General features: G+C 70.0%; 58 protein-coding genes. 27 read left to right on the top strand and 31 right to left on the bottom strand.

Annotated elements, in window-relative coordinates; translation table 11 throughout:
- The coding region (locus ABF401_RS05340; RefSeq protein WP_353508499.1) for a cytochrome c oxidase subunit I at positions 1-1374 on the bottom strand (1374 nt) is incomplete at its 3' end.
- A 100-nt stretch (positions 1375-1474) separates the two neighbouring features.
- Between ABF401_RS05340 and ABF401_RS05345 the strand changes: the two genes are divergently transcribed.
- Together ABF401_RS05345 and ABF401_RS05350 are read left to right on the top strand one after the other, a co-directional pair.
- Positions 1475-2083, top strand: coding sequence for a hypothetical protein (locus ABF401_RS05345; protein ID WP_353508500.1), 609 nt, complete (start codon positions 1475-1477; stop codon positions 2081-2083).
- A gap of 1 nt (position 2084) precedes the next feature.
- Positions 2085-2822, top strand: coding sequence for a S1C family serine protease (locus ABF401_RS05350; protein WP_353508501.1), 738 nt, complete (start codon positions 2085-2087; stop codon positions 2820-2822).
- Between the two features lie 82 nt (positions 2823-2904).
- Here ABF401_RS05350 and ABF401_RS05355 read toward each other — a convergent pair whose 3' ends face one another.
- From ABF401_RS05355 to ABF401_RS05375, 5 genes are all read right to left on the bottom strand, one after another.
- Positions 2905-3510, bottom strand: a complete 606-nt coding sequence (locus tag ABF401_RS05355; protein WP_353508502.1) for a hypothetical protein — start codon at positions 3508-3510, stop codon at positions 2905-2907.
- Positions 3511-3543: 33 nt separating this feature from the next.
- On the bottom strand, positions 3544-3861 hold the full coding sequence (locus ABF401_RS05360; RefSeq protein WP_353508503.1) for a hypothetical protein: 318 nt from the start codon (positions 3859-3861) through the stop codon (positions 3544-3546).
- A gap of 137 nt (positions 3862-3998) precedes the next feature.
- Positions 3999-4406 carry a PRC-barrel domain containing protein gene (locus ABF401_RS05365; protein WP_353508504.1) on the bottom strand — a complete coding sequence of 136 codons (408 nt, stop codon included), beginning with the start codon at positions 4404-4406 and terminating at the stop codon, positions 3999-4001.
- Positions 4407-4463: 57 nt separating this feature from the next.
- Positions 4464-4886 (bottom strand): MerR family transcriptional regulator, encoded by a 423-nt coding sequence (locus ABF401_RS05370; protein WP_353508505.1) that lies wholly within the window; start codon positions 4884-4886, stop codon positions 4464-4466.
- Positions 4886-5242, bottom strand: a complete 357-nt coding sequence (locus ABF401_RS05375) for a hypothetical protein (protein ID WP_353508506.1) — start codon at positions 5240-5242, stop codon at positions 4886-4888. The genes ABF401_RS05370 and ABF401_RS05375 overlap by 1 nt, the downstream gene beginning before the upstream one ends.
- Positions 5243-5387: 145 nt before the next feature.
- Between ABF401_RS05375 and ABF401_RS05380 the strand changes: the two genes are divergently transcribed.
- Positions 5388-6422: a hypothetical protein gene (locus ABF401_RS05380; RefSeq protein WP_353508507.1), complete on the top strand. Its 1035-nt coding sequence runs from the start codon at positions 5388-5390 to the stop codon at positions 6420-6422.
- 9 nt (positions 6423-6431) lie between these two features.
- Here the strand turns inward: ABF401_RS05380 and ABF401_RS05385 are convergent, their stop codons facing one another.
- Positions 6432-6863: an NINE protein gene (locus ABF401_RS05385; RefSeq protein WP_353508508.1), complete on the bottom strand. Its 432-nt coding sequence runs from the start codon at positions 6861-6863 to the stop codon at positions 6432-6434.
- Positions 6864-7101: 238 nt separating this feature from the next.
- Between ABF401_RS05385 and folE the strand changes: the two genes are divergently transcribed.
- Positions 7102-7758 (top strand): GTP cyclohydrolase I FolE, encoded by a 657-nt coding sequence (gene folE / locus ABF401_RS05390; RefSeq protein ID WP_353508509.1) that lies wholly within the window; start codon positions 7102-7104, stop codon positions 7756-7758.
- Between the two features lie 37 nt (positions 7759-7795).
- On the opposite strand, the gene ABF401_RS05395 is transcribed toward folE, so the two are convergent.
- The gene (locus tag ABF401_RS05395; protein ID WP_353508510.1) at positions 7796-8164 is read right to left on the bottom strand and encodes a carboxymuconolactone decarboxylase family protein; all 369 of its coding nucleotides are present in this window, start codon (positions 8162-8164) and stop codon (positions 7796-7798) included.
- A gap of 211 nt (positions 8165-8375) precedes the next feature.
- Between ABF401_RS05395 and ABF401_RS05400 the strand changes: the two genes are divergently transcribed.
- The 3 genes from ABF401_RS05400 (at position 8376) to ABF401_RS05410 (ending at position 12653) form a co-directional block, all read left to right on the top strand.
- Entirely contained in the window at positions 8376-9038 is a 663-nt protein-coding gene (locus ABF401_RS05400) for a phosphodiesterase (RefSeq protein ID WP_353508511.1), read from the top strand.
- Positions 9039-9147: 109 nt separating this feature from the next.
- On the top strand, positions 9148-9807 hold the full coding sequence (locus tag ABF401_RS05405; protein WP_353508512.1) for a methyltransferase domain-containing protein: 660 nt from the start codon (positions 9148-9150) through the stop codon (positions 9805-9807).
- Positions 9807-12653, top strand: a complete 2847-nt coding sequence (locus ABF401_RS05410) for a cation-translocating P-type ATPase (RefSeq protein ID WP_353508513.1) — start codon at positions 9807-9809, stop codon at positions 12651-12653. The genes ABF401_RS05405 and ABF401_RS05410 overlap by 1 nt, the downstream gene beginning before the upstream one ends.
- Positions 12654-12705: 52 nt before the next feature.
- Here the strand turns inward: ABF401_RS05410 and ABF401_RS05415 are convergent, their stop codons facing one another.
- Positions 12706-13800 carry an NYN domain-containing protein gene (locus ABF401_RS05415; protein WP_353508514.1) on the bottom strand — a complete coding sequence of 365 codons (1095 nt, stop codon included), beginning with the start codon at positions 13798-13800 and terminating at the stop codon, positions 12706-12708.
- 180 nt (positions 13801-13980) lie between these two features.
- Here ABF401_RS05415 and ABF401_RS05420 point away from each other — a divergent pair, with 180 nt between their 5' ends.
- Positions 13981-14334, top strand: coding sequence for a relaxase family protein (locus tag ABF401_RS05420; RefSeq protein ID WP_353508515.1), 354 nt, complete (start codon positions 13981-13983; stop codon positions 14332-14334).
- Positions 14335-14439: 105 nt separating this feature from the next.
- Here ABF401_RS05420 and ABF401_RS05425 read toward each other — a convergent pair whose 3' ends face one another.
- The gene (locus ABF401_RS05425; RefSeq protein ID WP_353508516.1) at positions 14440-18150 is read right to left on the bottom strand and encodes a 5'-nucleotidase C-terminal domain-containing protein; all 3711 of its coding nucleotides are present in this window, start codon (positions 18148-18150) and stop codon (positions 14440-14442) included.
- 346 nt (positions 18151-18496) lie between these two features.
- On the opposite strand from ABF401_RS05425, the gene ABF401_RS05430 reads away from it, so the two are divergent.
- On the top strand, positions 18497-19465 hold the full coding sequence (locus tag ABF401_RS05430) for an NAD-dependent epimerase/dehydratase family protein (RefSeq protein WP_353508517.1): 969 nt from the start codon (positions 18497-18499) through the stop codon (positions 19463-19465).
- Positions 19466-19526: 61 nt separating this feature from the next.
- Here ABF401_RS05430 and rocD read toward each other — a convergent pair whose 3' ends face one another.
- Complete coding sequence (gene rocD / locus ABF401_RS05435) at positions 19527-20741, bottom strand: ornithine--oxo-acid transaminase (protein ID WP_353508518.1); 1215 nt, start codon at positions 20739-20741, stop codon at positions 19527-19529.
- Between the two features lie 185 nt (positions 20742-20926).
- Here rocD and ABF401_RS05440 point away from each other — a divergent pair, with 185 nt between their 5' ends.
- Genes ABF401_RS05440 through ABF401_RS05450 form a run of 3 tightly spaced genes read left to right on the top strand, consistent with a single transcriptional unit; the run spans position 20927 to position 24394 of the window.
- Positions 20927-22312 (top strand): cyclic 2,3-diphosphoglycerate synthase, encoded by a 1386-nt coding sequence (locus tag ABF401_RS05440; RefSeq protein ID WP_353508519.1) that lies wholly within the window; start codon positions 20927-20929, stop codon positions 22310-22312.
- A 46-nt stretch (positions 22313-22358) separates the two neighbouring features.
- Entirely contained in the window at positions 22359-23948 is a 1590-nt protein-coding gene (locus tag ABF401_RS05445) for a DUF4389 domain-containing protein (RefSeq protein WP_353508520.1), read from the top strand.
- Positions 23945-24394, top strand: coding sequence for a hypothetical protein (locus ABF401_RS05450; RefSeq protein WP_353508521.1), 450 nt, complete (start codon positions 23945-23947; stop codon positions 24392-24394). The genes ABF401_RS05445 and ABF401_RS05450 overlap by 4 nt, the downstream gene beginning before the upstream one ends.
- A gap of 42 nt (positions 24395-24436) precedes the next feature.
- Here the strand turns inward: ABF401_RS05450 and surE are convergent, their stop codons facing one another.
- From surE to ABF401_RS05485, 7 genes are all read right to left on the bottom strand, one after another.
- On the bottom strand, positions 24437-25237 hold the full coding sequence (surE, locus tag ABF401_RS05455) for a 5'/3'-nucleotidase SurE (protein ID WP_353508522.1): 801 nt from the start codon (positions 25235-25237) through the stop codon (positions 24437-24439).
- A gap of 171 nt (positions 25238-25408) precedes the next feature.
- Positions 25409-26212: a sulfite exporter TauE/SafE family protein gene (locus ABF401_RS05460; protein ID WP_353508523.1), complete on the bottom strand. Its 804-nt coding sequence runs from the start codon at positions 26210-26212 to the stop codon at positions 25409-25411.
- A 14-nt stretch (positions 26213-26226) separates the two neighbouring features.
- A complete protein-coding gene (locus ABF401_RS05465; protein ID WP_353508524.1) occupies positions 26227-27606 on the bottom strand; it encodes an MBL fold metallo-hydrolase in 1380 nt (459 codons plus the stop codon).
- A gap of 76 nt (positions 27607-27682) precedes the next feature.
- Entirely contained in the window at positions 27683-28642 is a 960-nt protein-coding gene (locus ABF401_RS05470; RefSeq protein ID WP_353508525.1) for a 1-phosphofructokinase family hexose kinase, read from the bottom strand.
- Positions 28643-28773: 131 nt separating this feature from the next.
- Positions 28774-29703 carry a serine/threonine-protein kinase gene (locus tag ABF401_RS05475; RefSeq protein ID WP_353508526.1) on the bottom strand — a complete coding sequence of 310 codons (930 nt, stop codon included), beginning with the start codon at positions 29701-29703 and terminating at the stop codon, positions 28774-28776.
- 200 nt (positions 29704-29903) lie between these two features.
- Positions 29904-30278 (bottom strand): antitoxin, encoded by a 375-nt coding sequence (locus tag ABF401_RS05480; RefSeq protein WP_353508527.1) that lies wholly within the window; start codon positions 30276-30278, stop codon positions 29904-29906.
- Positions 30279-30484: 206 nt separating this feature from the next.
- Positions 30485-31663 carry an acyl-CoA dehydrogenase family protein gene (locus ABF401_RS05485; protein WP_353508528.1) on the bottom strand — a complete coding sequence of 393 codons (1179 nt, stop codon included), beginning with the start codon at positions 31661-31663 and terminating at the stop codon, positions 30485-30487.
- Between the two features lie 107 nt (positions 31664-31770).
- On the opposite strand from ABF401_RS05485, the gene ABF401_RS05490 reads away from it, so the two are divergent.
- Complete coding sequence (locus ABF401_RS05490; RefSeq protein WP_353508529.1) at positions 31771-32385, top strand: TetR/AcrR family transcriptional regulator; 615 nt, start codon at positions 31771-31773, stop codon at positions 32383-32385.
- A 10-nt stretch (positions 32386-32395) separates the two neighbouring features.
- Complete coding sequence (locus tag ABF401_RS05495) at positions 32396-33175, top strand: inositol monophosphatase family protein (protein WP_353508530.1); 780 nt, start codon at positions 32396-32398, stop codon at positions 33173-33175.
- A gap of 51 nt (positions 33176-33226) precedes the next feature.
- Here the strand turns inward: ABF401_RS05495 and ABF401_RS05500 are convergent, their stop codons facing one another.
- Together ABF401_RS05500 and ABF401_RS05505 are read right to left on the bottom strand one after the other, a co-directional pair.
- Positions 33227-35407, bottom strand: a complete 2181-nt coding sequence (locus ABF401_RS05500; protein WP_353508531.1) for an ATP-dependent DNA ligase — start codon at positions 35405-35407, stop codon at positions 33227-33229.
- 130 nt (positions 35408-35537) lie between these two features.
- A complete protein-coding gene (locus ABF401_RS05505) occupies positions 35538-36344 on the bottom strand; it encodes a UbiA family prenyltransferase (protein ID WP_353508532.1) in 807 nt (268 codons plus the stop codon).
- A gap of 82 nt (positions 36345-36426) precedes the next feature.
- On the opposite strand from ABF401_RS05505, the gene ABF401_RS05510 reads away from it, so the two are divergent.
- Genes ABF401_RS05510 through idi form a run of 4 tightly spaced genes read left to right on the top strand, consistent with a single transcriptional unit; the run spans position 36427 to position 39716 of the window.
- Positions 36427-37497, top strand: a complete 1071-nt coding sequence (locus ABF401_RS05510) for a type III polyketide synthase (protein ID WP_353508533.1) — start codon at positions 36427-36429, stop codon at positions 37495-37497.
- A gap of 13 nt (positions 37498-37510) precedes the next feature.
- Positions 37511-38044 carry an isoprenylcysteine carboxyl methyltransferase family protein gene (locus tag ABF401_RS05515; protein WP_353508534.1) on the top strand — a complete coding sequence of 178 codons (534 nt, stop codon included), beginning with the start codon at positions 37511-37513 and terminating at the stop codon, positions 38042-38044.
- The gene (locus ABF401_RS05520; protein ID WP_353508535.1) at positions 38041-39135 is read left to right on the top strand and encodes an NAD(P)/FAD-dependent oxidoreductase; all 1095 of its coding nucleotides are present in this window, start codon (positions 38041-38043) and stop codon (positions 39133-39135) included. The genes ABF401_RS05515 and ABF401_RS05520 overlap by 4 nt, the downstream gene beginning before the upstream one ends.
- Positions 39132-39716 carry an isopentenyl-diphosphate Delta-isomerase gene (gene idi, locus ABF401_RS05525; RefSeq protein ID WP_353508536.1) on the top strand — a complete coding sequence of 195 codons (585 nt, stop codon included), beginning with the start codon at positions 39132-39134 and terminating at the stop codon, positions 39714-39716. The genes ABF401_RS05520 and idi overlap by 4 nt, the downstream gene beginning before the upstream one ends.
- A gap of 15 nt (positions 39717-39731) precedes the next feature.
- Here idi and ABF401_RS05530 read toward each other — a convergent pair whose 3' ends face one another.
- Together ABF401_RS05530 and ABF401_RS05535 are read right to left on the bottom strand one after the other, a co-directional pair.
- Entirely contained in the window at positions 39732-40592 is an 861-nt protein-coding gene (locus ABF401_RS05530) for an arylamine N-acetyltransferase family protein (protein ID WP_353508537.1), read from the bottom strand.
- A 33-nt stretch (positions 40593-40625) separates the two neighbouring features.
- Positions 40626-41657: a Y-family DNA polymerase gene (locus ABF401_RS05535; protein ID WP_353508538.1), complete on the bottom strand. Its 1032-nt coding sequence runs from the start codon at positions 41655-41657 to the stop codon at positions 40626-40628.
- 124 nt (positions 41658-41781) lie between these two features.
- Between ABF401_RS05535 and ABF401_RS05540 the strand changes: the two genes are divergently transcribed.
- Positions 41782-42132, top strand: a complete 351-nt coding sequence (locus tag ABF401_RS05540) for a spore germination protein GerW family protein (RefSeq protein WP_353508539.1) — start codon at positions 41782-41784, stop codon at positions 42130-42132.
- 78 nt (positions 42133-42210) lie between these two features.
- Positions 42211-42681, top strand: a complete 471-nt coding sequence (locus tag ABF401_RS05545) for a pyridoxamine 5'-phosphate oxidase family protein (RefSeq protein ID WP_353508540.1) — start codon at positions 42211-42213, stop codon at positions 42679-42681.
- Positions 42682-42697: 16 nt separating this feature from the next.
- Here ABF401_RS05545 and ABF401_RS05550 read toward each other — a convergent pair whose 3' ends face one another.
- Entirely contained in the window at positions 42698-43444 is a 747-nt protein-coding gene (locus ABF401_RS05550) for a dienelactone hydrolase family protein (RefSeq protein WP_353508601.1), read from the bottom strand.
- A 160-nt stretch (positions 43445-43604) separates the two neighbouring features.
- Between ABF401_RS05550 and ABF401_RS05555 the strand changes: the two genes are divergently transcribed.
- Positions 43605-44282: an alpha/beta fold hydrolase gene (locus tag ABF401_RS05555; RefSeq protein ID WP_353508541.1), complete on the top strand. Its 678-nt coding sequence runs from the start codon at positions 43605-43607 to the stop codon at positions 44280-44282.
- Here the strand turns inward: ABF401_RS05555 and ABF401_RS05560 are convergent.
- Together ABF401_RS05560 and ABF401_RS05565 are read right to left on the bottom strand one after the other, a co-directional pair.
- Positions 44264-44635: an ArsR/SmtB family transcription factor gene (locus tag ABF401_RS05560; RefSeq protein ID WP_353508542.1), complete on the bottom strand. Its 372-nt coding sequence runs from the start codon at positions 44633-44635 to the stop codon at positions 44264-44266. The genes ABF401_RS05555 and ABF401_RS05560 overlap by 19 nt on opposite strands.
- Positions 44632-45087 (bottom strand): SRPBCC domain-containing protein, encoded by a 456-nt coding sequence (locus ABF401_RS05565; RefSeq protein WP_353508543.1) that lies wholly within the window; start codon positions 45085-45087, stop codon positions 44632-44634. Before ABF401_RS05565 ends, ABF401_RS05560 begins: the two co-directional genes overlap by 4 nt.
- Positions 45088-45351: 264 nt before the next feature.
- Between ABF401_RS05565 and ABF401_RS05570 the strand changes: the two genes are divergently transcribed.
- A complete protein-coding gene (locus ABF401_RS05570; RefSeq protein WP_353508602.1) occupies positions 45352-45807 on the top strand; it encodes an ASCH domain-containing protein in 456 nt (151 codons plus the stop codon).
- A gap of 32 nt (positions 45808-45839) precedes the next feature.
- On the opposite strand, the gene ABF401_RS05575 is transcribed toward ABF401_RS05570, so the two are convergent.
- The 3 genes from ABF401_RS05575 to ABF401_RS05585 form a co-directional block, all read right to left on the bottom strand.
- On the bottom strand, positions 45840-46088 hold the full coding sequence (locus ABF401_RS05575; RefSeq protein ID WP_353508544.1) for a DUF2630 family protein: 249 nt from the start codon (positions 46086-46088) through the stop codon (positions 45840-45842).
- Between the two features lie 63 nt (positions 46089-46151).
- Complete coding sequence (locus ABF401_RS05580; protein ID WP_353508545.1) at positions 46152-46853, bottom strand: zf-HC2 domain-containing protein; 702 nt, start codon at positions 46851-46853, stop codon at positions 46152-46154.
- A complete protein-coding gene (locus tag ABF401_RS05585) occupies positions 46850-47338 on the bottom strand; it encodes a sigma-70 family RNA polymerase sigma factor (protein WP_353508546.1) in 489 nt (162 codons plus the stop codon). Before ABF401_RS05585 ends, ABF401_RS05580 begins: the two co-directional genes overlap by 4 nt.
- Before the next feature lie 144 nt (positions 47339-47482).
- On the opposite strand from ABF401_RS05585, the gene ABF401_RS05590 reads away from it, so the two are divergent.
- Positions 47483-48325 carry a uracil-DNA glycosylase gene (locus ABF401_RS05590; protein ID WP_353508547.1) on the top strand — a complete coding sequence of 281 codons (843 nt, stop codon included), beginning with the start codon at positions 47483-47485 and terminating at the stop codon, positions 48323-48325.
- 39 nt (positions 48326-48364) lie between these two features.
- Positions 48365-48859 (top strand): DnaJ family domain-containing protein, encoded by a 495-nt coding sequence (locus tag ABF401_RS05595; protein WP_353508548.1) that lies wholly within the window; start codon positions 48365-48367, stop codon positions 48857-48859.
- Between the two features lie 57 nt (positions 48860-48916).
- Here the strand turns inward: ABF401_RS05595 and ABF401_RS05600 are convergent, their stop codons facing one another.
- A complete protein-coding gene (locus ABF401_RS05600; protein ID WP_502908196.1) occupies positions 48917-49726 on the bottom strand; it encodes an HAD-IIA family hydrolase in 810 nt (269 codons plus the stop codon).
- A gap of 90 nt (positions 49727-49816) precedes the next feature.
- Between ABF401_RS05600 and ABF401_RS05605 the strand changes: the two genes are divergently transcribed.
- From ABF401_RS05605 to ABF401_RS05615, 3 genes are all read left to right on the top strand, one after another.
- Positions 49817-50188, top strand: a complete 372-nt coding sequence (locus ABF401_RS05605) for a VOC family protein (RefSeq protein WP_353508603.1) — start codon at positions 49817-49819, stop codon at positions 50186-50188.
- 138 nt (positions 50189-50326) lie between these two features.
- Complete coding sequence (locus tag ABF401_RS05610) at positions 50327-50704, top strand: YciI family protein (protein WP_353508550.1); 378 nt, start codon at positions 50327-50329, stop codon at positions 50702-50704.
- Positions 50705-50720: 16 nt separating this feature from the next.
- Positions 50721-51965, top strand: coding sequence for an RNA polymerase sigma factor (locus ABF401_RS05615; protein ID WP_353508551.1), 1245 nt, complete (start codon positions 50721-50723; stop codon positions 51963-51965).
- 40 nt (positions 51966-52005) lie between these two features.
- Here ABF401_RS05615 and ABF401_RS05620 read toward each other — a convergent pair whose 3' ends face one another.
- Complete coding sequence (locus tag ABF401_RS05620; RefSeq protein ID WP_353508552.1) at positions 52006-53487, bottom strand: hypothetical protein; 1482 nt, start codon at positions 53485-53487, stop codon at positions 52006-52008.
- Between the two features lie 447 nt (positions 53488-53934).
- Entirely contained in the window at positions 53935-54594 is a 660-nt protein-coding gene (locus ABF401_RS05625; RefSeq protein WP_353508604.1) for a Type 1 glutamine amidotransferase-like domain-containing protein, read from the bottom strand.
- Between the last annotated feature and the right edge of the window lie 101 nt (positions 54595-54695).

Raw genomic sequence — 54695 nt, forward strand, 5'->3', positions numbered from 1 at the left:
GCCCTCGATCCCGAGCCAGTGCTGGATGAGGAAGGTCGTGTGGAAGCCGAGGAAGAGCATCCAGAAGTGGATCTTGCCGAGCTTCTCGTCGAGCATCCGGCCGGTCAGCTTCGGCCACCAGAAGTAGTAGCCGGCGAACATGGCGAACACGACGGTGCCGAAGACCGTGTAGTGGAAGTGCGCGACGATGAAGTACGTGTCGGAGACATGGAAGTCGAGGGCGGGGCTGGCGATGATGACGCCGGTCAGTCCACCGAAGAGGAAGGTCACGAGGAAGCCCATCGCCCAGAGCATGGGCGTGTCCATCGAGACCTTGCCGCCCCACATCGTCCCGATCCAGTTGAAGAACTTGAGCCCCGTCGGAACCGCAATGAGCATCGACATGATCGCGAAGAAGGGCAGCAGCACTTGGCCGGTCGCGTACATGTGGTGCGCCCAGACGCTCGTCGAGAGGGCCGCGATGGCGATCGTCGCGAACGCCATTGTCTTGTAGCCGAACAGGGGCTTCCGGCTGAAGACAGGGACGACCTCGCTGATGATGCCGAAGAAGGGAAGCGCGATGATGTAGACCTCGGGGTGGCCGAAGAACCAGAAGAGGTGCTGCCACAGCATCGGCCCGCCGTTCTCCGGGTCGAAGATGTGCATCCCGAACCGGCGATCCCCGCCCAGGGCGAAGAGCGCCGCAGCGAGGACGGGGAAGACGACGAGGACGAGGATCGAGGTGATCAGCACGGTCCAGGTGAACATCGGCATCCGGAACATCGTCATGCCCGGGGCGCGCATGCACACGATCGTCGTGACGAAGTTGACCGCGCCGAGGATGGTGCCGAACCCGGCCAACGCAAGGCCGAAGACCCACAGGTCACCGCCGAGCCCCGGGCTGTAGCTGACGTCGGACAGCGGCGCGTAGGCGAACCAGCCGAAGGAGGCCGCACCCTGGGGGGTGAGGAACCCTGCCACCGTGATGAGCCCGCCGAAGAGGTAGAGCCAGTAGGCGAACATGTTGAGGCGCGGGAACGCGACGTCGGAGGCGCCGATCTGCAGCGGCATGATGGCGTTCGTGAAGGCGGCGAAGAGCGGCGTCGCGAAGAGCAGCAGCATGATCGTGCCGTGCATCGTGAACAGCTGGTTGAACTGCTCCTTGGTGTCCACCACCTGCAGGCCCGGCGAGACCAGCTCCGCGCGGATGAGGAGGGCGAGCACGCCGCCCAAGAGGAAGAAGAGGAAGGTCGTGGCGAAGTAGAGGTTGCCGATGACCTTGTGGTCCGTGGTGGTGAGAACTCGGTAGATCCGTCGCCCCGGTTCCCTGCGGGTCGGCGGCCGGTCGACCGGCACCTCCCGCGTCGCGGTCGTTGGACCTGCTGTGGTCGCCATCCGGAAATAATATGGCAAACGCCGTATAAAAAACAGGCTCGCGAGCTGTCCTGCGCTGATTCCCGTGACGGGACAGGCCAGCTGGGCCACGATGTCCGATGTGGGCGATTCCCTTGACATCTTTTCCGCCGACCCGGAGCCCGAGCCGTTCGTCCCGCCCTATGTGACGACGCCTCCGGTCCGGCATCGTGATCGCACGCGCTCGGCGTTGATCGCGACCACGTGCCTGCTGGCCCTGACGCTGGTAGCCGGCTCAGCGGCATACGTCTACACCAACAACTCTTCACGGGAGTGGAAGGCCACCGCCGAGCAGCACGAAGCCGAGCTGGCCGACATGACGGCGGAGCGGCAGCAGGTCCAGGGGCTGCTCGACGCCTCTCAGGCGGCGCTCGCCCAGACGAAGGGCACCCTCAAGGAGGTCACCGAGCAGTACAACGACGCCTCGGACCGGATCCGCGACCTCGCCGACGAGAAGGCGCATGCGGCCGACACCGTCGGCGTGCTCGGCTCGGCTGTCGAGCGGTCCCGCGTCGTCGCGCTCCAGCTCGACAAGTGCGTCGCCGGCCTGCAACAGCTGCAGGACTACCTCATCGACATCGACAGCTACGAGAAGTCCGACGTCCTCGCGGCGGCCGAGGAGATCGACCAGGGGTGTGACCGGGCTCAGGAGGCCAGCGACGCGTTCGTCAGCTGGCTGGAGGGGGACTGACGTGCGGCGGACCCGTGCCGTCGCCGGAGCCGTCCTCGTGCTGGCGTCGTCAGCAGCCTGCGGCGACCTGGCGCCGATCGCGCCGCCGGAGGTACCCGTGGCCACGGCCCTGCCTGTGACGCCGTCGCGGTCGCTCGACCTCGAGGCCGGCGAGGCGACGGTCGAGGGATTCACCGAGCTCGAACGGGCCGCGCTGCGCATCCGCAACATCGGTTGCGGCGGGGTGCGCACGGGCTCCGGCTTCGCCATCGGCGACCACGTGCTGGTGACGAACCGGCACGTGGTGGCAGGCGCCACCACGCTCGAGGTGAGCACCTTCGACGGCAAGGACATCGATGTCCGCACGTCCGGCGCCGCGACCGTCGCGGACCTGGCGATCGTGCGGACGAAGGAGAAGCTGCCGGCGTCGATCACGCTCGCACCCGCGAATCCCGACGTGGGACAGACGGTCACAGCCATCGGCTACCCGTTGGGCGGGCCGCTGACAACGACGAGCGGTCAGGTGCTCGGCTATCGGAAGGACCCCGTCGCGAAGTCCAACCTCCCCATGCTGCTCAACTCTGCACCCGTGGAGCACGGCAGCTCGGGCAGCCCACTCGTCGACATCACCGGCCAGCTCGTCGGTGTGGTGTATGCCTCGACCGGGCCCGGCCACAACTACGCCGTGCCCATCGAGGTGCTCGAGGGCGTCCTCGCCAAACCGCAGTCGTTCGCGGGCAAGACGAACTGCGACGAGTGACCGGGTGACGGTGTGACCGAGTGACCGAGTGACCGAGTGACCGAGTGACCCACCCGATCGACTCGTGGGCAGGCCCGTGCCGTCAGGTGCAGTTGGGGCAGGGGCCGGCGACCGGCATCTCCATGAAGCACGTGGGACAGATGCTGCCGCGTCGCTCCTCGCGAGACCTCGGCGTCGCGCGGGATGGCGACCTCGGCGCTGCCCTCCCCTCAGGGCGGCCAGCAGCCGCCCCCCGAGGTCGACCTGCATGGGTGACCACGGTCGGGCGCGCATCGGCTGGCACGTCATCGCACCAACGGCGGTAGCACTCAAGGCGAGCGGCCGCGGCGTGGTTCTCGCGCTCGACCCCGTCGGCGATCGGTGGCTGGCCGGCGAGCCGGAAGACCTCGTCGTACCCGGCGCCGACCCGCCCGTCGTGTTTGAGGATGACGAGGGAGGTCAGGGCCGGCTCCTCACGGAGGTGGTTGGCCTGGGCGACCATCTTGAGCAGGTCGCCGACCCAGTTGCGCAGCGGAGCATCCGTGTGAAGACCGGACCGGCGCTGCACCTCCTCGGCCAGATCGCCGTAGGTGATCACCGCGTTGTAGCGGCTGGCGGTCTCGACGAGCGTGTCGTATGCGTGCTTGACCCAGTACTTCTTGCCCACCGTCGGGTTGACGAACCGATCCTCGCTGCCCGTCTGGCTCATCCCTCGATTCTGCCCCGTCGCCTGACCCCATGGTCACTCGTGGTGTGCGCGAGCTGATCGCGCCGCGCTGGAGCCACCGAGCACGGAACCGAAGACGGTCGAGACGCCCAGCATGAACCCGAAGTCGTACCAGGTGCCGTTGTTGCGGACCTCATAGATGCCCACACTGTCGTTGAACAGCGAGACGATGAACGTCACCGGGCTGATGAACCCCTGCCACAGACCGAGCCAGAAGCCGGCGTCCGAGCCGCTGCTCGCGAGCGGGTTGCCGGAGGCCGCGCAGCCCGACAGCACCGCGATGAGCGCGATCGCCACCGCGAGACGAGCCAGCCGACCGAGCCTCGTGGCCATGAGACCACCTCCCCGACACCAGTCTGCGTACTCCGGGGGGCGGTCACAAGGCTTCGACGATCAGCTCGATGACACGGCAAGAGCGGTGCGCCGGCCCTCCGCCAACGCACCGCCCGGTCCGTTACCTCAGCAACCGCTCAGACACGCGGTCCGTAGTAGTCGCTGTAGTACCCGCCGAGACGGTCGCGGTACTCCGGGTCGTCCCAGCCGGTCTCGCCGAGCTCCGGCGAGTCCTTGATCTCGTCCTTGCTGCGATCGACGTGGATTGCCTTGTCCTCCCAGTCGACCCGCTCGATCGTGCCCGCGGGCAACATCACCTTGCGGCCGAAGATCCACGGACCGGTGTCCACGACGACGTAGCTGGACCCCACCTCGTCCGTCGCGCCGTCAACCTTGCCGATCGACCCGTCGGTAGCCTCGACGCGGAAGCCGACGAGGTCGTGCTGCCGACCGGTCGGGTCCTCTGCCACATCGCCGGTGACGTCCCGGTCGCCTGAGTGGATGTCGTCTCGGTAGTTCCACGGATCCCAGTTCTGGGCGGTCATGCGCCATTCCTTCCCTCGGTGGTGCTTGCGTGGAGTCCTACCCGCGCACGAAGGGGCCTAACGATGACCCGCGGCGATGGGCTCGAACGGGATGGGGCAATCGTCAACGCCCGCACACTCCGTCAGGTCGTCGCAGCCCGCGTCCATGGCCGCGACGAGGCGATCGCGAATGGTGAGCAGGTCGGAGATGCGGGCGTCCACCTCGACGAGCTTGTCGCGGGCGAGGGCTTGCAGCCCGGCTGGGCGGCGCCCGGTGCCGTGATGATGCCGTCCGACGGTCAGCAGGTCCGAGATCTCGTCGAGCGTGAACCCCAGCCGTTGGGCCGCCTTGATCACCCGCAGGGTGGTCACCGTCTCGGGTGGGTAGATGCGGTGGCCTCCGAGGCTGCGCTCCGGCGTCGGCAACAGCCCCCGGCCCTCGTAGTAGCGGAGGGTCTCGAGGTTGACCCCGGCGGCCGCGGCGACCGCTCCGGCGCGCATCAGGCCAACCGACCCGTTCGCGCGCCGTCGGCCCAGGCGATGAACGCGTCGAGGACGGCGGACTGCGACGGAGGCACGCTCACATCGAGCGTGATCGTCTGGGCGCCAGTCGCATCCACGTCCTCGCCGAGCTCGAAGGTGAAGAAGCTGCAGCAGGCGGTCTCCTTCGACGCAAGGTCGCGGATCCGCGTCTCGAGGGCGTGGTCCTGCGGGAAGGTGAGTCGCGCCCATTGGGCCGCAATGGATTCCGTTGCCAGCACCTCGCGGAAGAGGGAGCCCCATTCCGCCGATCGGGTCGGCCGCTGCGCGGTCGGGAGTGTGCAGGCGTCGGCCACGCTGTGGGGCAGTTCGCTCATGTCGGTCTCCGTTCTGGATGGGGGCGCCGACTCGTCGGCGCCGTCCCTTCACGGTAAACCCGTAGGTTGGTACGGATTGCAACCCGACGTGAAGGCTGGCACGCAAACCAGCTCAGCGGCATACCTCCGCTTGTACTCTCACGACATGGACGCAGGCGCCCCGGTGGCTCGGTTCACCGGCATGACGGCGGGCTACGAGAGCTTCTACCTGCGCGCGACGGCACCGGAGGGTGGGCGGGGCTTCTGGTTGCGGTACACCGTCCGCGTCGCTCCCGACGAGCAGCCGACCGGCTCGCTCTGGCTCACGTGGTTCGACGCGGCCGAGGGCCCGGTCGCCACGAAGGTCACGGTCCCGGGGCCGGAGGCAGCCGACGGCGCCGCCGGTCCACTCCTGCAGATCGGTGGCGCCACGTTCGGCGAGGGCTGGGCGGTCGGGGCCATCGGTCACGCCGACCACCGGCCCGGAGCCCAGTGGGACCTCGCCTTCACGGGTGAGCCACGACTCGAGCACCTCGCCCAGCCGAGGCTGTACACCGCGTCCTTCCCGAAGACCAAGCCGGTCAGCCTGCATCCCTTCGCGCGCTTCACCGGATCCGTGAGCATCGACGGCCGGCACCATGACATCGACAACTGGCCGGGGATGGTCGGCCACAACTGGGGCTCCCAGCACGCGGAGCGGTGGATCTGGCTGCACGGAATGCACTTCGACGATTCCGGCGACGACACGTGGATCGACGTCGTCCTCTCGCGCGTCAAGGTCGGCCCGGTGCTGGCGCCGTGGGTGGCGGCGGGAGCGATCTCGATCGACGGGGCGCGCAGCCCCCTCGGCGGCGTCGGCCGCATCCTCGGGACCAACGTCGCGGAGCAGCCCGCGGGCGCACAGGTGTCACTGGGCGGACCCGACGGCCTCACCGTTGGGGTGGACGTCGGGGCCGAGCGGGAGCGGTTCGTCGGGTGGAGCTATGCCGATCCGAACGGCAACACCCACGACGTCGCCAACTGCTCCATCGCCGACATCGAGGTCGCGGTCAGCCGGCCCGGGCGTCCGGACCTTCTGCTGCGCTCCGCCGGCACCGCTGCCTACGAGCTGGGGATGCGGGAAGTCGACCACGGGATCGCGATCCAGCCCTTCGTCGACATCCCGCGGCCAGAGGTGAGCCGCCCCGAGCCGCTGGCCTGAGGCAGCAGGTCACCAGTTGAGCAGGAGCCGGTCTTCCTTGTCGCGGAAGGCGCCGACGATGATCATCACCAGGTCGATGAGGGCCCAGATGCCGAGCCCGCCGAAGGTGACGAGCTGGAGGATCCCCGTGCCGACCTTGCCGACGTAGAACCGGTGCACCCCGAGGACGCCGAGGAAGAAGCACAGGAGGGTCGCCGCGAGGCGTGAGCTCGGGCTCACTGGCTGCCCCGTCGCGTCCACGCTGTAGTGCGTGCCGATCTGTCCGGGTGCAGCCGTGTTGAGCGGAGCCAGCTGCTCGGTCCAGGCTTCGCCGTTCCAGTACCGCGACATCGGCTTCCCCTCCGGGTCCGGATACCAGCCGGCGGGCGGGTTTGCCTGGCCGGGCTGCTGGTCGGGCTGCTGGGCGGGCTGCTGCTCTGGCTGTGGTTCTGGTGTCGACATGGTTCCTCCGTCGGTGGTGCGTGGTGTGGTAGCGCAGCGGAGGCGAACACCAGTCCCCCCTGGCAGTGACCACGCTAGCGCTCCCCGGTAACCGCAGGCGAACAGGATCCCGATTGCGATCCCCGTTTGTGAGGGTCCGTCGGCGTCTGTGTTCAGCGGTTGGGTGGTGGAAGTGGTTGACGGCACGGCGGGCGGCTTCTAAAATCAACAAAACGCAACTTTAGAAACGAGGTCACCGATGCAGACGCCGGCCACTGCCGAAACCATCGTCCAGCCGGCCGAGCCGGAGTTCTCGACGGTACCGGGTCGCTGGCGACCCAGGATCGTTCCTGCTGTTCGGGACGTCGACCTCGCAGCGGCCGAAGAAGGGGCGCGCCATCTGCTCGCGGCACTGGGCCTCGACCTCACGGACGAGTCACTGGCCGACACCCCGCGCCGGATGGCTCATGCATTGGCGGAGATGACGAGCGCTCCGGAGTTCGACCTCACGACCTTTCCCAACGACGGCGGCTACGACGAGATGGTCCTCGTCGAGAACATCCCGGTCCGGTCGCTGTGCGAGCACCACATGCTGCCGTTCCTCGGCGTGGCGCACGTCGGCTATCTCCCGGGCCACCGAATCCTGGGCCTGTCCAAGCTCGCCCGGATGGTGGAGTTCCACGCCCGTCGGCCCCAGACACAGGAGCGCCTGACGAAGCAGATCGCCGACCACCTCGGCGAGCTCCTCGAGCCCCAAGGGATCGGCGTCGTCGTGGAGGCGGAGCACACCTGCATGAGCGTCCGGGGTGCCCGCGCGCAGGGCGCCCGGACCGTGACGTCGGCGCTGCACGGCCGGCTCCGGGAGGACCCGGCCAGCCGGGCGGAGTTCCTGGCCCTCGCCAAGGGTCGGCACTGAGCGCCGGTCGGCGCTGTCGAGCCGCCCGTCGGACCGGTCAGTCCTCGACGAAGTCCTCGAAGGCGGCGTAGGCGCGCGGCCCGAAGACCGTCCCTGGACCGCCTGCCATGAGGATGGTCACGCCGATGGCCTCGGCCACCTCCTGCCGGGTCGCACCTGCGCGTGCTGCCCCGCGGGCATGCGAGGCAATGCAGCCGTCACACTCCTCGCTGACCGCGATCGCCAGGGCGATGAGCTCCTTCGTCTTCGTGTCGAGGGCGCCGGGCGCCAGAGCGGCCTTGTGCAGCTCGCTGAAGCCCGCGTACACCTCGGGGATGGCCCGACGCAGGGACCGGCTGAGGGGAGCGATGTCCTGCAGCACCTGCTTGCCGTGGGCGTGGTTCTCGATGGCGGCAGTCCCAGTCATCGCGGTGCCTTTCGTAGAGGGTGGTGGATCAGGCCGAGGTCAGCAGGAGCCTCGAGATCGGGGCCTGTCCTGTCCTTCGAACCTAACCCCCGCGGCCGATGCGAGCACCCCGCCCGAGGCGGCTGTTCGATGTGAGGTCCGCCACCGACTGGCGCCGCAGGCCGCACCGCCTCTGGCGTGACCGGCGTGCGCCAAGGGGTATGGACCGGACGTGACCACCGCACCAGTGCAGGCCGGCGCCAGGGCGGCCGGCGGAGCCCTCGCCGGCACCCTCGGCGCGGTTGCGTTGCTGACCCACCGCAAACCGCTCCACGCCAAGGGCCGCACGCACCACGCCTCCCTTCGGGTCGACGCGCCGCTCGGCGGCACCGGAGTGCCCCTGATCTCCGAGCGCGGCCAGCACCAGTGCATCGTGCGACTGTCGAGGGCGATGAGCACTCCCGACGGGTGGTGGGACATCGGCGGCTTCGCCCTCCGGATCGAGCGCTCCGGCGCTGGCGGCGGCCCGGCGGACCTGCTCTTCGCCAGTACCGGCGTCGGTCGGATCGGACGTCATGTGCTGCGCGCGACTCGGCACCCGATGGACGAGCCGATGACGACCCTGCTGCCCGTTTGCGCGGGCGCGTCGTCGCTGCTGCTCCTCGTTCGTCCACTGGCCGGCCGTGCCGAGGAGTTCGAGCTGAGTGTCGGCCTGGATGGCGCGGACTGGTCGCCGGTGGGGATCATCGAGGTCGGTGCCGAGATGGCCGGGGCCTCGCCGCGCTTCGATCCGCTCGTGCGTCGGCTCGAGGGAACGTCGCCACCCACCTGGGTCACCGCGTTGCGTGAGCCGGCCTACCGCCTGGCGCGTCGACTCGGCCGCCGGACCCACTGAGCCGGCCAGCGGGGGCGAGCCCAGCGGCATACGGCCAAAGCATGAAGAGGTATGCCGCGGACGGGCCTCGAGCAACGCCGGCCCCATTGGGATCGGGGATACTCGACCCATGGCCGGTTGCTGTGATGCACGAGGTTGCGACACGTTCTTCGGACCCCGCCTCGCGCATCAGCTCGCGAGCCGCTACCGCCGTCGTGGCCTGGACCGGACCTCCCAGCGACTCGTGGACTGGCTCGTCGATCAGGGCATCGAGGGCGCCACCGTGCTCGAGATCGGTGGTGGGGTCGGCGAGATCCAGCTCGAGCTGCTCCGGCGTGGCGCAGGCAGGACGACGAATCTCGAGCTGAGCTCCGCCTACGACCCCGAGGCCGCGGCCCTCGCGGCCGAAGCCGGGATGACGAGCCGGGTGACCCGTCGCCTGGGCGACCTCGCGGTCGAGGCCGACGTCGCGGACGCGCACGACTTCGTCGTCCTGAACCGGGTCGTGTGCTGTTACCCCGATGTCGAGGCCCTGGTCGGGGCTGCCGCGCGACATGCGAGAAGAGGCGTTGTCCTCACCCACCCGCCGCGTCACCTCGGCTCGGTGGCCACCCTCACTGTGGTCAACGGTGTGCAACGGATCCGGGGCCGCGAGTACCGCGCCTTCGCTCACCCGCCCGAGACCATGAAGGCTGTCCTGCTGGACCATGGCTTCGTGCCGCGGCACGTGCACAAGGGCGCGTTCTGGCAACTCCTCACGGCCCCGCGCCCGGCCGCGGAAGCGGTGTGATGACGACGAGCGGGGTGCAGCTCGAGGATCCCACCGTCCTGTCAGCCGAGCGGGTTGCCGCGCTGCTGGAGGCCGACCCCGAGGGGGGTCTGTCGGACGCGGAGGCGCGGGCCCGGCTGGAGGCGGACGGGCCGAACGAGTTGCGGGCCAAGCCGCCGGTTCCCTTGTGGCGCAAGGTTCTCAGCCAGTTCCAGGATCCGCTCATCTATCTGCTTCTCGCTGCCATCGTCATCTCTCTCGCAGCATGGGCGGCCGAGGGGGCCGCCTCCCTGCCGGTCGATGCGATCGTCATCGCCCTGATCGTCATCGCCAACGCGATCCTCGGACTCGTTCAGGAGGCGAAGGCCGAGAGCGCCGTCGCCGCCCTCGCCTCGATGACCGCCGCCGCGTCGACCGTGGTGCGGGACGGGCGGCTCGTCACGGTGCCGGCTCACGACCTGGTGTGCGGTGACCTGCTGAGCCTCTCGGAGGGCGACTCCGTCGGGGCTGACGCCCGCCTCCTGTCCGCCTCCGCGCTGCGGCTCCAGGAGTCGTCCCTCACGGGGGAGTCGACCTCGACCTCGAAGTCGCCGGAAGCGTTGGACGCGCCGGCCTCCCTCGGGGACCGCCGCAACATGGTCTACCGGGGAACCGCGGTCGTGCAGGGGGTCGGGCTGGCCGTCGTCACGAGCACCGGCATGGACACGGAGATGGGCAAGATCGCCGACCTGCTCGATCGGACGGAGCAGGAGCCCTCGCCCCTCCAGCGGGAGATCGCAGCCGTCTCGAAGATGCTCGGCCTGCTCGTCATCGGCATCGCGGTCGTCGTCATGGCCGCGATCGCCCTGCTGAACGGCGTCGACGACGCGAACGACGCCGTGACCATCCTGCTCCTCGGCGTCTCGCTCGCCGTCGCCGCCGTGCCCGAGGGTCTTCCCGCGATCCTCTCGGTGGTCCTCGCCATCGGCGTCCGCGCCATGGCCCGCCGGAACGCTGTGATGAAGGACCTCCACTCGGTCGAGACCCTCGGTGCCGCCTCCGTGATCTGCTCGGACAAGACGGGCACCCTGACCCGCAACGAGATGACGCTGAGCCGGATCATCACTCCGAGCGGCCGCGTCGAGCTGTCCGGCACCGGCTACCGCCCCGAGGGTGAGGCGACCTACCGGCCCACTGACGGCAGCGAACCGGACCTGCTCCGCGAGTCGCGCAACGTCGTCGCGGCCGGGGCCCTGGCCAACAACGCGCAGCTCCTCGAGGAGGACGGCGCGTGGACGATCCAGGGCGACCCGACCGAGGCCGCGCTCCTCGTCGCCCTGCGCAAGCTGGAAGACGCCGAGCGTCTCGTGGCCGGCTACGAGCGGGAGGCGGAGGTGCCCTTCACGTCACAGCGCAAGATGATGTCGATCCTCGGCCATCACGTCGAGGCGGATGAGCACCGGCTCTTCGTAAAGGGGGCGCCCGACGTCCTGCTCGGACACTGCGACTGGGTGCGCGTGGGGGACCAGGTCGTCCCGCTCGACGACGACCATCGCGGCGGCTTCCTCCGGGCGGTCCAGGGGCTGTCGACCGACGCGTATCGGACGCTCGGGGTCGCCTACCGTGACGTCGTTCCCGATGCGATCGCCGCGGTCGACCCGGGCGGACGACACAAGATCGACGAGTCCGCCGAGTCCGGTCTCGTGCTCCTCGGCGTCGTCGGCATCATGGACCCACCCCGCGACGAGGCCCGGGACGCCGTCTCCCAGGCCCATCGCGCCGGGATCCGCACCGTGATGATCACCGGAGACCACCCCGGCACGGCGGCGCGCATCGCCGCTGACCTCGGCATCGCCCGTGCGGACCAACCCGCGTTGTCCGGGGAGGAGATCGACGCCCTGGACGACGAGGAGTTCCGTCGTGCCGTGCTCGACGCGGCCGTCTACGCCCGGGTCGCGCCCGAGCACAAGCTCCGGATCGTCGACGCCCTGCAGAGCCACGGCCTTGTCGTTGCGATGACCGGCGACGGGGTCAACGACGCCCCCGCCCTCAAGTCGGCGGACATCGGTATCGCGATGGGCATCGCCGGCACGGAGGTCACCAAGGAGTCCGCGCGGATGATCCTCGCCGACGACAACTACGCGACCATCGTCGATGCCGTCCGTCAGGGCCGCGTCATCTTCGACAACATCAAGAAGTTCCTGCGCTACCTGCTCTCGTCCAACCTCGGCGAGGTCGCAACGGTGTTCTTCGGCGTCGTCCTCGCCGGAGTCATCGGCCTCTCCGACGCCGGCGCGGCCGGCGACCTCGTGCTGCCCCTTCTCGCGACGCAGATTCTCTGGATCAACCTCGTCACCGACTCGGGACCGGCGCTCGCCATGGGCGTCGACCCGGAGGTCGACGACGTCATGGCGCACCCACCCCGGCGACAGACCGACCGGATCCTCGACCGAGCCATGTGGACCAGGATCGGCTTCATCGGCGTCGTCATGGCTGCGGTCACCCTGCTGACGATCGACATCATGCTCCCGGGTGGCGTGGTCGGGGGAGGCACGTCGTCGCTCGAGGTCGCCCGCACCGCCGGATTCACAACCCTGGTCATGGCCCAGCTGTTCAACGCCCTCAACTCACGGTCCGACCTGACGAGCGCCTTCTGGCACCTGACCGACAACCGCTGGCTCTGGGCGGCGATCGCCCTCGCCCTGGTCCTACAGGTCCTCGTCGTGCAGGTCCCGTTCCTCCAGACCGCGTTCGGCACCGAGTCGCTCAGCCTCGGGCAATGGCTCATCTGCATCGCGATGGCTTCGATGGTGCTCTGGCTCGAGGAGCTGTCCAAGCTGATCCGCCGCCGTCGCCGTCAGCACCGCAGCCCCTCCCCGATCGAGTGAACAACTTCGGCACCCGGAAGCTGTTCTTACGATTGGGAGTGGGGGCTTGGGGTCAGCGGCCGACCTCGTCCATCGCGTCCCAGAACTGCTCACGCAGGCGAAAGCGCAGCTCATCGGGGATGTCGTAGACGCCGAGGCGCGCAGAAAGGTCGGTCAACAGCGTCCGGTCGAGGTCGCTCGGGATGAACGGGCGCTCGCTGAAGACCCGTCGGCGATCCTCCTCCGTCGCCGTGGCCCGCCAAGCGGTGACGACACCACGGCACACGTCGTCGATCATCTCGATCATCGCGGGGGAGAGCGTGTGAGGCCGGTTCACCGGATGCTCGCGGCTGCTCGACCACGCCACCTTGCTCCCCGTGCTCCCCGTGCCGGTGCCGGTGCTGGTCACTGGGCTCCCGGTGCCTGCGACCACGGGCTGCGGTCTGGTGTGGGCGAGGATCGCGGGCGTGGGAACGGCGTCGTGGGACGGGCCGACGTCCTGGCGCTTCGCCGCCGGAGACGCGGAGGCGTGCGCCGTCGTCGTCCGAGGGCCCGGAAGAGGGACGACCACGCCGGCCGCCTCGGGCGACAGCTCCGAGACGGCATCCGGCTGCAGCTGTCGCGGGCGGACCGTCTCGTCGATCGTCGCCGGATCCACCAGCTCGAGGCCGTCGGACTCGCGGATGAGGTGGTTCGAGACCGCGTGTGGCCGGCCGGACGGGTCGGGGACGGCGAGGATGACGACCTGGGAGCCATGGCTCTGCGCCTCCTCCACCGCCTCGGAGAGGTCGTCGTCCCCCGAGACGAGGTACATGATGTCGACCACGTGGTTGCGTCCGTGGGCGGCGAGGTCGAGGCCGATCCGGAGGTCGACGCCCTTCTGCTCGCCGTGCGGTGAGGTCCGGCCGAGCCGGAGCTTGACCCGCGGCAGCATTCCGACCGTCTCCTGCGTGGAGTCAGGGGCGCCTCCGGGCCGGTTCCCAGAGTCGTACCAGTTGAGTCGCAGCAGCGGCAGCCCGCTCGACTGCTCCGCCTGCTGGATGAGGCGCCGGACGAGGTCTGGATAGGAGATGACGACGCTGCCACGCAGACTGGTCCCGGTGACGCGGGTGGCGGCGGCCGCAAGGAGGTAGCCGGCATCGACGTAGAGGGCGCAGTTGGACCGCATGCCCCAGCCTCCCACGAACCCGGTCGTGCGATCCGGACCGTGCGAGGGACGGGACAATTGAGGCAGCGGCGACGGCCAGGGTGACACGTCTCACCCATGCGGGTTTCTCTGTGGCACAACTTGTTTCGTTACCATAGGAGCGGGAGCCGCGTTTTCTCCCCCTCGCTGAAGGAGCGTGACATGAACGCCGAAGCCAGCCACATCCTCATCAACCGGGTCCGCCTCGAGGGCGGCGCCACCAAGGACGACCTCCGGTTCATCGAGCGGGCCCTCGCCCAGCTCTTCACGCAGCTGTCACGATTCGACCCGGAGCTGGTCGACATCGGCCTGCGGTTCAAGGATCGTGGCCAGCCCGGCATGCGCACTTCGCTCGAGCTCCATGTCCAGGGCCTTCCGGCCATGGTCGGGATCTCGGACCTGACGGACACCAAGGCAGCCCTCAACGACGCGGAGGCCAAGGTGCTCTCGCAGCTCCGCTCCAACGTCACGAGGCGAGCGGACCACCACCCGCGCCGTGCGCATGACTCGACGTGAACCAGGTCGTGGTGTGGTGAGGCTCACCCACTGATTCGCCTGACGAATCAGTGGGTGAGCCATGACGGGGTTCTCAGTCCGCGGGACACCCGCCTCGCGTTCGGGTCATGGACCCGTGATCCTCCCCTCGACGACTGGGTTGACCGGTGAGTTCTTTGTGACGTAGTCGACCGCAACCTGCAACAGGTCGTCACCCGGCTGCTGGACATCGGTCCCGCCCGCGAGCACCGTGTAGCCGTCGCCGCCGCCGTACATGAAGTCGTTCGTCACGATGCGGATGGTGTCCGTTGGACCGATCGGAGTCTGCGGCCCGTTGATGCCTTGGGGCGTCTTCCACATCCCCGTCACCACCGGCGTCTTGCCGTTGCAGGTGAACGTCAACCTCAGGCCCGACACCTGTGGGAAGCGGCCGGTATTGACGAGCGAGTCGCAGAACGGCGAGAAGCCGTTGAGCATGGCCTGCTCGAGCTGCGTACCGGTCAACGTGAGGATCGTCGTGCGGTTGCCGAACGGCAGCACGCCGAACATCTCACCCCACGTGATCTCGCACGGCTGCTCGTTGGCGCTCGGCGGCGAGCAGTTGAGGTCCTGACGCAGCCCGCCCGAGTTGGTCAGCGCAGCCTCGACGCTCGGGTACTTCAGGCGCATCGCGTCCGTCACCATGTTGCCCATCGCGGACTCGAAGAGCCGCGACGGCGCTCGCTTGATGTCGGCCGCCTGGGTGCCGATCACCTGGTTGCGCAGGACAGCCGTCTGGGCGTTCGCATCGTCGACGATGGCCTTTACGTCGGCCCGCGGTGTCACGCCGAGCGTCTTCGCCACCCGGGTCGCCCCGCCGGCCCAGGCGACGTCGCCACCCTGCACCATGAGCTGCAGCACCGAGTAGCTCGCGCCGGCATTGATTCCCTCGGTGATGAGGATCTTGCCGCGCATGAGGTTGGACACCCGGTGCGTGTGGCCGACGATCATGGCGTCGACGGTCGTGTCCTGCAGCTGGTCGGCGATCGCCATGATCGGGCCGTCCCACGGCTGTCCGGGTTCGGACCCTACCGTGTTGGCGCCGTTGGCCGTGCCCTCGTGGATCACGACGATCTGCACGCGAACGCCCTGGTCCGCCAGCCGCTTGGACTCGGCCGCGATCCGTGGCGCCTCGGGCAGGAACGTCAGCCCGGCCGTCGCACCGGCGGAGACCAGTTCTGGAGTGGAGGTCAGGCCGGCCCCGATGACGCCGACCTTGGTCCCGTTGACCCGGAACACGACCGACGGCGTCACCCAGCTCGGCGCGACGCCGGTCGCGGTCTCCACGATGTTCGTCGCCAGGAACGGGAAGTTCGCCCGCGCCTGGTGTTCGAGCAACCGTGCCACCCCGTAGTCGAACTCGTGGTTGCCGTAGGACGTCGCGTTCAGGCCCCACGCGTTCTCGACGTCGATGGCCGGCATGTCCTGCAGCAGCCCCGAGTTGGGTGGCGAGGCGCCGACGTTGTCGCCACCGGCAAGGATGAGACTCCCGCGTGGCAGTGACGCGACCTCCTCGTCGAACATCGTCGCGAGCTGGGCTGCCCCGCCGACGTTGGCGTTCCGGCCGAAGTCATAGGTGCGCGTCGTCGGATCCAGCTGACCGTGGAAGTCGTTCAGCCCGATGATCGAGATGGGCTGGTACGCCGGCCCGCCCTTGACGACGTCGAGGAGCACCCGGCCCTGGCTGTGCTGCGGTTCCGGGATGCCGAGCATGAAGGCGAGGGTCGGCGCGAGGTCGATCGACCGTGCGTCAACGGTGCCCTTGGCCACCCCGGTGCCGCCGGCGATGAACGTCGCCCGCATGTTGACGTTCGCGGCGAGGTCCTGCACGTCAGGCACGTAGCCGTGCTGGCCGAAGAAGTGCGACGGCGAGACCAGGGTCCCGGGGGTTGCTGCGTCGAACTGGTACGGCGGGTAGGAGAACACGACGAGGTCACCGGTGCGGGTTGGGTGCGCCATGTCCGCGGTCGAGTTCGGCCCGTTCGGGATGTGGCGGGACTCCGCCTTGGTGTAGGCCCGGTCGATGACCTTCCAGTTCTCGGCCTTGCCGTCGTGCGTCCAGTCGTTCGGGTCTTTCAGGGCGAGGAAGGCTGCCTTGATCGCCGCGACCGTCGCGGCCTCATCGGCGGCCGCGACCTGCTGGAAACCACCCGTGGGGGGCGGCGCAGGATCACGTCCCGCGAGGTTGAGGTAGATCTGCACGGTGCCACCGGCCCAGCACGCCTTCGCCTTGCCGATCGTCTCTCCGGTTGCGGGGCGGCAGTTCGAGGTCTGTGGCCTGGACAGGAGGCCGAGGTCGACGAGCACCTTGCTCGCGTCGATGGCGAGGAACTGCGGCGAGAAGCCGTGGTCCGAGCCGACGAAGGTGGTCGGGTCCTTCCCGACGAGGCTGCGCGCGAGCGCGAGAGTCTGGTCGGACTCGGAGTACGCCTCCCGCAGGAAGCCCTCACGCGCGGCGACGCGACCATCGGCGATCCCGTTGAGGTCGACGTCGTCGTAGGCCGGGTTGTCCTGGCCGCCGGGCAGCTTGGGCGACACGAGTCCGAGGAACTGGTGCTGGAACTCGTCCGTTGTCGGCATCCCGACGAGCAGGAGGTCCGGGTGGTACGTCTTGGCGACGTATTCCAGCATGGGCCAGTGCCCGGTGGACCAGTACAGGCCCTGCTCGGCGTAGGTCTCCTCGCTCGTGACGCCGGCCTCGAGGATGGCGAAGTCCGCGGCCGTCGAGGTCGGGAACTTCTGGGCCAGGTACTCGTCGAAGTCGCCGGTGAAGCCGGGCTCGCCGGGCCACTTCGGCCAGCTTGCGATGGCACGGCTCACCGAGGTGTGGAAGAGCCGGACCCGGGACAGGTCCGGGGTCAGCTCCTCGACCCTGACCAGCATGCCGGCGGTCTTGCCGTTCAGCGCGCCACCGCTGATCTTCACCTTGACGTCGCCCCACTGGCCCTTGGCGAGGTCGGCGGCGGGGTTGATGCCGCTCTTGGTCGTGGAGAAGAGGACTCGGTCGTAGTTGGTCTTCGAGTCGTCGGTGCTGTCGTACAGGTAGGCGTTGAGGCCGTACTTGTCCACACCGAAGTCGAGGACCCGCAGGCGCATCTCCATGGCCGGGCTGTAGGACTGCGGGACACCGGTCCAGCCGCTCGCCGGGCTCGGCTGGGCCCCGGCGAAGGGTGGTTGCCCGGCGTACCCGGCGGGGTGGTCGAACTGGAGCCCGAACGACGCGATGAAGGCGGCGTCGTCGAACAGTTCCTCGCCGGCGCTGCCGATGAAGTTCGTCGTGACGCCGCGGCCCGAGTGCAAGCTCTGGAAGTCGATCGTCGGCCCGTTGATGAGGGCGTTGCGCCCGCCGGCCCACTCGACCTGCGCCACCTTGAGACCGCCGCGCTCGGCAGCCTGCGCAATCGACTCGGCCTGCAGGACGCCCGGGTCGAACGCGGCCGTCCGGTTGGTGAACGCGTCGCCGTTCTTGTGGAACGTGTTGTTCGTCGAGCCGTGGACGCCGGGCCACGCACCCGTCGCGAGCGTGTACCAGCCCGCCCCCGTGTTGGGCGGCGCCTGGGTGAGCATGCCGCTGCCGCTCGCCTTGGTGCCCTTCTTGAGGAAGTCGCCCATCGTGGGCATCAGCCCCATCGCCGAGTACTTCTCGACGAGGTCCTGGCGCAAGCCGTCCGAGGCGAAGAAGACCGCCTTGTCGGACGGAGCAGGCCTCGCCCCGGCGGCCGCGGCGGCTGGGGCAGCCGACGGCGCTGGTGCCGGCGACGCACTGGGTGCGACGGCGGGAACCAAGAGCAGTGACACTGCGGCCGCCATCGCTGTTGTGACAGCTGGCCGCTTCCCAAACCTGGACAATCGCGACACTCGACTCCTCCTCTGTCCCCGAGGTGGGCGGGAGCGGCGTCACCAACCGCAGACGACGGCAACGCTGCCGATCCTCTTGACCAGACCAAAGATAGGGGCGCCGCCCTGTCGGCGGGGGAAGTTCTGCGAAAGCAGTTTGCCCATCCCTGTGATCGGGTGTGCGGGTGCCGCTGGCTGGCTCCGAGCGCAGCCGACGGTCGACGGGCGGGTCGTCCGTCCAAAGGGCCCGTCCGATCGGTTCTCGTTTCATTGACACCGGGTCGGCGTCAGATCCGACAATGCGAGCATGCGCTATGCACTGACCGGGGCAACCGGCTTCGTGGGTGGTGAGCTGGCCCGACAGCTCGTCGATGCTGGACACGAGGTGACCGCCCTCGTGCGCACCCCGGCCCGCGCGATCCAGCTCGACGCCCTCGGGGTCGATCTGGTGGAGGGCGATCTCGACGACAGCGCAGCGCTGGACCGGCTCCTCGCCGGCGCGGATGGGCTCTTCCACGTGGCCGGCTGGTACAAGCTCGGCGAGCGCGATCCGTCGCCGGGCCAGCGAGTCAACGTGGAGGGAACCCGCAACGTCCTGGCCGCCGCCCAGCGCGCCGGGACACCGCGAATCGTCTACACGAGCACGCTGGCCGTCAACTCCGACACCGGCGGGCGCATCCTCGACGAGACGTACCAGCACCACGGCGGCCACATCTCGGCGTACGACCGGACCAAGGCCGAGGCGCACGTCGTGGCAAAGGAGTTCGCGGCAGGAGGACTACCGGTCGTCATCGTCATGCCCGGTGCGATCTACGGGCCCGGCGACACGTCCCAGACCGGTGAGCTCATCAGACAGGTCGTGGCGGGCAAGCGGCCCGCGGCTCCGGCCGGGGGTGGTCGGCTCACCTGGGCCCACGTCACCGACATCGCTCAGGGGCACATCCTCGCGATGGAGCGTGGCGTCCCGGGGGAGAGCTACATGCTCGCCGGGGAACCGGCGACGCTGGAGAAGCTCCTCAACCAGATGGCGGCGATCGCCGGGACCAAGGGACCGGTCCTCGTGCCGGCCGGGTTCCTCCGCGCGACCGAGCGGATCATGACCCCCGTTTCCCGGGTGGTACCCCTTCCGCCGATGTACCAGCCCGAGTCGCTCCGTGCCGCGTTGGCCGACTACCTCGGCACGCGAGCCAAGGCCGAGCGAGACCTCGGCTGGGATCCGCGCCCCCTGAGCGAGGGGTTGGCCCAGACGGTGGCCGCCCTCCGCGAGAACACGTGAGGCTCAACAACCGTGACCGTATGCCGCTGAGCTGGCTTCGCGCTCCTGCTGGCCCAAGGCGTCAGCGGAGGACGCGACCCAGGGTGTCGACGAGCAGCTCCACCTCGGCCTCCTCGACGACGAGCGGCGGGGCGAGGCGGATCGTTGCGCCGTGGGTGTCCTTCGCGAGGATGCCTTCGGCGAGGAGCCGCTCGCAGACCTCGCGACCCGACGCCACCGAGGGATCCATGTCGACGCCGGCCCACAGGCCGCGGACCCGAACCCGCTCGACGCCCCGGCCGACGAGCGACTCGAGGCCGTCCTCCAGGACCTTGCCGAGCCGAGCCGCCCGCTCCTGGTACTCGCCGGTGGCCAGGAGACCGACGACGGCGCGGCCCACGGCCGCCGCGAGCGGGTTGCCGCCGAACGTCGATCCGTGGCTGCCGGGCGTGATGACCCCGAGGACGTCAGCGTCTGCGACGATCGCCGACACGGGGACGATGCCGCCGCCGAGTGCCTTGCCGAGGATGTAGATGTCGGGGACCACGTCCTCGATGTCGCAGGCGAAGGTCGTCCCGGTGCGGCCCAGGCCCGACTGGATCTCGTCGGCGAGCATGAGCACCCTCTTGCGGCTCGTCAGGTCGCGCACCTGACGGAGGAAGCCGGGCGGCGGGATGACGACACCGCCCTCGCCCTGGATCGGCTCCAGCAGGACCGCCACCGTGTCGTCCGTGATCGCTGCCTCGATGGCGCCGATGTCGCCGTAGGGCACGAGGTCGAAGCCCGGGGTGTAGGGGCCGTAGTGGTCGTGCGCCACCGGGTCGTCGGAGAAGCTGATGATCGTCGTGGTCCGGCCGTGGAAGTTGCCGCCCATCACGACGATCCGCGCCCGGCCGTCCGGCACCCCCTTGACGAGGTAGCCCCACCGGCGCGCCGTCTTGATGGCCGTCTCGACGGCCTCGGCGCCCGTGTTCATCGGCAGGACGAGATCCTTGCCGGCCAGCTCGGCGAGGTCGCGGCAGAAGGGGGCGAGCTGGTCGCTGTGAAAGGCGCGGCTCGTCAGCGTCAGGCGGGCCAGCTGCTGCTCCGCCGCGGAGACGAGAGTCGGGTGGAGATGCCCGAAGTTCAGGGCCGAGTAGCCGGCCAGGGCATCGAGGTAGCGCCGGCCGGACACGTCCATCACCCAGGCACCCTCCGCGCTCGCGATGACGACGGGCAGCGGGTCGTAGTTGCGGGCCACCCACTGTTCGGCGAGTGACAGGTGTTCCTCGTGGGCGTTGAGGTCGACGGTCTCCATGGCCCCAGCGTTCACCGGACCGGCCCGATGAACAAGGACTTTGACCACACCGGCCGAAGTGAGGCGCGTCTCAGGCCCCGGATCCTGCGGGGGTGACGTATACGCTGGCGTCGGCGGGTGGCCGAGGCCAGGACTACCCAGTCCGGGTGTGTCGGTCCGTCGGCGACCGCAGCCGGAGGTTCGTCGTGAGCACCGATGGGAACGCTGTACGCAAGGTTGTCATCCTGGGGGCCGCTGGCCGCGACTTCCACAACTTCAACGTCGTCTTCCGCGACGACCCGCGATACCGGGTTGTCGCCTTCACCGCGACGCAGATCCCGGACATCGAGGGGCGGACCTATCCTCGCGAGCTCGCGGGCGAGCTCTATCCGGGCGGGATCCCGATCGTCGAGGAGGACGAGCTGACCGACCTCATCCGTCGGGAGCAGGCCGACGTCGCCGTCTTCGCCTACTCGGACGTGCCGCATGAGCAGGTCATGCACGTGGGGTCGCGGTGCATCGCGGCGGGTGCGGACTTCTGGCTGCAGAGCGCGAGGAGCACCATGTTGCGGAGCAGCCGGCCGGTGATCGCGGTGACGGCCGTGCGCACCGGCGTCGGCAAGAGCCAGACGACGCGGTACCTGTCGCGGATCCTGCGCGATCTCGACCAGACGGTCGTGGCGATCCGCCACCCGATGCCCTACGGCAACCTCGCTGCCCAGGCCTGCCAGCGGTTCGAGACGTACGCGGACCTCGACCGCCACGAGACGACCATCGAGGAGCGGGAGGAGTACGAGCCGCACATCGACAACGGATTCGTCGTCTTCGCCGGCATCGACTACGAGCAGATCATCCGTGCCGCCGAGCAGGAGGCCGACGTCATCCTGTGGGACGGCGGCAACAACGACCTGCCGTTCTACGAGCCCGCCCTGCACATCGTCCTCGTCGACCCGCTTCGCCCCGGCCACGAGAGCAGCTATCACCCCGGCGAGGCCAACCTGCTCATGGCGCACGTCGTCATCGTCAACAAGTGCGACAGCGCCCGACCGGAGGACATCGAGGCGGTCGAGCACACGGTTCGCCGGCTCAATCCCAGGGCCACGGTGCTTCGCGCCGACAGTCCCGTGACGGTCGATGATGTCGGCATCGTGGCCGGCAAGCGGGTCATCTGCATCGAGGACGGGCCGACCCTGACGCATGGCTCGATGAGCTATGGCGCGGCGGTCGTCGGTGCCCGGGCGGCCGGTGCCGAGGAGATCGTCGACCCGAGTCCGTACGCCGTCGGGTCCCTGGCATACACCTACGCGAAGTACTCGAATGCCGCGGGAATCCTCCCTGCCATGGGCTACGGCGAGGCACAGGTGCGCGACCTCGAGGCGACGATCGAGGCGACGATCGCAGCGACGGGCGCCGATGCCGTCGTGTCCGGCACGCCCATCGACCTGGGCCGCATCCTCAGCGTGAGCAAGCCGCTCGTAAGGGCCCGTTATGAGCTCCGGGAGCACACTCCGGGCGGGCTCGAAGCGGCGGTTCGTGAGGTGCTCTCGCGGCCCCTGCCACGTGGGTCACAGACGAGGGCCGCCGCTCGCTGACTGCGCGTATCGTCGTAGTGTCAGGGGGTTCTTCCTGGGGGTCATCATGCGACCACGTCATATCGTTTCGCTGGTCATCGGCATCCTTCTCCTGGCCCCGGCGCTGGGACTGCTCATCGGTGGCGCTGCCATCGGGGTCTATGAACTGGCCGCCCGGAACGACAACGGGTGGCACGCGGTGAACATCGACCGCCTTCAGTCCGAGGGTGCTGCCGTCACGACGGGTGACGCCGTCATCGACTTCCGAGGTCCTGCCGGCCTCGTCGACTGGATCGACCTCGACTTCAGGTTCCGGGCCACCCCGGTGAACGGCCAGGAGGCCTTCATCGGGGTCGCGCCGACGAGTGAGCTCAACGCCTACTTCGGCGATGTCACGCGAGACGAGGCCGTCATCGTCAACTGGAACGGGACGGTGCGATACCGGCACGTCTCCGGGACGACCGCCGCCGTTGCGCCGCCCGCCGGAGAGGACTTCTGGGTCGCGCGGGCCACCGGGCCCAGCACGCAGGAGCTGACCTGGACGCCGACGACGGGCCGCTGGTCGGCCGCGTTCCTCAACGCCTCTGGTGAGCCGGGGGTCGCGATGAACGTCCAGGCCGCCGTCCGCTCGGGCGCTCTCCCCGGCATCGCCATCGGACTCCTCGTTGCCGGCGTCGTGCTCGCGGTCATCGGGACCATCCTTGTCGTCTATGCCGTGTCGAACCGGCCGCCGACCTCCGGTGCCACACCCGGCGGCACCCCTGTGCCGCTGGCCGCCGCGGCACCACCGCCTTTCGCCACGTCGCCACCGCCAGTCGGCGCACCCCCGCCTGTCGTGGCGGCGCCCCCGCCCGGCGTCCCTCCGGACACCGCCCCCATGGACGCGGCCAAACCGCATCCGCTGGTGCTCGAGGCCCGGCTTGCTCCGGACCTGTCCAGATGGCTGTGGCTGGTCAAGTGGTTCCTCGCCATCCCGCACTTCATCGTGCTCGTCTTCCTCTGGTGCGCGGTCGTGGTCACGACGATAATCGCGTGGTTCGCGATCCTGTTCACGGCTCGCTACCCGCGCAGCCTCTTCGACTTCAACGTCGGCGTCATGCGCTGGAGCTGGCGGGTCGCGCACTACTGCGGGACCGGTGGACTGGGGACGGACCGGTACCCGCCGTTCACGCTCGACGCGCTGCCGGACGATGACACGCGGCTGACGGTCGACTACCCCGAGCGACTCTCCCGGGGCCTGATCTTCGTCAAGTGGCTCCTGCTCCTGCCGCACTGGATCATCCTCGCCCTCATTGCCGGGACCCAGTCCCACACGGATGAGAACGGCGTTCAGGTCGGGGGCTGGCCGGGCATCCTGGCGCTGATCACCTTTGTCGCCGGGGTGGTGCTGCTCGTCAACGGCGCCCCGAACCGGGGACTCTTCGACGTCATCGTCGGCCTCAACCGGTGGACCTACCGAGTCGGGGTCTACGCGATGCTCATGACGGACGTGTACCCGCCCTTCCGCTACGACGGCGGGGGCTCGGAGCCTTGGGTCCACACGCCGCCCGCGCCGGGAGCGCCGCCGGTCGAGGCGGCCCCGCCGGGTGCCACGGCCCCGCTGTCGACGCCGATGACGCCGATGGAACCGCCACCCCGTGAGCAGGTCCAGCCATGACGACCCATGTCACTCACACCGGACCGTCCGTCGCCGGCAGGCGGGCCGGCTACGCGGTGGCCATGGCGGTCAACCTCGTCCTGCTCTTCCTCGTCAATGTGAGCCCCGGCTGGCAGGCGGTTCCGTTCCTCACCGAGAGCACGACCGAGGTGCTGCTGCTGGTGAACCTCACGATGCTCGTCGCCGTGGTCGCCAACGCGGTGTACTCGGTGTTCGACCCGCCCTGGGTGCGGGCCCTGGGCGACGCGGTGACCACCTCGGTGGGACTCGCCTCCCTGGTCCGCATCTGGCAGGTGTTCCCCTTCGACTTCGACACCACCTCGGTGCCGTGGGACCTGCTTGCACGATGGGTGATCGGGGTTGGCATTGTCGGGTGCGTCGTCGCGATCATCGTGGCGCTCGCGCGGTTCGTCCGAGCCCTGGCGGCGCCCGAGGCTGACCGCTAGGGAATCGGACCGACGGCGATCCCGTCGAGGGCCGGCCGCGAGCTATCCGTCGGCGCTCGCAGGCTCTCTCAGCTGGCGGGATCGGGCCCCGATCGGCAACCCGGACACGTCGAGGTCGACCGCCTCGCACGGCGCGGCCAGTGCGGTGATCGTCGCCCACCCATCCCGCACCAGCGCCGCATCCGTCTCTGCCTCGTACTCCACCTCGAGGTGCGAGAACGTGATCGTCGCGTAACCCTTCCCGATCTCACCGAGCTCGGCCTGCACCGCGCCGAACTCGGCAAGGCCCGCATGCCGCAGTCCCCGCAGTTCGTCAAGGGGCACGTCCGGCACATTGACGTTGAGGACGAGCGTCGGCGACACCTCGCGCTCGAGCACCCAGGCGAGCACCTGGGACGCGACGCCCGCAGCCGTGCCGAACTGGGTCGGCCGCGGGGCCGCGAGCGAGACGGCGATCCCAGGGCAGGAGAGCGTCGCCCCGGTGAGTGCTGCCCCGACCGTGCCCGAGTGCAGGATCGCGTTGCCCGTGTTCGGCCCGAGATTGATGCCAGAGAGAATGAGTCCAGGCTCCGGACCGAACGCTCCGGCCATGGCGGCAATGACGATGAACGCGGGGCTCGCCTCGACACCGAGCACCTTCTCGACCCCCTCGACCTGAGTCTCCGACTCGTGGATGATGAGCCGGCTGTCCTTCTGGAGCGCGGTGAGGGAGGCGCTCGCGCCGCTGCGCTCCTCGTGCGGTGCGGCAATGACGACCTCCAACCCCGCGTCGACCGCCACCTCGGCGAGAGCGTGCAGGCCGGGGCTGTGCACGCCGTCGTCGTTCGTCACCAGTGCTCGCATCGCGTCGTCTCCCTCGCCTCGTCGGGTGGTCCATGTCGTCAGGATGATGTGTCGCTCACGATGGTCCTACGGGTACGACTACCCGGGTGGAGCGCGGCAACGCCCCGACGGGCGAGGAGCTCTCCCCGGCCCAGCGGCACACGCCAGCCGCCTGAGCCGTGGGACCGCGACTCAGGCTGCGGGGCGGATGGCCATATAGGCAGCCACGAGGACAAGAAGGATGGCGAACGCGATGGTGAGGTGGCGCGGGTTCGCCCGGGACGCGATTCGTCCCCCGAGGAGGCTGCCGAGGATGGCAGCGCCGGTGAAGGTGCCGATGAGCGTCCAGTCCAGCTGACTCGAACCGGACCCCAGTCGCGTGGTAAGCGCGGTGGCGCTGTTGATGGCAATGACGAGCAGCGACGTACCGACAGCCGCGGGCATCGGGAAGCCGAGCGCGAGCACGAGCGCCGGCACCAAGGCGAACCCCCCGCCCACGCCGAAGAACCCCGTGATCAGGCCAACGGCGGTCGCGGCCACAACGACCTTCGCGACGCGGGGGCACGCACAAGCGAACGGGCGCACGGTGAACATCGGCTCGACCGCCGGGTCGATGGCCCGCCCCAGGTCACGCGGGGCCCGTGATGCGCGTCGGAACATGAGCGCTGCCACGAGGAGCATCAGGGCCGCGAACGCCTTCAGCAGGATGCTCTGGGGCACCGACGCCGACAACGCGGAGCCGGCAACAGAGCCGACCGTGCCCAGGACACCGAACGTCAGCCCTTGCACGAAGCGGACGCGCCCGGCACGGGCGTGGGGCACCACGGCGATGAGCGAGGTCAGTCCGACGATGACGAGTGAGCTCGTCGTCGCCGTTCGGGGATCCTGGCCGAGGACGTAGACGAGGGCCGGGACGGCGATGATCGCGCCGCCGCCGCCCAGCGCGCCGAGGGTCACCCCGATGGCCAGGCCGAGTGGGAGGGCGTAGAGCAGCATCGGTGCGGGGCTGGTCAGGAGGCCGCCTGCTGCGCGCGCAGCCAGGCACCGTAGCCGCCAAGCAGGTCGCTGACGTCGCCGAAGCCCTTGGCGCGCAGCAGGCTGGCACCGACGCTGCTGCGCCAGCCACCGGCGCAGTAGAGCAGGACGGGACGGTCGGGGTCCAGCTCGTCTGAACGGGCCGCCAGCTCGGCCAGCGGGATGTGCCGGGCGCCCGGCAGCATGCCCTCGGCCAGCTCCCCCTGGTTGCGGATGTCGACGATCTGGGCGTCCGACTCAGCCACCGCGGAACTGGCCTGGGCCGCGGTGAGCCGGCTCGCGGACGCCACGTCGTCCTGGTGCGCGACGAGGTAGCCCTCCGGGTCGGCGACATGGCCGAGGACCTGGTCGAAGCCGATCCGGGCGAACCGCGTGGCGACCTCCTGCTCCTGCCCATCCGGAGCCATGATGACGACGGGCTGGTCCGGTGTCAGCACCGTGCCCACGGTCTCGGCGAGGCGACCGTCCCAGGGGACGTTGATCGCGCCGCGCAGGTGTCCGGCGGCGAACTCCTGATGGTCGCGGGCATCGTGCAGGACAGCCCCGTCGGCCAGGGCCAGCTCGACCTGCTCGGCCGTCAGCGCGGGGACGGACGCGTGGACGTCCCGCACCTCGCGACCCTGCTTGTTCAGCGTGGCGTTGTAGAGGAAGTAGGCGGGCGCAGCGGGCTGCCCGCCGGCGACGACCTCGAGGAACTCGTCCTCGGTCATCGGCTGGCAGGCGTAGTTGAACCGTCGCTGCTCGCCGATGGTCGACTGGCGCTCGGTCGAGAGGTTCTTGCCGCAGGCCGAGCCGGCGCCGTGCGCGGGGAAGACGCGGACGGCGTCCGGCAGCGCCATGAGCTTGTGCTGCACGGAGTCGTAGAGCATGCGGCCGAGCTCCTCCGCCGTGTGGCCGACGGAGGCGAGCAGGTCGGGACGGCCGACGTCGCCGATGAACAGCGCGTCACCGGTCAGCACGCCGTAGGGGACCTCGTCGTCCGGCCGCTCGAGGACGAGGACCGAGATCGACTCGGGCGTGTGGCCGGGCGTGGCCATGATCTGCAGCGTCACGTCGCCGAGGCTGATGCGCTCGCCGTCCGCCAGCGAACGCACCTCGAACTCCGGTGCAGCGGCCTCGCCGTAGCCGATCCACGCGCCGGTCTCCCTGGCCAGCTCGAGGTGCCCGGAGACGAAGTCGGCGTGGAAGTGGGTGTTGATGATCCCGACGATGGTCAGGCCACGTGCGCCGGCGTCATCGAGGTACTCGCCGACGTCGCGGCGCGGGTCGACGACGACCGCCCGGCCGGTGGTCGCGTCCCCGACGAGGTAGGACGCCTGCGACAGGCAGTCGAGGTAGTACTGGGTGAAGATCATGGGTCGTCCTCCGAGTGGCGGGGATGGGCTCGCGAGCCATCCTAACCCATACCCCAGGGGGTATATTTCAACGGGGTCATCGCACGGGCGGAGTCGGCCCCTGTTCGAGCAGCACTGCTGAGATGAGGCGCTCGATCGAGCGGCGGTCGCCGGTCGCGAGGCCGTGGCGGCTCACGGTGACCGCACCGGCGGCGACGCCGAGCCGCACCGCGTCGGTCAGCGGTCGGCGGCGGGCGATCCCGGCCGTGATCCCTGCCGTCATCGAGTCCCCGGCGCCCCGGTGGTCGGCCGGACTCAGCTGCGGGCCGTGGGCCCAGTGCAGCTGCCCGTCGAGCACCGCGATCGCCGCCTCGCCGCCGCGCGAGATGACGACGTGGTCCGCACCGTCGTCCCTCAGCCGCCAGGCCGCGGCCACGACGTCCTCGGCAGCCGCGTCGTCGCCCAGACGGCCGTGGGCGCGCAGCTCCTCCTCACTCACCTTGAGCAGGGTCAGGCCTCCGGCAAGGGCGGCGGTGAGCGCCTCACCGGCGAGGTCTGCCACGACCGCCGCGCCGAGCTCCCGGCAGTCGCCCGCGAGCCGACGGTACGTGTCCGCAGGTAGGGCCCCGGCCTCCCGGGGACCCGTGAGCACGGCCGCGCTCGCTCCGGTGCTCTCACCGAGGAACAGGCCGTACAGCTCGTCCAGCACGTGGCGGCCGAGCGGTGCCGGGGGCATGGCGACCCACTCCTCCCGCTTCCCGGATCGGCGGTCGTTGATGTACGCCCCGCACGCTCCGGGGCTGTCCACAGAGGCGAGCTCGATGCCTTCGTCGCGCGCCAGGCCGGACAGGACGACACCCGTCTCGCCGCCGATCGGTGCGCAGAGGACCGCATCGACGCCGAGCTCCAGCAGCATGCGGGCGACCCAGACGCCTTGCCCGCCCGCATGGAGGTGGACGTCGGGTGTCCCGTTGACGGACTCGACGACGATGGTCAGCACGGGCGTCGGGTCAAAGACAGCGACGCGGGCTCGCTCAGTCGGCGTGCGGGTGGTCACGGTTGGTGCCTGCCCGATCGGACCCGGGCCAAACCACCTCAGCAATCGACAAACGATGCCGTATGCCGCTGGGCCGGCTCAGCGGCATACGGCACCGTCGGTCTCTGGTACCTCTGTGGGAAGGAAGGACGTCAGCGGTCCGCGGGGAACGGCATGCCCTGCGTCGGCACCTGGTCTGGGTCAAGCGCCTCCTCCGGCGCACCCCCGAGCGCCTGGGCCAGGCCGAGCGCCAGCCCTGCGACCTCCTGGTCACCGAGGCCGAGCCGGATCGCCACGGCGGCGGCGTTGGGTGGGCGGTCGGCCGGGTTCTTCTGCAGGCAGTCCTGGATGACCTGCTCGAGATCGTCTGGCACATCGTCGGGCAGCGGCGGAGGGGACTCGTTGACATGGCTGAGCGCCGTCGCGATGGGCGTCCCACGATCGAAGGGACGGCTGCCCGAGAGCATCTCGTGCCCGACGACGCCGAGGGCGTAGAGGTCGCTGGAGCCGGTGGCCGGCTGGCCCATCGCCTGCTCCGGGCTGATGTAGTTGGGCGTGCCGAGCATCTCGCCGTGCTGGGTGTGGCCGGATGCGTCGAGGGCGCGGGCGATGCCGAAGTCGGTCAGCTTCACCACACCGTCGGGCCGCACGAGGATGTTGGCCGGCTTGACGTCACGGTGGATGACGCGCGCCTCGTGAGCCACGGCCAGGGCGAGGGCCGCCTGCCCCATGATGGACCGCACCTCGGCCGCGGGCAGCGGCGCACGCTCGCGGAGGATGGCCGACAGGGGCTCGCCGGCGACCAGCTCCATGACGAGGAAGGCCAAGCCATCGTCCTCGCCGTAGTCGAAGACCGTGGCGATGTTGTTGTGGTTCAGGCCGGCGGAGTGGACGGCCTCGTCACGGAAGCGCAGGGCGAAGAGCTGCTCGTGCTTGGAGTCGGGCCGCATGATCTTGATCGCGACCGTGCGCTTGAGGACCTCGTCGTTCCCAGCCCAGACGTCGGCCATGCCACCCGAGGCGATGCGGCTCTCCAGCCGGTAGCGGTCGCCGAGGAGGAATCCCTCGTGGAGTCGGTTCATAGCACGGGCACCCGTGGCCTTTCGGACGGAAGGTGCACGTCGTTTGACATCTCAGGGGCCTTCGTCAGCAGGAATCATACGGGAGGGCTTCGGCCAATTGGGCCTTCCGCGCCCCGGCTCGGGAGGGTGCCCGACCCCCGGACTCGTACCCACCTCGGCTGCTACCAACCTACCGCCGACGAGGCGATATGCGGGGTTTGCTACTCCGGTGCGGACTCCCGGGAGCTCGAGGGCGTGTCGTCGTCGAACGCCGAGTACGTGTCGTCGGGCACGGGGGGAGTGGTCGGTTCACCCTGCGGCTGCGGCTTCTGCTCGACGAGCTTGTCGATGCCCTTGTCGATCTGCGCGCGCACCTTGGTGACCGTCTCGGCGTGCTTGCCGCCGGTCTTCTCGTCGATCGTCTGCGTCGCCTTGTTGAGCGCGCCGTCGACCTTCTCGCGGTTGTCGGCCGCGTAGCCGGCGGCGAGGCCCAACGCGGACTTGACGACCTCGATGACGGCGTCGCCGAAGTCCTTGGCCTTGCCCTGGAGGTTGACCTCCTCGGCCTTGTGCTTCATCTGCTCTCCGAACGTCACCTTTGTCTCCTTACCCCGTGCTCGGACTTCTAGTAGGTGAACGGCGATCCCGTGCCGGGCGTTCCCCGGCGGCGCGCCGGTCGGCTCTGCCGCCGGGTTGGGACCGTGGTCCGGATCTGGCGGGCTTGGGGTCGTTCTTTCCGCCATCTGGGGACCGGGGCGCCGATGTGGCGCCGCCGCCGACCGCGGGAGTGCGGTCAGCAGGGTCAGCGGAAGGCGGACTCGCCGGTGAGGGCCTGACCGATGACGAGCTGGTGGACCTCGGACGTGCCCTCGTAGGTGAGCACTGACTCGAGGTTGTTGGCGTGCCGGAGGACCGGGTACTCGAGCGTGATCCCGGCAGCGCCGAGGATCGTCCGGCACTCGCGGGCGATGGCCATGGCCTCACGGACGTTGTTCAGCTTGCCCAGGCTCACCTGATTCGAGTGGAGGCGGCCCTCGTCCTTGAGCCTGCCGAGGTGGAGGGCGAGGAGCATGCCCTTGCCCAGCTCGAGGGCCATGTCGGCGAGCTTGGCCTGGGTCAGCTGGTAGGAGGCGAGCGAGCGGTCGAAGATCTCCCGCTCCTGCGCGTAGCTGATGGCCGTCTCGAGGCAGTCGCGGGCGGCACCAAGGGAGCCGAAGATGATGCCGTAGCGGGCCTCGTTGAGGCAGGAGAGCGGTCCGGACAGCCCCGCGGCCTCGGGAAGCATGGCGGAGGCCGGCAGGCGGACCTCGTCAAGGACGAGCTCGCTCGTCACCGACGCGCGGAGCGAGAGCTTCTTCTTGATCTCGGGCGCGGAGAACCCGGGCGTGTCCGTGGGGACGACGAAGCCGCGGATCCGGTCGTCGGTCTGGGCCCAGACGACGGCGACGTCGGCGATCGAGCCGTTCGTGATCCACATCTTGGTGCCGGTGAGGACCCAGTCGTCACCGTCGCGCCGAGCGCGGGTGCGCATGCCGGCCGGGTTGGAGCCGAAGTCCGGCTCGGTGAGGCCGAAGCAGCCGATGGCCTCGCCAGCGGCCATGCGGGGGAGCCACTCCTGCTTCTGCTCCTCGGAGCCGTGCTTCCAGATGGCGAACATGGCGAGCGAGCCCTGGACCGAGACGAGGGAGCGGATGCCGGAGTCGCCGGCCTCGAGCTCCATGCAGGCGAGCCCGTAGGCGGTGGCGCTCGTGCCCGCGCAGCCATAGCCCTCGAGGTGCATCCCGAGCACTCCGAGCTGACCGAGCTCCTGGGCCAGGTCGCGCACCGGCAGCGCCCCGTCCTCGAACCACTGGCCCACCTCGGGTTTGATCTTGTTGTCCACGAAGTTGCGGACCGCGTCGCGGATGGCCCGGTCGTCCTCGTTGATCAGGTGGTCCGTGTCGAACAGGCGAAGCGGGGCGATGGGTGTGTGACGTGCCATGGGTCGATCGTCTCTCGTCTCGGGGGAGTGCGGGCGGTCCAGTCCACTCTTACCTAACAGTGTTTGGATGTTAACCTAACGACGTTAGTTTCGCCAGAGGGAGGGCCATGCCGAGGCCGCGCACGCCACTGCTCAGCCGGGAGCGCATCCGTGATGTCGCGCTCGAGCTCATCGACGATCACGGGCTCTCTGCGCTCTCGATGCGCCGCCTCGCCGATGCGCTGGGGGTCCAGGCCGCATCGCTCTACACCCACTACGCGACGAAGGACGACGTCCTGGACGCGGTCGCCAACCGGCTCATCGCACAGGTCGACACGAGCGGCTTCGAGCAGGGCTGGCGCCAAGGACTGCTCACCTGGGCCCGCTCGTACCACGCCGCCCTGACAGCTCATCCCAACGCCGCGCCGATCATCGCATCAGGTACCCAGCGCCGGGACGAGTTCCTCGCCATGGCCAACGCCGTCCACGGCGGACTGGTCGGCGCCGGATGGCCGGCCCGGCGAGCCACGGAGATCTCCGGAGCCGTCAAGTACCTCGTCATCGGCGCCGCGTCCACGCCGTTCGCGTCCGGGTTCGCCGACGACGTGCAGGTCTACCTCGACCGCTACCCGCACCTGACGCAGGCCCACCGGTTGCGCTCTGATGCTGCGCGGATCGACCACGACAGCTTCGAGCTCGGCCTGCAGGCGCTCGTCCGGGGGCTCGAGCCCGGGCCCGGATAGGTTTGAGACCGTGGATACCGATGCCGTCCTGACCCTGCTCAAGGACGTGGCCGAGGAGGTCATCAACCCGAGGTTCCGCGCCCTGGCCACCGGAGAGATCCACGAGAAGAACCCGGGCGACCTGGTCACCGTGGCCGACCATGAGGCCGAGGTCCTCATCACCAAGGCCCTCAACGCCGCCTACCCGGATGCGGTGGTGCTCGGCGAGGAGGCGCACGCGGCTCAGGGTCTCCTGCTCGGGGCCTATGCATCGGCCTCGCACGCGTTCACGGTCGACCCGGTCGACGGCACCAAGAACTTCGTGCACGGCTCACCGGACCACGCCGTCATGGTGGGCGAGGTCCGTGACGGCGTGGCGATCCGCGGCTGGATCTGGCAGCCGCAGCACGGCCTCGCGTACGTCGCCGAGCGCGGGGCGGGGGCCTACCGCAACGGCGAGCGCCTGCACCGGACCCCGCCGGACGGGGCCACGCTGTCCGGGCGGACCTCCCGTCGCACGTGGATCGGCAGGGCCTTCGGCGACCTCGAGCCGCTCACCCTGACGTGGGTGTCCTGCGGCATCGACTACCCCAAGCTCGTCGAGGGCGAGACGGACTACCTGCTCTACGGCTCGACCCGGCCCTGGGACCACGTTCCGGGCTCGCTCATCGTCCACGAGGCGGGCGGTCTCGTCGGACGGACCGACGGCCAGCCCTATGTCGCCAGCGACGTCGCGGCCCCGGGTCTGGTCGCCGCCGCGAGCCCAGCGGCATACGACCTCGTGGTTGAGGCGTTCAACGGCACACAGTGATGCCGTATGCCGCTGAGCTGGCTTGCGCTGCAAGCCAGCTCGCGTCCTTGCTCAGTCGCGTCCGGCAGAGAGCACGTCGGCGAGGTCGTAGCTGACCGGCTCCTCGAGCTGCTCGAAGGTGCACGACTCGGGGGTCCGGTCGTCGCGCCAGCGGACGAACTGCGCAGTGTGGCGGAAGCGGCTGCCCTCCATGTGGTCGTAGCGAACCTCGACGACACGCTCCGGCCGCAGCGGCGTGAAGGAGAGGTCCTTCTGGTTGTTCCACCGGGAGAACTCTGATGATCGCGGTGTCCGCACGCCCTCCTCCGGCTTGGCCCAGTTCCAGGGGTGGTCGTCCCACTCGGCCACGAGCGGCTGGAGCTCCTCGTAGAGCTCACGTCGACGGGCCATCGGGAAGGCGCCGATGACACCAACGCTGGCAAGGTTGCCGTCGGCGTCGTAGAGGCCGAGCAGCAGCGATCCGATCGCCTCGGCATCAGTCTTGTGGGTGCGGTAGCCAGCGACGACGCAGTCGGCCGTGCGCTCGTGCTTGATCTTGAACATGACCCGCTTGTCCGGCTCGTAGCGCACGTCGACCGGCTTGGCGATGACGCCGTCGAGACCGGCTCCCTCGAACTGCTCGAACCAGTCCTTGGCCTCGGCCCGGTCCGAGGTCATCGCGGTGAGGTGGATCGGAGCCTCTGCCTTGCCGAGCGCCTGCTCCAGGGCGGCCCGGCGCTCGCTGAAGGGGCGACCGGTGAAGTCCTCGTCGTCGAGCGCCAACAGGTCGAAGGCGACGAAGCTCGCGGGCGTCTCGACCGACAGCTTGCGCACCCGCGACGCAGCCGGGTGGATCCGCTGCTGGAGCAGCTCGAAGTCGAGACGGTTGCCGTCCGCGGGGTCGATGAGGATGATCTCGCCGTCGATGACGGCCCGCTCCGGGAAGCTCGCCTTGACGGCCTCGACGATGTCCGGGAAGTACCGGGTCATCGGCTTCTCGTTGCGGCTGCCGATCTCGACCTCGTCTCCAGAGCGGAAGATGATCGAGCGGAACCCGTCCCACTTCGGCTCGTAGACGACCTCGCCCTTGACCGCGCCGAAGTCCTTGACCGCCTTGGCCAGCATCGGCGGGACCGGCGGCGGCACGGGGCCCCAGAGCTCCCGCAGCCCGGCGTCGCGCTCGGCCTTGGGCGCCATGTACTCGTCGTCCGACTTGTCCTGCCGACGCTTGCTCGGCTGGACGCGGGGTGGCTCGCCGGGCATCTTCGGGTAGTCGGGCGGGAAGTTCAGCTCACCGAGCCCGCGCTCGACGTCCTTGTCCCAGAGGGCGATTGCGTTGGCGACATCACCCACCGCGTCATCGATGCCCGCCCAGGCGTCGCCGCGGTCGGCCACGAGCCCGGGGACAGTGCGGATCGTCAGCGCCCGCGGGTCGGTGTCGCGGAGCTCCTCCCACGTGACGGGCGTGGAGACCGGGGCGCCGGGCAGGGGTCGCGGTGAGTAGGCCGAGGCGATGGTCCGATCGCGGCACGCCTGGTTGAAGTCGACGAAGATCCGCTCGCCCCGCTCCTCCTTCCACCACGAGGTCGTCACGAGGTCGGGCAGGCGTCGCTCGAGCTCGCGGGCGATGCCGATGACGCCGTGTCTGACGTCGAGGAACTCGTGGCTCGGCGCGATCCGCGCATAGACATGGACGCCCCGGTTGCCCGACGTCTTCGCCCACGCGGTCAGACCGATCTCGGCCATCACCTCGCGCAGCGCGAACGCTGCCTCGACCGCGTCCCGGAAGTCGCGCCCCGGCTGCGGGTCGAGATCGATCCGGAGCTCGTCGGGGTTGTCGACGTTGGCCGTGCGCACCGGCCAGGGATGGAAGGTGATCGCGTTCATCTGCACGGCCCACATGGCACTCGCAACCTCGTCGAAGACGAGCTGCAGGTGCTTGCGGCCGGACGGGTAGGTGCACATGACCGTGCGCGTGAACGCGGGGACGCCCTTGGGCGGGTTCTTGCTGAAGAACTCCTCGCCCTCGATGCCCTCCGGGAAGCGCTGGAGCGTCACGGGCCGGTCGCCGAGAGCCCGCAGAAGCGGATCGCCCACTGCCAGCATGTAGTTGGCGAGATCGAGCTTCGTCACGGGCGCACCGTCAGCCATCCCCTGGGGGGGCCAGAGCACCCGGTCAGGGCTCGAGATCCGCACGTCGCGAACCGAACCGTCTGGGCCGGGGACCTCGAGTACCGCTGGCTTGGCGCTCACGGCTTGATCGTATGCCGCTGAGCCGACACCGCGCCCAGCCACCGTCCGGCCCCTCCCGCCCTCCCCGTCGAGTGTGCAGTACCTGCCGATGCTGTCACGGCGCGGAGTGCACCTTCGACGAGTGGGTGGGTCAGGCGTGCACGACGAGGCTCACCACGTTGAGCAGGGCGATGCCGACGGCGGCAAGGAACGGGATGCGACCCTTGGCAGTGACCGCGACGGCCGCCAGGACGGCACAGCCGGCCAGCAGAAGGGCCGAGCTCGCGTCGAGCCCGGGTCCCACGGCGGCGACAACCGAGCCTGCGAGGAGGACGACGGGCGCGACGATCCGCACGACCGGTGCGCCGAGTCTCTGGGGGAGGCCTCGCACGCCCGTGTCGGCATCGTCGGCCAGGTCGGGGAGTGCATTGAGGAAGTGCGCGCCCACGCCGAGCAGCCCGCCGGTCACCATGACCCACGCCGGCGGCCACTGGGGCGTCGGCAGGGCGAGGGTGACGACGGCCGGCAGGATCGCGAAGGCCACGGCGTAGGGCAGTGGTGAGAGGGCTGTGCGTTTGAACCAGAGGTTGTAGGCCCAGCCGGACGCGACACCGAGCATGAGATGCACCGTCCCCGCGGCGATCCCGCACGCGAAGGAGAGGACGAGGCAGGCCGCGAGGGCCGTGATCGTCGCGAGACGCACGGTTGCCTCGGCGACCTCGCCTCGGGCGATCGGCTTGTCGCCGCGGCCGACGGCCCGGTCACGTGAGGCGTCGATGAGGTCGTTCGACCAGCCGATCGAGAGCTGCCCGGCGAATACCGCCGAGGTGACGAGCAGGCCGCGCGACAGCGTGTGCCCTGCCGAGGCAGCGAGCAGCGCGGTGAAGGTGGTGACCGCCACCGTGGGGCCCGGGTGGCAGGACAGCGCCAGACCGCGAATGGCCCCGACTGTCGACACCAGTCGAGCGTACGGCCCGGATCCGAGGTCGCGCCCGGCCCCGTCAGGACCCCACGGCCGCTGTGGCGCTTAGGCTGACTGCGTGAGCCACCTAGCGGCTGTCCAAGGCGTCCTACCGGAGCACACCTACGCGCAGGCGGAGATCACCGCGGCGTTCGCCGGAGTGCTCGGTGCGGCTGGCTCTGACCGGCAGGTGCTCGAGCGCCTCCACGCCAATGCCGGGGTCAGCCAGCGGCATCTCGCGTTGCCCCTCGACCGCTATTGGGAGCTGGCGGACTTCGGCGAAGCCAATGATGAGTTCATCCGGGTGGCCACCCAGCTCGGCGGTCATGCAGTGAGCAAGGCGCTGGCTGCCGCGGGGGTCGGCCCGGCGGAGGTCGACCTCATCGTCTCCACCACGATCACCGGGCTGGCCGTCCCGTCGATCGAGGCGCGGATCGCCGCAGAGATCGGCCTGCGCGATGACGTCAAGCGCGTGCCGCTCGTGGGTCTCGGGTGCGTGGCCGGCGCCGCCGGCATCGCCCGGGTCCACGACTACCTGCTCGGCCACCCGGACGACGTCGCAGTCCTGCTCTCCGTCGAGCTGTGCAGCCTCACCGTCCAGCGGGACGACGCGTCCGTGGCGAACCTCGTCGCCAGCGGCCTGTTCGGCGACGGCGCAGCAGCGGTCGTCATGGTGGGGTCCGGTCGGGCCCCTGGCCTGGCCGCCGGTCAGCCGCGGGTCGTGGCCACGCGGAGCAGGCTCTATGCCGACACCGAGCGAGCCATGGGCTGGGACGTCGGCGCGACGGGACTGCGCATCGTCCTCGGTGTCGAGGTGCCCGACCTCGTCCGCACGAACGTCCGTGATGACGTGGACCGGTTCCTGGGCGACCACGGGCTGACCCGAGCGGACATCGGCTGGTGGGTCGCCCATCCCGGGGGCCCGAAGGTGCTCGAGGCGATGGAGGAGGCGCTCGAGGTCGACCGCGACGCGCTCGTCGTCACGTGGCGCTCCCTCGACCAGATCGGCAACCTCAGCTCGGCGTCGGTGCTCCACGTCCTCGCAGACACGTTGCGCGACCGCACGCCGGAGCCTGACAGCTGGGGCCTGCTCCTTGCCATGGGACCGGGCTTCTGCCTCGAGCTCGTCCTGCTGCGCATGGCGGGCTGAGGTGCTGACGGACGTGGCCGATCTGTCGCAGTGGCTGTTCACCGGACTCGCCGTCATCGTCGGGCTCGAGCGGCTCGCCGAGCTGGTCGTGTCGAAACGCCATGCGGCGTGGGCCTTCTCGCGCGGCGGAGTCGAACGAGGACAGAGCCACTACCCGTTCATGGTCCTCCTGCACACCGGCCTGCTGGTCGGCGCGGTCGTGGAGGTGTGGGTCGCCAATCGCCCGTTCCTCCCAGCTCTCGGCTGGTCCATGCTCGCCGTCGTCGTCCTCTCACAGGCCCTCCGATGGTGGTGCATCGCGACCCTCGGCAACCAGTGGAACACCCGCGTCATCGTGGTCCCCGGACTGCCCTTGGTGCGCCGCGGCCCCTACCGGATCATGCCGCACCCGAACTACGTCGCTGTCGTCGCCGAGGGCTTTGCACTCCCGCTCGTCCACACCGCCTGGGTCACCGCCGTCCTCTTCACCGTCGCGAATGCCGCACTGCTCCGCGAGCGGCTCCGGGTCGAGAACCAGGCGTTGCGCGAGCTCGCGGCGGCACCATGACCGACCAGCCCGGCACGGTCGACGTGCTCGTCATCGGTGGCGGACCGGTCGGCCTCGCCACGGCCCTCTATGCGGCCCGGCGCGGACTCGTCCCGCTCGTCCTCGAGCCCCGACGTGGCGTCATCGACAAGGCGTGCGGAGAGGGTCTCATGCCGGGCGGCCTGCAGGCTCTGCTCGATCTGGGCGTCGACGCACCGGGCCACGACCTGCGAGGGATCCGCTACCTCGCCGGCGGCCGAGGTGCGGAGGCAGATTTCTCCGCCGGGCTGGGCCGCGGCATCCGGCGCACCACGCTGCATGCTGCGCTGCTCGACGCGGTCGCCAGGGCTGGGGTCGACGTGCAGGCGCTCGCAGCGACGGGGATGACGCAGGACGACGCGGGCGTCACGGTCCTCACCGAGATGAGCGGCGCACCGGGCCCGACCTTTCGCGCGCCCTGGGTCGTCGCCGCCGACGGCCTTCATTCACCGACGCGACGGTTCCTCGGACTCGACCGGGGGGCGCCGTCCGGACCTGCGCCCCTGCGCACCACGAAGCGGTACGGGCTGCGTCAGCACTACCGCTGCACGCCGTGGGGAGATCATGTCGAGGTGCACTGGAGTGCGCACGGCGAGGCCTACGTCACTCCGGTGGCGGACGACCTCGTCGGGGTTGCCGTCCTCAGCCGGCGACGGCAGTCTGCCCAGGACCATCTGGAGGGCTTCCCGGAGCTGCGTGATCGACTCGCCGATGCGCCTGTCATGACCTCGCTGCGTGGCGCTGGGCCCTTCCACCAGCGAACCACCCGGCGTGTGTCCGGCCGAGTCCTGCTCGCCGGCGACGCGAGCGGCTACGTGGATGCCCTTACCGGCGAGGGGATCTCGCTGGGCATGGCCCATGCGCGAGCCGCGGTGGCGGCGATCGCCCTCGCGAAGCCGCAGTCCTACGAGCGCTCCTGGCGGGCGGCCACCCGGCGCTACGCCCTGCTGACCCGCAGCCTCGTCCAGGTGAGCCGTCCCGCGTGGGGCAGGCGCCTCGTCGTGCCCGCGGCCGCCGCCCTCCCAGCCGTCTTCCGCGTCGCCGTCAACGAGCTCGCAAGGCCGGCGCCATGATGGGCGACGAGCTCGTCGTCCTCCTCTCACCGGACGGCGAGGCGATCGGCATCGCACCCAAGGCGATCGTCCATCACGGGGAGACGCCCCTGCACCTTGCCTTCTCCGCCTACCTCTTCAACGACCGGGGCGAGCTCCTCCTCACCCAGCGGGCCCTCGACAAGGCGACGTTCCCGGGAGTCTGGACCAACTCGGTGTGCGGACACCCCGCACCCGGCGAGCGCCTGCCCGACGCCGTGCGCCGGCGCGCCGCCGATGAGCTCGGTCTCGAGGTGCGCGACCTTCGCCTCGTTCTGCCGCGCTTCGCCTACCGCGCGGAGATGGGCGGCATCGTCGAGTGGGAGCAGTGCCCCGTCCTCGTCGGCCGGGTCGCCGGGAGTCCCTCACCAAACGGCGACGAGGTGGCCGAGACCGCGTGGGCGGACTGGGATGAGTTCGCGAGCGACGTCCTGGCCGGACGACGCCAGATCTCGTCGTGGTCCCGCGAGCAGGTGGAACTGCTCACTCGGCTCGGGCCCGAACCTGACGCATGGCCCACCGCGGATCCCGCGGATCTCCCTCCCGCGCTGCCACGCGACTGAGCGACCGAGCCGGTCTCAGGCCACTGGCGCAGGCTCCGCGATCCGGCGGGCCGCCGCGTCGTCGAGCCGGATGCCGAAAAGCTCCTCCAACACCCGGGAAACGTCCGCAACCGGGATGTCCCGCTCCGACCTCATTCCGTCCTCCGTGGTGATGAGCCGCCGGCCTGCCGTTGACAGGCTCAGGGTCACGCGACCGCTGTCGGTCACGCGCGAGGCGACCCGCTTCTGCGTGAAGTGGCTCTGCGGCGAGATCTGCTGCCACCGGTTCCGGTCCTCGAACTCGGTCATCCGACGGGGCGTGGTCGAGAAGAGGTACTGGGCCTCCCACCCGTTGCCGTGGTCCTCGCAGTAGCCCCACTCGCCGTCGTCGCCGCGCGCGAGGCCGACGGCCTTGCCGCCTTCCTGCCGGCTGAAGCCGTCCTCCAACGGCAGCGGCTCGAGGAAGGCGTCGCCGAAGCCGACATCCACGAGGTGGGGCTGCACCAGGTGCGGGGAGGTGACGAGGAGCGCCAGGTGGTCGAACTCCTCGGTGACTCCACCGCCCTCGGTGGCCACGCGGGCGCTGAGGAGGTCAGCGGCATACCCCACGCTCCGCAGGAGCATTGCGAAGAGCCCATTCAGCTCGTAGCAGTACCCGCCGCGACCCTCTTGCAGCACCTTGTGCAGCAGCGCGTCCCGGTCGAGGCGGATCAGCCGGCCGAGCGCGATGTCGAGGTTCTCGAAGGGCACGTGGGTGAGGTGCGCGTGCTGGAGCTCCGTCAAGGCCTCGCTCGTGGGTGCAGCGGGTGCCGACATGCCGAGGCGGAGGAGGTATGCCGCTGAGTCCCCGGGTGCGAGCGTCGGCTCCACGGTGGGCTGGGTTTCAGGCGCCGTCATGTGACCATCGTGGAAGCTCACGTGGGCGTGACGTCAAGGGCCGGACGGCTGCGCCGGCAGGTGGAGCGCGATCCCGACGAGCGTGACGCCGCGGCCGTCCCGCTCCCAACCGCTCGTATCGAGGAGCGCGCCCGCCGAGGCGAGAACGGCGGCTGGGTCTCGCGTCGGCGTCGGCAGCGGTCCCCGCTGGACCAGAACGGCGCCGTCGTCGTAGCGGACCTGCACCTCGAGGCGGCGAGGCAGGCGCGGGTCCGCGCCGAGCCGCTCGAGCGCGCGGGAGACCTGTGCGGCAAGCGCGGCGCGCACGGTGGAACGCGTGCGCGTCGACGGCATGGACCGGCTGGCGCCGACGGACTTGCGGGCCGTCGGCAGGCGGATCGTGGCGTCGTCGGTGCCGGTCGCGATCGACACGAGCCGGCGCGCCATCGCCGTCGAGATGCCGTGCGCGCGCAGATCCCCCTCGCTCGTGCCGGAGAGATCGCTGACCGTGACGAGGCCGGCGGCGTGGAGCCTCTCGTACGTCGTGGGGCCGACTCCCCACAGGTCATCGAGCCGGAGGCGGGGGCGGAGCCGCTCCTCCAGGGCCGTATCGACGACGACGAGCCCGTCCGGCTTGGCCCGTCGGCTCGCCAGCTTCGCGATGAGCTTGGTGCGGCCGACGCCCACACTGACCGGCACGCCCACCCTGGCGCGGGCCTCGGCGCGCAGGGCCGCGGCGAGACCGGCCGGGTCTTCGCGATCACGTCCGGTGACGTCGAGGAACGCCTCCTCCATCGAGCCTGGTTCGACAAGCGGGGTGAAACCGCGGAACACCTCGAACAACCGGGCCGACGCCTCGTCGTAGACGTGGGGCCGGTACGGCACGACGCAGACCTGTGGCCACCGTCGGCGCACCTGACCGATCGGCATCCCCGCGTGGACGCCCAGCGCTCGCGCCTCGTAGGACGCGCACGCGACGACCTGCTCACCCACCGCGACCGGTCGTCCGCGGAGCCGGTCGTCGTCCCGCTGCTCGACCGACGCGAGGAACGCGTCGCCGTCGGCGTGGAACAGGACCTTTGTCACGCCACCACCCTTGCGGGCACCACTGACAGCCCGAGTGTCGGGACGTTTGCCCTTCCATCCTGTGCGCTGGGCCCGCAGGCTGGAGAGTGCGCCCATCCGGGTGCAGGGTCCTGAAGGAGGGTCGATGAACATCTCAGAGCTGCTCAAGACATCCGACGCGGTCTCCGTGCGCAGGGTGTACGGCGAGCCGTACGAGAAGGATGGCCTCACGATCATCCCGGCTGCCAAGGTCTTCGGCGGAGGCGGCGGCGGAGGGGGGCACGACGAGGAGAAGCACCAAGAGGGTGAGGGAGGCGGCTACGGCCTGGGTGGCCGGCCCGCCGGGGCGTACGTCATCCGCGGCAGTGAGGTCAAGTGGGAGCCAGCCGTCGACCCCAACCGGATCGTCACCGTGCTCGGCTTCGTCGCCGCCGTCTACCTGCTCGTCCGACCGCGGGTCGCCAAGGTCAAGGCCCGCTCGAAGCGCCGCCACTGATCGCCCGAGTCGCCGACGACTCCCCAGGCAGGGCACCGCCTGCTCGGGCAGGGGGCATCGCGTGGCAGTATCGGCGCCGTGACGACAACGCCACCGCCACCGGCGCGGCCGCGGCGCCAGCGGATCGAGGACACGCTGGCGATGCTCGACCGCCTGGTCGACTGCTGGGTCGCCACGAGTGACCCGGAATCGGGAGCCCCCCAGCTGGTGCCGTTGTCCTTCGTGTGGGACGGCGTGACGGTCCTGCTCTCGACGAGCGCATCGAGCCCGACCGGACGCGCGCTGGTGGCCACTGGCGGGGTCCGGCTGGCGTTCGGTGCGACCCGGGACGTCGTCATGGTCGACGGCGACGTCGAGGTCATCGATGCCGCGGACCTGTCCTCCGAGGACGGCGACCGGTTCGCCCTGCGCACGGGCTTCGACCCCCGGTCCCTTCGGGCGCGGTACCTCTACTTCCGGGTGCGGCCGACGCGGGTCCAGGCGTGGCGCGAGGAGAACGAGCTCGCCGCTCGGGACCTCATGCGTGACGGAGACTGGCTCGACGACTGACCTCAGGGCGCCGCAGTCAGCGCAGCGTCCGGTCGAACAGGTCGCGCAGCGCGGCGAAGTGGCGCTCCGTGGCAGCCTCGTCGTAGACCGCCGTGTCGGACATCGTGTAGCCGTGGGCGGTGCCGTCGTAGATCTCGTTCATCGCGGTGAGACCCGCATTGTGCAGGCCCTCGTCCAGTCGGGCCACAGCCTCGACATCCATCGACGCGTCGTTGTCCGCGTGGCCGAAGACGAACTCCGCACGGGCGGCCGGGAGCCCGAGGTGCGGACTGTCGGCGGCATCACTCGCGAGGCCACCGCCATGGAAACCTCCGCAGGCCGCGACAACGTCGGGGTGAGCGCAAGCGGCGCGGACGGCCAGCCGTGCCCCCATGCAGTACCCGACCACGCCGATCGGCACCGCCACATCGGCGCGTGAGACGAGCGCATCGACATAGGCGGCGATGTCGGCCACGGCCAGCTTCGTCGTCAGGGTGGCCATGCGGGGCCGGACTCCGGTGAAGAAGTCCGCGCGCTTCTCGTTGGAGTCGAGCGGTCCGTCCGGGGAGGTCTCTGCAGCAGTTCCGCTGCGGTAGAAGACGTTCGGCGCCAGGACGACGTATCCCCACGATGCGATGCGGTCGGCCATCTCGATGATCCGGGGCCGCAGCCCGATGGCGTCCATGAAGAACAGGACACCCGGCAGCGGTGCCCCCCCGTCGACGTCTCCGGGTCGGGACAACCACGCCTCAGGGGTCCCATCGGGAGTCCTCACCTCAACCATCACGTGGCCGACCCTAGCCCGGCCACCCCGGCTTGAGCCCTGGTTCTGCGGTGACAACCCGGAGGAGGCGGACGGACTGACGATCGAGCCGCGCCTGGCAGGCGGCGGCAAGCGGTCCTTTCTGTCGCGCACTGGGCGCCGCTCGCCTAGCATGTGGACAGTGACCACATTCGTCCTCGTGCCGGGTGCGGGCGGCGCAGCCTGGTACTGGCACCGTGTCGTCCCGCTCCTCACGAACGGAGGCCATGACGCCATTGCCCTCGACCTGCCGGCCGACGACCCCGCCAGCGGACTTCCCGAATATGCGCGAATCGTCTCCGACGCGGTTGGCTCACGGTCCGACGTCGTCCTCGTCGCCCAGTCCCTCGGCGGGTTCTCCGCCACCCAGGCCGCGGCCTCGGGCGAGCACCCGGGCCTGCGCGCGCTGGTCTTCGTCAACGCGATGATCCCGGGGCCGGGTGAGACGGCCGGCGACTGGTGGGGCCACGTGGACCACGAGGCAGCCGTGCGGGCCGCCGCCGAGGCAGGTGGCTGGCCCGTGGAGTTCGACCTGCAGACCCACTTCACGCATGACGTGCCGCCCGAGGTCCTCGCGTCCGGAGCCGACCATCAGCGGGACGAGAGCGATACCGTCTTCATGGCCCCGTGCGAGTTCACCGAGTGGCCGCCCATCACTATCCGCGTCGTCGCGGGCCGCGACGACCGCTTCTTCCCCGTGTCCTTCCAGCAGTGTGTCGCCCGGAAACGGCTCGGGATCGAGCCGGACGTGCTTCCCGGCGGTCACCTCATGGCGCTCTCCCGGCCGGCCGAGCTGGCCGACTACCTGCTCGCCGTCTGATCGTCCCCCCGGCCCTCCGCGGCCGACTTGAGGGCGGCGAGGCGGCGGTCCCAGGCAGCGGCAGACCGATCGAGCCATCGGGCTGCGTCCTGCAGCGGTCGTGGCTGGACACTGTAGAGCACCTCGCGCCCCGTTCGCTCCGAGGTGACGAGGCCGGCCTCGGCAAGCAGGACCAGGTGTTTTGCCACCGCCTGGCGTGAGATCTGCACCTCGCGGGCGATGGCGCTTGCACTCGCCCTGCCATCCCGGACGAGCACGTCGAGGACCTCCCGCCGACTCTCGTCCGCGAGGCACGCAAAGACCGCCGCGACGGTCGTCCGGGGGCTGGAGGGGCCGACGATCAGGGAGATCACGCCTGCTCGAGGTGGCCCCGAGCCGCGGCGAGCTCGATCTCCCACCCCTCTGTGTTGTCGCGGTGCGCGGCCGCACGCGCGGCGTCATCCGCGACCCCGCCCTCGGCGAAGCCGGTCTCGACGACGCGCACGATGACGCCGTGGTCGGAGGTTTCCAGGGTGAACTCGACGACCGTCGGGATGTGCTCGTCGCCGTGCTCCTCGTCCTCGCTCGAGAGCCACCGGAAGGACGCGTAGACCGGCTCGCGCAGCTCGATCGTCTCGATGGGGAACGCGCCGTGGGTCTCGTCGTGGACGACCACGTGGCCCTCGCGCTGCTCCAGTCGGTGCTGCCGGATCTCGCCCTCGTTGATCCACCAGCCCGGCTCGGAGACGAGAGCCCAGACCCGGTGGATCGGTGCTGCGATCTCGATGTGTCGCTCGATGGTGTCGGGGATGTCCTGGGTGCTCATGGGCACGTCCTTCCGCGGATGGTCCTGCAACCCTAGAGTTGCACACCCGTGTTGAGATGTGCAACCAAATAGTTGCGTAACGAATTGCAAGGAATCTGCGATGGTCAGGTATCAGCGTCGAGAGCAGTGGCTCTGGGCAGACGAGGGGAAAGCGGGCGCGAGACCGGGGGGCTGGTCTCGCGCCCGCACCGCGTTCCATACGAGACGAGGTGCACCATCGCCGGATCCGACCCGACCCCGGTGGACCGGGACGCGGCACTGGTCATGTGGCAGGCCTACACCGAGGCGCATCCCGAGCTCGTGCGTGCCGGCGCGGACTACACCGTCGAGCGGTTCGGCGACTCGGACGCTCTTGCCGATGAGCTCCTCGCCCAAGTGCTCGCCGGCCCCAAGCGCGCGACAGCTGCGCTGGTCGACGACTTCCTCGCTGAGGACGAGCCGCTGCCCAGGGTCGGCTCGCACTGGATCGCCTGCGACGGCTCCGGGCGGCCGCGCGTGGTCATCCGTTCAATCGAGCTGCGCATCGCCACCTTCGACGACGTCGACGCGGCCTTCGCCCACGACGAAGGGGAGGACGACCGAACCCTCGCGAGCTGGCGGGCCAACCACCGTCGCTACTGGGAGCGCACCAGTGCCTCCCGGGGCGCCACGTGGTCGGAGCTCGACGAGATCGTCCTCGAACGGTTCCGGGTCGTCTGGCCCCCGGAGCACGCCGACTGATCGCCCTGGCCCCGGCGACGGTCCGGCCGGCGTCAGCCGATGTAGCCCTCGACGGTCTTGGGGTCGCGGACCTGGGCCTCGTCCGGATTCTCGCCGAACTCACGCTTTGCCCGCCGCTGGCGCAACAGGTCCCAGCACTGGTCGAGCTCGACCTCGAGCTGCCCGAGCCGCGTCCGCTCGTCCTCCGCCTCGATCCGGCCTGCCTGAAGCGCGTTCCTCAGCCGGTGCTCCTCGTCGATGAGCGATGTGATCCGGTGCTGGATGTCCAAGTCCTTCGCCATTGACTCACCTTTGCACGCCGCCTGCCAGAAGGGGAGGGCTCGCCGTCATCCGCGTTGCGGCCCTCACGTCGAGGCAGTGGCGATGACCGCTCCTGAGCTCGTGCGAACCTTGATGGATCGGATCTGGTCGCGCCGCAAGGCCGTGGCTCCGGTCACCTTGGAGTAGCCGGACTCGGTGCCGAGCCAGGAGCCAGCCGCCGACTCCCGCCCGGTGGCATCGACGACATAGACGACGATCTCCTGGCCGACGGGCATGTCCTGGCAGGCGAGGTTGAGCTGGGTGCCCCAGCCGCGCTTCACAAGCTCGACCCCGACCCTCGCAGATGAGCCGGCTGCGGTCGCCGTGAAGTGTTCCGCCGGCGGGGGCGGGTTGAGCAGCCCCGGGCCGAGCCAGGTGCCGACGCCGAACACCGCCACGGCGGCTGCCGCGGCTGCGGCCGCGAACCAGGACCGTCGCCGGCGCCGCCGGCGCCGAGCAGCATCGAGAAGGTCGGCCAGACCAGTGCTGGAAGACCCGGCCAGACTCGCACCCGCAGCTGTCTCGGGAGCGAGCTCGGCGGCATACGGCACCTGCGTCTGTGTGTCGACGAGGGAGAGCAGTCTCGGCAGCCCGGAGACCTGGCCGAGCTCCTGCTGGCACGTCGGGCACCTGCGGAGGTGCTCGGTGAACGCGCGGTGGTCATCGTCGGACAGGCCCCCGAGGAGGTAGGCGCCGAGGAGCTGGTGCAGCTGGTCGTGCTCCTGCTGGTTCTGGTCGACGGTCATCGGGTCACCCCCATCTCGTCCAAGATGACGCGCAGGCTGCGCACGGCGTAGAAGGCGCGGGACTTCACGGTGCCCTCGGGCACCCCCACGCGGTTGGCGGTCTCGGCCACCGAGAGCCTTTCGTAGTAGAGACAGCTGACGACCTCGCGGTGCGTGGGCTGTAGCCGTGCCAGGGCCTCCTCGACGAGCACCTGGTCCAGGGCCCGGTCGATGGCGGACTCGGTCTCGGGCAGGTCCACGAGGCGGGCCTGCTGGGGCCGCCGCCCGGCGGCGCGGTGCTGGTCGACGATGAGGTGTCTGGCCGTGGTGATGAGGTAGGCGCGGAGGTTGTCGGCCTCGGGAGCCTGGCGCCAGACGCGCAGGATCGTCTCCTGCACGATGTCGTCCACCCGATCCGCGTCCGTCGTGGCCCGCCAGACGACCCTGCGGAGCATCGGGCCGTGCTCGCGATAGATCGCCTCGACGGCGTCGTCGTCGAGTGGCATCTGACCACCAACCTCCCTCGGCACTGCTGTCCCCGGAGACGCCGGGCGGAGCCCCCCGGTTCATCGAACGGGCTCACCGCGGGCGGCGTCGGGGTGAACCGCGGCTGTCCCACCATCATGCTCGCGGGATGGCAGAGTCGGGCCATGACGACCGAGCGTCTGGACCCGCATCCGGTGACGGGCCAGCTCTTTCCCTCGCCGGTGCCTCCGGGGACGGGGTGGCCCGGCGACCCGGCCACGCCAGAGACTCCTGTCGCGCGCAGTGCCGCCGAGGTGCAGCAGCTGGCGGGTGGCGCGAGGGCGCTGGAGGAGCTCGATGCGCGGGTTTCCGTCTGCCGTGCGTGTCCGCGACTCGTCGCCTGGCGGGAGTCGGTCGCGACCCAGGGGCGCCGGGCATCGTTCGCCGACCAGCCCTACTGGGGTCGCCCGGGACCGTCGTTCGGAGATCCCGACGCGGACGTACTGATCGTCGGGCTCGCTCCGGCGGCGAACGGGACCAACCGCACCGGTCGGATGTTCACCGGCGACCGCTCGGGCGACTGGCTCTACGCGGCGCTCCATCGGGCCGGGTACGCCTCCCAGCCGACGTCGGTCTCCTCGGGCGATGGGCTGGAGCTCAAGGGAATCCGGATCCTCGCCACGGTGAGGTGCGCGCCGCCCGCCAACCGGCCCACGACAGAGGAGAAGTCCGCGTGCTCCGGTTGGCTCGACCGCGACCTCGAGCTGACGGCGACCTCGCCAACCGGCCTGCGAGCGATGCTCGCCCTGGGCGCCATCGGCTGGGACGCGGCGCTGGGCGCGGCCCGGCGCCTCGGGTGGCAGGTGCCGCGGCCCAAGGCCCGCTTCGGCCACGGAGCGGAAGCGCTGCTGCGCCGCCCGGACGGCCACGACGTCCGCCTCCTCGGCAGCTACCACGTCAGCCAGCAGAACACCTTCACCGGCAAGCTCACCGAGGCGATGCTCGACGCCGTGCTCGCCCGCCTCTGAGCCCGGCCTGGGTGCGCCAGGCCGGGTTACGGTGGTGACATGTCGCAGCCGCCCTACTACGAGAGCAGCGTCGAGAAGGCGATCCGCGAGGCTCAGGAGCGTGGCGAGTTCGACAACCTGCCAGGCGCCGGCAAGCCCCTCGACCTGCACGACGCGAATGACCCGGACTGGTGGATCAAGCGCTACGCCGCGCGGAAGAACCTCGACCTGGGCGGGGCACTCCCGGGCGCCCTCGCGCTGCGCAAGGAGGCGGCGACCTATCCCGGCTCCCTCATGGACGTCGCGACGGAGCAGAACGTCCGGGAGATCATCGAGGACTACAACCGGCGGGTGCTCGCCGACCGCCTCCGGCCCGCCGTGGGAAGGCTGCCGCCCATGCTGGCCAAGACACTCGACGTCGAAGAGATGGTGGAGGCATGGCGACGGCTGCGGGAGCAGCAGCAGGCTGAGCAGGCTCGGCGCGCTGCCGCTGCGCGGCCTGCCACCCCCGAGTCTGCGGCTCGCCGTCGTTGGTGGGTCGGCCGGGACAGGTGACGGGACAGGCTGAGGGTGCCTGTGCTTGGCGGCCACTGTCAGGGCCGAGTCATCCCGTCATTCGTCCCCGTGGCCGTGGTCGACGAAGCGGATGAGGTCCGCGACGGAGTCGACGATCCGGCTGGGACGGTAGGGGTACGTCTCGACCTGCTCCCGGCGCGTCGACCCGGTCAGGACGAGGACGGTGCGCAGCCCGGCCTCGAGCCCGGAGACGATGTCGGTGTCCATCCGGTCGCCGACCATGATGGTCGTCTCCGAGTGGGCGTCGATCCGGTTGAGCGCGCTGCGCATCATGAGCGGGTTCGGCTTGCCGACGTAGTAGGGCTGGCGACCGGTCGCAGTCGAGATGAGTGCCGCGACCGACCCCGTGGCTGGCAGAGTGCCGAAGGGGCTCGGACCGCTCGGGTCGGGGTTGGTCGCGATGAAACGGGCGCCGTTCTCGATGAGGCGAATCGCGCGGGTGATCGACTCGAACGAGTAGGTGCGCGTCTCACCGAGCACGACGTAGTCGGGATGGCGGTCGGTCATGACGAAGCCGACGTCGTGCATCGCGGTGAGCAGCCCCGCCTCCCCGACGACGAAGGCGCTGCCCCCCGGTCGCTGGTCGGCCAGGAACTTGGCGGTCGCCAGGGCCGAGGTCCACAGGGACTCCTCTGGAACGTCGATGCCGCTCGCGACGAGGCGGGCGCGCAGGTCCCGGGGGGTGAAGATCGAGTTGTTCGTCAGGACGAGGAACTGCTTGCCCGACGCACGCAGGGCCGCGACGAACTCCTGTGCGCCGGGGATCGCCTGCTCCTCGTGGACGAGCACGCCGTCCATGTCGGTCAGCCACGTGTCCACCGGACGATGCTCGCTCATGTCGGCCATTGTGCTGGACGATGGCGGTACAGCGGCGGACGAACGGGCGCCGGGATCGGCTGGCGAGGAGGGTGTGACGTGGGGGGTCAGCTCAAGCAGTTGCGGTTGGTGCAGGTCGCGCAGCGCGCGGAGGACCTCGGCCGGGCCGCGGCCTTCTATGCGGACCTGCTCGGGTCCGAGCCGGTCGCGACCTTCGACCCGCCGGGCCTCGTCTTCTTCGATGTGGGTGGCGTGCGGCTCCTCCTCGACAACGGCGCTCCGAGCGCCCTCGTCTATGTGGGTGTCTCTGACCTCGAGGCGACGCTGACGCGGCTTCGCGAGCGCGGGGTCGAGGTCGTCGGGGAACCGCACGTCATCTTCACGCACGAGGACGCCACCCTCGGACCCGCGGGCACCGACGAGTGGATGGCCTTCATCAAGGACTCCGAGGGGAACACCGTCGGTCTCGTCGAGCAGCGGGTCCGCACCTGAGATGGCCGGCATCGTGTGTGCAGAACGTCCCCGAAGCCCCCGCGGCTGTCGATGCGGGCTGGCCCCATTCGTGTAGCTGGTGAGACGTCCCGACCGACGTCCGTCACCGAGTCACGATGAGTATGGAAGGACACGACGATGAAGACGTACCTGATGAGCCTGTACACCCCCAACGTGCCGCCGCCCGAGGACCTCGACCTCGGCCCGGTCATGGCGGAGATCGAGCGGGTCAACGACGAGATCCGGGCCGCGAACGGCTGGGTCTTCGCGGGCGGCCTGGGCGACCTCGCTTCGGCCACGACCGTGAGCGTCGGAGCCAACGGATCGCCGCTGCTGACCGACGGGCCGTATGCCGAAGTCAGGGAGCACCTCGGCGGCCTGTCCATCGTCCGCTCCGACGACTACGACCGCGTGCTCCGCTGGGCGGAACGGATCGCGAGCGCGACCGGGTTCCCGGTGGAGGTTCGCCCGTTCGTCACTGAGGACGACCCGGGGCAGCAGCCCACGACCGAGTGAGGACGGCCTGCACGGGATGACGGTGACGTCCGACGACATCGCCCGCGTCTTCCGCGAGGAGCACGGGCGGGCCGTGGCGGTCCTGATCCGCGTTCTCGGCGACATCGACCTCGCCGAGGACGCGGTCCAGGACGCCTTCACGGTCGCCGTCGAGCGGTGGCCCCGCGACGGCCTACCGCCCAGCCCCGCAGGCTGGATCATCACGACGGCCCGAAACCGAGCCACAGACCGACTGCGCCGGGAAGCGTCCCGAGCCCAGCGGCATACGGAATCACTGTTGCTCCATGCGCGCGACGACACGCTCCACGATGCCTGGGAGGAGGGGCCAGTGCGCGATGACCGGCTCCGCCTCATCTTCACCTGCTGCCACCCGGCGCTGTCGCGCGAGGCGCAGGTGGCGCTGACGCTGCGGCTGCTCGGAGGCCTGTCGACGCCGGAGATCGCCCGTGCGTTCCTCGTGCCCGAGCCGACCATGGCGCAGCGAATCGTCCGTGCCAAGAAGAAGGTCCGCGATGCTGGCATCCCGTACCGCGTGCCGCGGGACGCGGACCTGCCGGACCGGCTCGCCTCCGTGCTGGCGGTGCTCTACCTCGTCTTCACGGAGGGCCACTCGGCGACCGCGGGAGCCGACCTCGTGCGGACCGACCTCTGTGCCGAGGCGATCCGCCTCTGCCGCATCCTCGTCGAGCTCATGCCGGACGAGCCGGAGGCAGCGGGCCTGCTCGCGCTCATGCTGCTCACGGAGGCTCGGCGAGCCGCCCGGACCGATGCGCGCGGAGAGCTGGTCCTCTTGGCGGAGCAGGACCGGTCGCTCTGGGACCGCAACCTCATTGCCGAGGGGCATCAGCTGGTCCGCCGGTGTCTCCGGCGCGGCGACCCTGGGCCGTACCAGCTCCAAGCCGCCATCAACGCCGTCCACACCGATGCGCCTCGAGCAGCCGACACCGACTGGCCGCAGATCGTGGCGCTGTACGACCAGCTCATGGCCATCGCGCCGACGCCGATCACGGCGCTCAACCGAGCCGTGGCGGTTGCCGAGGTGCAGGGCCCCGCCCGGGCGCTTGACCTCGTCGATGAGCTCGAGGACAAGGAGCTGGCTGGTTACGACGGCTACCACGTGGCGCGTGCCGAGCTGCTGCGTCGCCTCGGCCGAGGCGCCGAGGCCACCTGCGCCTATGAGCGGGCGCTCCAGCTGACCGACAACGCGGTGGAGCGAGCCCACCTGCGCAGGCGCCTCTCCGGACTGGGTGCGGGCACGTGAGTTGGGGCCGCGTTGGCGCGCGGCCCGTGCCCGTCACGGCTCAGAGCCAGCTGGGCGGAGTCGGCACGATGACCCCCACGACACGGTCCGGTCCACCAACGGATCCGAGGCGGATGACCGGCCCGGATCCGGCGCGCTGGGCGAGCTGCCGGCACTCGACGCCGATGCACCATCTGGGCAGCACTCCGTCCAGCTCCTGGTGCACCGCCATGAAAAGGGTGCTGGCCATGATCCGGCCCTCGCGCGTGTAGCGCAGGGCGGGGTCCTGGTAGACCACGACGGTCGGCGTGGCGGTCCTGGGGCCGTGCTCCGCAGCCGTTGCGGCGATGGCCGCATATTGCATCCGCGTGGCCTGGTGCTCGCCGATGTCGGCGCGCCACGCCAGCACTCCGCCGAGGGCGAGCACAGCGAGCAGCACCGTGGCGATGCGGTCGACCGGTGGCTTGTGGTCGGTCGGGATGGGAGCAGGACGCCGACGGCCAATGAGCAGGAGCGCGACCGGCAGCACGGCGAACAACCACGTCCACAGCTGGCCTCTGGCCTCCGTCACGACGCCGGTCGCGAGTGTCTGCGCCCCGTCCAGGGCGTAGGCGATGGCGAAGGCGAGCAGGAGGCGCTGGAGTCGGGGCCGGACGGTGGGGTCACGCCAACCGAGGACGATCCCGACGAGACCCACGAGCAAGGCCCACCATTGGGCGGCCCACAGTGACCCGGCGGTCTCGAACCAGCGCCCGGCGTTGACACCGAGGGCGTCGAGGGAGGTGAGCGGGTTGAACCGGCGCCAGCCAGCGAGCTGGATACCGAAGTGCCCGTAGACAATCCAGTTGAGCGTGTAGGCGACACCGACGCCGAGGGCGAACCCGGCCACCCAGACTGCGGCCATGCGGAGCAGGCGACGCCAAGGCGCATCGCGCAGCAACACGACAGCGAACACCAGGAGGACGACGCCGATCGGCGGGTAGGTCAGCACGGCTGCAATCTCGCCGAGGACGAGCCACAGTCCGAGGCGCATCGGCGTGCGCGCCGCCCAGGGCAGGAGCCACAGGGCGCCAGCAGCGACGAAGACAGAGGGCGTGAGCGTGCCCGGCCAGTAGAGCAGCTGCACCCACACGCAGGAAGCGAAGAGCGCGATGCCGAGCAGAGCATCGACCGCGGGCCTGGGCCGGATGCCGGCGCGGTGACAGACGCGCCACATGCCCGCGACGAGGGCGGCATAGCCCACGGCGTAGCTCAGTGCCGCGGTCGTGGCCGTGCCGTGCTGACCGACGACGGCCCACCACGCGGAGTTCAGCCAGCGTCCTTCGCTCAGGTTGTAGTAGCTGGTGGGAAGCACTCCCCTCGTGCCCGCGGGCAGTAGGAAGGGCCAGTCGTCCTGGCGGATGAAGGGGGTAACCGCCTGGGCAACGCCTTGGGTCAGCAGGAATGCAGCCGCGATAACCCCCAGCACGAGGATGCGGCGTTCCGGCGTGGGCGTCCGGAGACGCGTTCGCCCGGCGGTGGCGGTTGGAGCGAGGGTCGTCATGTTCTGGCGCTCACGGAAGTCGGGATGCCACGGAGGGAGCTCCGTGCCTTCTTTGACGATAACCGCCCGGAAGGCCCTGAAACCGCAGCTGTGGCGTGGTCGATTGCAGGGCTGCCGGTCGTCGGTGGCCCGGGGAACGCCCGAGTTGGCGAGATTGGGCGGCAGGCGGCGACGTGGCGCACCTCCGGCCTTTTGATCCTCGTCGGCAATGTGAGTTTGCTGTCAGCGTGCGAGGCCAGCCCGCGTGGAGGGTACCTGTCAGAGCGTGACGCGGGAGGTGACCCGGCTCTGAGCCGCTCGACGTGCACGCGTTCCTTGTCACGTACTGGGAGGGTGAAGCTGTCAACGCCGCACCCGAGGAGCATGACGATCTTCGCTCGGCGTTTCCGGCAACGGCCCCGCGCGTTCGGCACTCGGCGCAATCCACCAGCCTCTGGAGTGCGGCTATCACCCGAACTTCGTCCACTGGCCTTCGGAGATGACCTCGACGGAGCCGTCGACGACCTTGATGGCGGTCTGTTCGTCGATGGCGTAGGCGGGGACGCCGATGTCGGCGGCCCATCGTTCCGCGTGGGCGAGGGTGTTGGACGGGAAGAGGTCCAGGTGCGGGAAGATCGAGAAGTCGACGACTCCCAGGGTGCGGTCGTCGGGCGCCTGGGGCCACTCGACGAAGTACGCCCCGATGCGGGGCGTCATCACCATGCTTCCGGCACTCACTCCCACCCAGACCATGTCGGGTAGCGACGGCAGGAGCTCGGCCAATCCCGACTCGCGCATCCAGTGGCACAGGTACGTCGCGTCGCCGCCGTCGACCAGGAGCACGTCGGCCTCTCGGACCCAGGGGAGCCATCGCTCCGTGCCGATGGTGGGCAGCGCGGTGAGCTCGAGGACGCCGAGCGACGCCCAGCCGAGGCCGGTGAAGTGCCGGAAGTCGGGCTCGGCGGCCACCAGGCCCTGCACCGACGATGGTCCGCACATCGGGTGCCCCCACTGCGCAGTGGGGACGACCAAGGCGTGGCACTCGGCCATCGGCTTGCCCAGCAGGTCGGCCAGCGCGTCGCGGATGCTGTCGTTCGTGACGCCGCCAGAGGTGAGAAGAAGCTTGATGCGCTGTGCCTCCTTTTCGTGAACGGCGCGGCCGCAGGGCCGGGTTCGTCGACCCCAGGGCGAAACACCCGGGTTGTGTCGACACCGTACACACCCGCGGC

It is taken from the genome of Intrasporangium sp. (assembly GCF_040414665.1).
Taxonomy (GTDB): Bacteria; Actinomycetota; Actinomycetes; order Actinomycetales; family Dermatophilaceae; genus Intrasporangium.

Coding starts and splice junctions, on each gene's coding strand:
- ABF401_RS05610 (WP_353508550.1), top strand. CDS start 50,327: ATGAAGACGTACCTGATGAGCCTGTACACCCCCAACGTGCCGCCGCCC.
- ABF401_RS05420 (WP_353508515.1), top strand. CDS start 13,981: ATGAACGCCGAAGCCAGCCACATCCTCATCAACCGGGTCCGCCTCGAG.
- ABF401_RS05600 (WP_502908196.1), bottom strand. CDS start 49,726: ATGGCCGACATGAGCGAGCATCGTCCGGTGGACACGTGGCTGACCGAC.
- ABF401_RS05590 (WP_353508547.1), top strand. CDS start 47,483: ATGACGACCGAGCGTCTGGACCCGCATCCGGTGACGGGCCAGCTCTTT.
- ABF401_RS05365 (WP_353508504.1), bottom strand. CDS start 4,406: ATGACCGCCCAGAACTGGGATCCGTGGAACTACCGAGACGACATCCAC.
- ABF401_RS05375 (WP_353508506.1), bottom strand. CDS start 5,242: ATGAGCGAACTGCCCCACAGCGTGGCCGACGCCTGCACACTCCCGACC.
- ABF401_RS05385 (WP_353508508.1), bottom strand. CDS start 6,863: ATGTCGACACCAGAACCACAGCCAGAGCAGCAGCCCGCCCAGCAGCCC.
- ABF401_RS05430 (WP_353508517.1), top strand. CDS start 18,497: ATGCGCTATGCACTGACCGGGGCAACCGGCTTCGTGGGTGGTGAGCTG.
- ABF401_RS05615 (WP_353508551.1), top strand. CDS start 50,721: ATGACGGTGACGTCCGACGACATCGCCCGCGTCTTCCGCGAGGAGCAC.
- ABF401_RS05450 (WP_353508521.1), top strand. CDS start 23,945: ATGACGACCCATGTCACTCACACCGGACCGTCCGTCGCCGGCAGGCGG.
- ABF401_RS05475 (WP_353508526.1), bottom strand. CDS start 29,703: ATGAACCGACTCCACGAGGGATTCCTCCTCGGCGACCGCTACCGGCTG.
- ABF401_RS05405 (WP_353508512.1), top strand. CDS start 9,148: ATGGCCGGTTGCTGTGATGCACGAGGTTGCGACACGTTCTTCGGACCC.
- surE (WP_353508522.1), bottom strand. CDS start 25,237: ATGCGAGCACTGGTGACGAACGACGACGGCGTGCACAGCCCCGGCCTG.
- ABF401_RS05415 (WP_353508514.1), bottom strand. CDS start 13,800: ATGCGGTCCAACTGCGCCCTCTACGTCGATGCCGGCTACCTCCTTGCG.
- ABF401_RS05410 (WP_353508513.1), top strand. CDS start 9,807: ATGACGACGAGCGGGGTGCAGCTCGAGGATCCCACCGTCCTGTCAGCC.
- ABF401_RS05580 (WP_353508545.1), bottom strand. CDS start 46,853: ATGACCGTCGACCAGAACCAGCAGGAGCACGACCAGCTGCACCAGCTC.
- ABF401_RS05355 (WP_353508502.1), bottom strand. CDS start 3,510: ATGAGCCAGACGGGCAGCGAGGATCGGTTCGTCAACCCGACGGTGGGC.
- ABF401_RS05380 (WP_353508507.1), top strand. CDS start 5,388: ATGGACGCAGGCGCCCCGGTGGCTCGGTTCACCGGCATGACGGCGGGC.
- folE (WP_353508509.1), top strand. CDS start 7,102: ATGCAGACGCCGGCCACTGCCGAAACCATCGTCCAGCCGGCCGAGCCG.
- ABF401_RS05370 (WP_353508505.1), bottom strand. CDS start 4,886: ATGCGCGCCGGAGCGGTCGCCGCGGCCGCCGGGGTCAACCTCGAGACC.
- ABF401_RS05445 (WP_353508520.1), top strand. CDS start 22,359: ATGCGACCACGTCATATCGTTTCGCTGGTCATCGGCATCCTTCTCCTG.
- rocD (WP_353508518.1), bottom strand. CDS start 20,741: ATGGAGACCGTCGACCTCAACGCCCACGAGGAACACCTGTCACTCGCC.
- ABF401_RS05620 (WP_353508552.1), bottom strand. CDS start 53,487: ATGACGACCCTCGCTCCAACCGCCACCGCCGGGCGAACGCGTCTCCGG.
- ABF401_RS05360 (WP_353508503.1), bottom strand. CDS start 3,861: ATGGCCACGAGGCTCGGTCGGCTGGCTCGTCTCGCGGTGGCGATCGCG.
- ABF401_RS05485 (WP_353508528.1), bottom strand. CDS start 31,663: ATGGCACGTCACACACCCATCGCCCCGCTTCGCCTGTTCGACACGGAC.
- ABF401_RS05540 (WP_353508539.1), top strand. CDS start 41,782: ATGAACATCTCAGAGCTGCTCAAGACATCCGACGCGGTCTCCGTGCGC.
- ABF401_RS05570 (WP_353508602.1), top strand. CDS start 45,352: ATGTGGCAGGCCTACACCGAGGCGCATCCCGAGCTCGTGCGTGCCGGC.
- ABF401_RS05550 (WP_353508601.1), bottom strand. CDS start 43,444: ATGGTTGAGGTGAGGACTCCCGATGGGACCCCTGAGGCGTGGTTGTCC.
- ABF401_RS05465 (WP_353508524.1), bottom strand. CDS start 27,606: ATGATCTTCACCCAGTACTACCTCGACTGCCTGTCGCAGGCGTCCTAC.
- ABF401_RS05565 (WP_353508543.1), bottom strand. CDS start 45,087: ATGAGCACCCAGGACATCCCCGACACCATCGAGCGACACATCGAGATC.
- ABF401_RS05520 (WP_353508535.1), top strand. CDS start 38,041: ATGACCGACCAGCCCGGCACGGTCGACGTGCTCGTCATCGGTGGCGGA.
- ABF401_RS05460 (WP_353508523.1), bottom strand. CDS start 26,212: ATGCTGCTCTACGCCCTCCCACTCGGCCTGGCCATCGGGGTGACCCTC.
- ABF401_RS05575 (WP_353508544.1), bottom strand. CDS start 46,088: ATGGCGAAGGACTTGGACATCCAGCACCGGATCACATCGCTCATCGAC.
- ABF401_RS05530 (WP_353508537.1), bottom strand. CDS start 40,592: ATGACGGCGCCTGAAACCCAGCCCACCGTGGAGCCGACGCTCGCACCC.
- ABF401_RS05585 (WP_353508546.1), bottom strand. CDS start 47,338: ATGCCACTCGACGACGACGCCGTCGAGGCGATCTATCGCGAGCACGGC.
- ABF401_RS05395 (WP_353508510.1), bottom strand. CDS start 8,164: ATGACTGGGACTGCCGCCATCGAGAACCACGCCCACGGCAAGCAGGTG.
- ABF401_RS05595 (WP_353508548.1), top strand. CDS start 48,365: ATGTCGCAGCCGCCCTACTACGAGAGCAGCGTCGAGAAGGCGATCCGC.
- idi (WP_353508536.1), top strand. CDS start 39,132: ATGATGGGCGACGAGCTCGTCGTCCTCCTCTCACCGGACGGCGAGGCG.
- ABF401_RS05490 (WP_353508529.1), top strand. CDS start 31,771: ATGCCGAGGCCGCGCACGCCACTGCTCAGCCGGGAGCGCATCCGTGAT.